This window comes from Agrobacterium sp. CG674 (assembly GCF_053521645.1).
This window is the reverse complement of record NZ_JBNWDZ010000004.1, coordinates 56,232-113,902: the sequence shown is the minus strand read 5'-3', so window position 1 is coordinate 113,902 and position 57,671 is coordinate 56,232. Positions and strand designations below refer to the sequence as shown.

The window sequence follows — 57,671 nt, the reverse complement described above, 5'->3', positions numbered from 1 at the left end:
ATTGCCTTGATCAGGTCCATACATGCGATGGCAGCAGCGCCCGCGCCATTGCAGACGAGTTTCGTGGTCTTGAAATCACGCCCTGTCAGTTCGATTGCGTTGATCAGGCCGGCTGCTGCAATGATGGCCGTGCCATGCTGGTCATCATGGAAAACGGGAATATCCATGATTTCGCGCAGGCGGCTTTCAATGATGAAACATTCCGGCGCCTTGATATCTTCCAGATTGATGCCACCGAATGAGGGACCCAGATAGCGCACGCAGTTGATGAATTCATCGGCATTTTCTGTATCGACCTCGAGATCGATGGAATCGACATCTGCGAAGCGCTTGAACAGAACCGACTTGCCTTCCATCACGGGCTTTGAGGCGAGCGCGCCCAGGTTGCCGAGACCCAAAATCGCGGTTCCATTGGAAATGACCGCGACCATGTTTCCGCGTGTCGTATAATCATAGGCCAGATCGGGGTTTTCAGCGATTGCCTTTACGGGAACAGCCACGCCCGGAGAATAGGCGAGCGAGAGATCGCGCTGGGTCGCCATCGGTTTGGTGGGGGTTATCTCCAGCTTTCCCGGTCTGCCCTGCGAGTGGAAGTCCAGAGCCTCCTGATCTGTCACAGATGTTTTGCCCGTCGCGGAGTTGGTTTTGTCTGGCATGTCCCCACCCAAAATTCGTTGATTTTTAAATTCTGGACGTAGTTATGGTGATATCGAAGGGAGTGCCAAGCCTCGAACCCCGATTCACGTCGTAAAATGACAGATTCATGCCGGCATCGAACACTTCAATCGATTAGCCGTTCCCGATTGATCGGAACCACAGCGGGTTGTGGTCGTTCGCATCATACGGCTTGGTGCAAACGGCAGCAGCGATGCAGGACATGGTTGTGAGAATGCGACCTTGGCAATGGCGGTCACACATGTTTTGCTTATGGCCGTTACGAGATAAAGCATTGGAATTTTGAAAGGGCATGACGTGAGCGCACAAAACAGAAGAATTATCCCCGTACTTCTGGCAGGCGGGGCTGGATCGCGTTTGTGGCCGGTTTCGCGGGACCAGTTGCCAAAACAGTTTCAGCCATTGGTTGGCGAATTCTCGACCTACCAACAGACGCTGATGCGCGTCAGCGACGAGACGGTCTATGACGAGCCCTATGTCATCACAAACGAAGATTTCCGCTTCTTTGCACTCCGGCAGGCAGAAGAGGTGAATATTCCTGCGACCGTCGTGCTGGAACCGGCCCGGCGTGACAGCGCAGCCGCCATGGCGGCGGCCGCCGTGCTTGCGGAAAAACGCGAGCCGGGCTCCCTCGTTCTTGCATTGGCCGCGGACCACGTGGTTCTCGACAATGACAAGTTTACAGATGCCGTCAGGCTCGGTGCGGAGGCGGCGGAACAGGGCAACATCGTCGTCTTCGGCCTCACGCCAACAGAGCCTCGCACGTCCTACGGCTATATCAATCCCGGCCAGCCGATCGGTGGCAATGAAGATCTGTGCATGGTTGAGGCCTTCGTTGAAAAGCCTGATGAGGAGACAGCCATCTCCTATGTCGAGAAGGGCTATCTCTGGAATTCTGGTAACTTCCTGTTCAGATCAGATGTGATGATTGCGGAGCTTGCCGCCCATGCTCCCGAAATTCTGGAGGCGGTGACACGCTCCGTGGAGAACTTCAAGAGCGACCTTGGTTTCGTCAGGCTGGATAAGGAAAGCTTCGAAGCCTCGCCCAAGAACTCCATCGATTACGCCGTGATTGAAAACACGAAGCGGATGGCCGTCGTGCGCGGTCATTTCCGCTGGTCGGATATCGGCAGCTGGGATGCGATATGGGAAATTGCCGACAAGCAGGAAAACGGCAACGCGGTTGAAGGTCAGGGCATATTCATCGACTCGGAGGGGTGCCTCATTCACTCCAACAGCCTTCTGACGACCGTGGTCGGTGCAAAGGATCTGATGGTCGTGGCCACCAAAGACGCTGTTCTGGTCATGCCGAAGGATAGGGTGCAAAGCGTCAAGGGTCTTGTCGAGACGTTGAAAGAGAGTGACCACGCCCGCAAGACCGAGATTCATCGGCGCGCCTATCGTCCATGGGGGCACATCGAGCAAACAGATTCCGGTGCGCGATACCGGGTCAGTCACCTCAAGGTGGAGCCAGGTCATAAGATTTCGCTGCAGCAGCATTACCACCGATCGGAACACTGGATCATCGTTCGCGGCACGGCAACGGTAACGCTTGGAGACACGACGCAGCTGTTGACCGAGAATCAGTCCATCTACATTCCGATCGGCGCGCAACACCGTTTGGCCAATGATGGAAAAATTCCGCTGGAGATCATCGAAATCCAGACTGGGTCCTATTTTGGAGACGACGATATCATCCGTTTACAGGACGACTACAAGCGCGACTGAGATAGCATCTCATATAACCGTCGAGACTATCTGTGGCACCGTCAGACGCGATTGATGCCTTAAATGGATCGTTTTTGCGGAACAAACGTTATGACGTTGCCATTCATGATCCGAATTGGGTACGCGGGGCTGCTGCGGACATAAGAAGATCAAACAGGAGAAAAAAAGAATGAAAAAGGCTTTAGCCGTAACTTTCGCCGCAATGACACTGGGCCTCGGTGGAACTGCAAGCGCAATCGCTGCCGACATGACCTATTCTGCACCTGTAGTGCAGGATCAGGATGACCGTAACGGCGTCAAAATCGGCTATCTGACCTGCGAAGTCGGCGGCGGCGTTGGCTATGTCATCGGCTCGTCCAAGGAACTTGATTGCACGTTCCAGTCGACCATAGGCGCTCGTCGCACAGACCACTACAGCGGTGCGATTCGCAAGATGGGCGTAGACCTTGGCTTTACGACGCAGGGTCGCCTCGTCTGGGCCGTATTCGCCCCGACAGCTGGATATCACCGCGGCTCGCTCGGCGGCCTCTATCAGGGTGCCACAGCTGAAGCCACCCTGGGTCTCGGCGTCGGTGCCAACGTGCTGGTTGGCGGCACAGCCGGCTCCATCCAGCTCCAGACCATCAGCGTAACAGGTCAGGTCGGCCTCAATCTCGCGGCAACCGGCACATCGGTGACGCTGACGCCGACCAACGGTTGATCCTCAAAAAGTCAATCTGACGCATACAACCTTGCGCCCTTTTCGTCGTATGATGAAAAGGGCGTTTTGGTTTCAGAAGCGGAGCTTTGGTTAGATGGTGATGATGCGCGCATGCCTATCCGGTGTTTTGGTTCTGTTTTCCCTCACCACGCCATTTGCTGAGGGCGACCCTGCAAAAGGTGAGCGGTCATTCAGCAAATGTTCTGCCTGCCACAGTATCGATAACCCGCGCACGCGCCTGGGCCCGCATTTGATGGGCGTCGTCGGGAGGCCTGCCGGTTCAGTCGCGGACTACAACTATTCCGTCGCGATGAAGGATGCTGGAGCGAACGGAATGGTCTGGACGGAAGATAATCTAGGGGCATTCCTTTATAGCCCAAAGAAACTTGTGCCCGGCACGTCCATGCGGTTCTTTGGGCTTTGGAGCGAGGAAGAGATCAACGATCTGATCGCCTATATGAAAACAGTGCCAGCTCCGCAGTAAACTTACAGGGCTTGTTGACCATCGAGAATGGCTTCGGCTTCATCCGCACTCATCCTGTAGACGCGGCTTGCGATTTCAAAGCTGTAACCGTTTCGGGCAAATGCCGAGATTTCCTTGTTCATCCTCTTCTGGTCCGCTTCTTCGCGGCGGAAGGGTCCGAAGCGGCGCTTGCGTGCCATGATGACGGCGGAATAGAGATCGTCGGTGTCAACGAGCGCCTGCTCGGTGATCTCAGGTGCGACACCTTTCATTTTGAGTTTCTGGGCTATAGCTCGGCGGGATTTCCCCCCGCGTATGGCTGAGCGTGTCGCGATTTCGGCATAGGCAACGTCATCCAGCGCCTTGATGTCATAAGCAAACTTTACGGCTGCATGGCCCAGCGCCTCGATCTGTTCGGGGCTAATCTCTTCGAATTTCTGTTTTGCCTTGCGGGTTATGGCATCAAACAGCTGCCGCTCCGTCATCATGCGCCGCTCCAGCCGGTAAATCGTGGAGTTGCGCACCCATGTCAGCATTCTTGCAGTGGGAGCAGTGGGTATGTCTGCTTCTTCCGTCACCGGGCCGTTTCCTGTCGATTGCTAACGCGTTCTGCCAGTCGTCTAAAGGAAATGGCGGTCGATGTTAATTCTCAATCACGGCCTCTTCGACGATTTCCGGCTCGGGCAACGCATAGACGTTGATGGATGTATCAAGGCCGCGAAGTTTGTGTTCGCCCAATCTCTCAAACGCTCTGACCTCGCCCGCCAGTTCAATGAAAGCTTCCGACATCAGGACCGGGCGCTTGAGTGTCTTTGTCAGCGTTTCCAGCCTGGACGCAATGTTGACCGCTGGGCCGATCACGGTGAAGTCCAGCCTGCTCTTCGAGCCAATATTCCCATACATGACATCCCCGACATGGACGCCGATGCCGTAGCCGAGCGGGTCATGGCCACTCTCACGAATGGTCACGTTCAGCGCCTTCAACTGAACCTGTGCCTTTTCGATGGCGGTAATCATGTTGGAGCAGGCGTCTGGATTGTTCAGCGGAAAGATTGCCAGCAGTCCATCGCCCATGAATTTCAGGATTTCCCCGCCGAATTCTTCAATCGGGTCCGACATGGCGTCGAAGAAGGCATTCAGCAGATCAATGACATCGTCTCGCGGCCACATGTCCGAGATTTGCGTGAAATCGCGAAGGTCGCAAATCAGGATCGCGGCGCCAACGGTCATGCCACTGCCACGCCGCGTCGCGCCATCGAGAATGGCCTGACCCGCATGCGGCCCGACATAGGTTTCCAGAAGTGTACGAGCGATCCGGTTTTTCAGCCGGATTTCCGAAACGAGCGAAAAAGCAGGGATGAGTGTCCGAAGGAGCTCGATCTCTGCGTCCGTAAAGCCGCCATGCATGTCGCTGCAAAACGTCACGACATGTCGTTTGTTGAGAGTGTGCTTGAGCGGCCATGCGCAATATTCTGTCAGACCCTGAGCGCGAAGCTCGGTATAAATCCCCGGTTCCCCAGAAACCGGTGCCGTGTCCAGGCGATAGCGTATTTCGGCAGTTCCGGACTGAACAGCATAAACAGGACTATTCAGATACTCTGCGCTGCTCTCCATGCCATAAGGGTAGGTCGTGAACTCCGCTTCGTTCAGTCCTCTCGACCACAACATGCGCGCCCCCCGCCATTGCGGATGGTCGACCAGAAAATTGATCGTGCCCCGTGCCACAGAGATACCTGCGTCGTTCAGTCGTTGGCACAGTTCGACGAGAAGATTGTCAATGAAACGTTGATCGCTGGTTTCCATTACGAGCCAGTTCAGGATCGCGGATCGCTTCGACGGCCAAAGGATATCGGAGGGTAATGATGGAGACAGGTCAGCGGTGTTTGCGTCTGTCATGGATATCTCACAGTCATGGCTACTTTTATGCGCGCAATCATTGATCGTGCGCCGGATAATAGCCCTGCATGTGGTAAGGAGAAATCTAATTTGTAATAGGTGTCAGGAAAAACGCTCGTGAGATAAAAGCTAGTCCCAGCCCGTCCTGCAAAGATTAAGAAACTCATGCGCGACGGGCAGGGCGTGGCCTTTTTATAAAAAGAACAGAAAAGCCTTAGACGGCCTGAGCAAGCGGGATTTGCAACGCCGCTGCGACACGCTGAATGTGGGAAGGATTGATATCCGTGCCGTCTTCCAGTGCGACGATTTCTTCAGTCGTCAATCCGCACGTAATTGCCAGTTGCTCGACTGTGTAACCACATTCGCCTCTGGCTGCGGAAATCTTGGCCGCGAAAGGCGCATCCGTCCGATCACCGGAATGGGGCTGAGAAACAGATATTGTCATTATAATCTCCCTAGAATGGACATTGAATGGAACCGGGGTCCAGCGGAGTGACCGGCCTATAATGTAGCCGCGTTGCGTAAGGAGAGGCTATGCTGCAACGCAGCACGGAAAATAGCCATCTTTCCCGCCGGAGCAACAGTTAAATTTTCGTAAGAATTGCGTGCGAGTTTTTGCAGCGGGAAAGCGGAGTGGCGATCACAACGTGTTGTTGAAGCGCATATCGCGACGAAAATCCGATGGCGACATGCCTGCCACCTGTCGAAATGCCTTGTTGAAGGCGCTAACCGATCCGAAGCCGCTCTCCATCGCCACCTGCAGAATATTGTCGTTGTCCTTGATGAGCATGGCCTGTGCGCGAGACAGGCGCAGCAACGTTAGATACTTGATCAAGGTCATTCCTGTAGATTTTCGAAACAGGTTCATGGCGTATTTGGGGTGGAGGCTGGCAGAGCGGGCAATGTCTGTCGCGTCGATATCCTCGAGAAAATTTGCGGCGATGAAGTCGCACATGCGCACGACGCTGGCCGAGCTGGTGCTTTCTGCATCGCCGGATTTCACGTCGCGAGACTGCGGCGATATGACGGTGTAGGGCTCCAGAAACATGCGCTCCACCCGCAGAAGCAACTCTTCCACTGCATTTTCCGCCTTCAGCGGATCACCTGATTTTGCATAGCGAAACCACCGTGAAAAGTTTTCCTCGTCGGACGGATCGGTAACAGAGGTTACCATCGTGGCGCCGCCAATCAGCTTGGCCGAGACGGCCACAGGTAGACGCATGCGGAAGAAATGAACCAGTGGCAGATGGGCGCCTGCGTAAAAGGAATCGTCTGACGACCAGTCCATTCTGTGTGCCTGCCCACCCCAGAACAGGCATATCTGCCCCGCATCCAGTTGCAAGGCATGGTCCCCCATTCGGTAATGGACACTGCCCGAAGTGATGTAGTTCACTTCGATCTGCGCATGCCAGTGCGGCATCAGCATAATGGATGGATGAGCCCGGAAAAACTCCAACCGGTTGGGCGCGCCCTCGATGCTGCTGGCACCCGGCTGATAAATCGCTCTACCCTCGACCTTACTTTCCGCCAAATCGATGTTCCCAATTTACGAGACAGAATTTCAAGTCCGGCTAATCTGCCCGTGTCGTTGGAGGACGGCAATTGAAAAGGGAGGTTTTCAATGAATTTCAAATTTATCGGCGCGTCTGTCTCGCTGGCACTCATGGCTGCTGCACCGGCTGCCGCACAATCAACCACTGTTACCGTTTGGAGCTGGAACGTCGCCGCGTCTGCTTTGAAGTCCACACTTGAGGGCTTCAACAAGAAGTACCCCGATATCAAGGTGGATGTTCAGGATCTGGGCAACAATCAGGTGTATGACAAGGCGCTGGCGGCCTGCGCGGCTGGTGGGCAAGGCTTGCCGGATATCGTGACCGTCGAAAACTATGAAGCCGAGGTCTTCTGGAACCGTTTCCCGGACTGCTTCACAGACGCCACAAAGCTTGGTTACACGCCTGAGAAGCAGGCACTGTTCCCGGAATTCAAGCGCACAGAGCTTGAAATCGACGGCGTGGCCTATGCTGTGCCGTGGGATAGCGGCCCGGTGACCATGTACTACCGCCGTGACTACTACGAAAAAGCAGGCGTTGATCCCCTAACGATCAAGACCTGGGATGATTTCATTGCCGCCGGAAAGAAGGTCATGGCGGCCAATCCCGGCACAGTCATGACACAGGCCGATTTCAACGGTGATAGCGAATGGTTCCGCATGATCTCCAATGAGCAGGGATGCGGTTACTTTTCGACCGATGGCCAGAGCATAACCATCAACCAGCCCGCCTGTGTGGCAACGCTGGAAAAGCTCAAGCAGATGAAAGATGCAGGCATCATCACTGCGGCCATCTGGGACGAGAAAATCCAGTCCAACTCAGCCGGAAAAGTCGCCACGCAAATGTATGGCGGCTGGTATGAGGGCACCATTCGGTCCGGCTCCCCCGATCTGGCTGGCAAATGGGGCGTCTATCCGATGCCGAGCCTCACCGCAGATGGCCCCCACGCAGCCAATCTCGGTGGTTCGTCGCTGGCCATAAGCTCGGCCTCTCAAAACAAGGAAGCGGCATGGAAGTTTGTGGATTATGCGCTTTTGACCAATGAGGGTCAGGTGACCATGCTGAAATCCTTTGGTCTGGTGCCATCTTTGCTCACGGCGGACAAGGACGCCTTCGCCAAGGAAGCGCAGCCCTATTGGGGTGGGCAGGCGATTTGGGCCGACATTCTGGCAACGCTGCCGAAAATCGTGCCCAGCCGCGGCACTGCCTTTCAGTCTGATGCCGAAGGCATCTACCGCGTAACGCAGACCAAGTATCTGGCAGGCGGCTTCCCTGATGCGAAGACCGCGCTCGATGATGCCGCCAAGCAGATCGAATCGGCAACAGGCGTGCCGATCGCAGAATAGTCTCCCAAGCCGACCGTTGCCGGGCGCCCATCTCACGGGCGTCCGGCTCCCATAACCCTCTGGCTTTGTGAGGTCGAAATGCCTTTGCGCAATAGGGTCGCCTATGCCTTTCTGGCACCGTATCTTCTGATTTTCACGACATTCTGGCTTTGGCCGATCATCAGTTCCTTCCTGATGTCCTTCCAGAATACGCGCATTAATCCCTGGCGTTTCGCGCCATCCATGAACTGGGGACGATTGATCGGCGATCCCGCATTCTACAATGCGCTGCAGAATACGCTTATCATTCTCATCGTGCAGGTGCCTGTCATGATTGCGCTCGCCACCATCATGGCGGTGCTGTTGAATTCGCCGCTCCTCAAGGCACGCCCGCTCTATCGCTTCGCCTTTTTTGCGCCAGTTGTGGTTGGTGAGGTGGCCTATGCCGCCGTGTTCAGGCTGATGTTTTCAGCCGATTTCGGCATCATCAACAAGCTCATCACGTCAGTGGGTCTCGCCCCTATCGCGTGGTTCGATAATTCCACCGCAGCCATGGCGCTCATCATCATTGCCGTCACATGGCGCTGGGCGGGGTACAACGCCATCATCATTCTGGCCGGGCTTCAGTCCATTCCGGGCGATGTCTATGAAGCGGCGACGCTGGATCATGTCAGCAAGCGCCAGCAATTCTTGCATATCACGCTGCCGCTGCTCAAGCCCATAATCCTGTTCTGCGTTGTTTTGTCCGTCATCGGAACGATGCAGCTGTTTACCGAACCCTTCCTTATTACCAACAGAGGCGGTCCGGGTGGGGCAACCGAAACGCTTGGCATTTTCCTGTATCGGCAAGGCTTCACGTCGCTCAACTTCGGCTACGCATCGGCAATCGCCTATACGATTGCAGCGCTTGCCGTCGTTATCTCCATGTTCAACCTGTGGATCGGGAGGGAAGCGAAATGAGATCGAAGTCCAAGTCCCTGCTGTGGCAGAAAATCGCGCTGCATGCCGCCTTGACGCCGCTTGCCATCATCTGGCTGTTTCCCATCTGGATGATGTTCATCTTTTCCACCATGCCCGATCAAGGCATTTTCAGCCCCGAGATCGTGCTGCTGCCCTCGACCCATTTTATGGAGAATTTCCGCAACCTTCAGGCAGATACGGATTTCCTGCGCGCTCTGTTCATCTCCATCGGCGTTGCGGTGATTTATACGGTCCTGTCCGTGATGCTGACATCCATGGCTGGCTGGGCTCTGGCGCGATACCGCTTTGCTGGTCGCAGCGTCGTGGTCGCGATTATCCTGGGAACGATTACGCTGCCCTATGCTGTCGTGGTCATTCCGCAGTTCATCATGGTGGCGCGGGAATTCAAGCTTGCCAACACATGGGTCGCGCTCATCGTGCCGCCCCTGTTCAATTCGCTCGGCGTGCTCTTCATGCGGCAATCATTTTCCATGATGCCAAATGAGCTTTTCGATGCGGCCCGTGTCGAAGGCGTCAAGGAGTGGCAGATATTCCTGCGCATCGCCTTGCCGCTGGCGCGCCCCACCATGGCGGCATTGTCGATCATTCTCTTTCTTGCCTCGTGGAACAACTACCTTTGGCCGCTGCTGGTCAACTCACAGCCAGGCATGATGACGGCACCCGTTGCGCTCGGCACCTTGATCGGCCTCACCAAAGTCTCCTGGGGCGGCATCATGGCGGGTGCCATGCTGCTCACCGCGCCCATCCTCGTCATCTTCGTGCTGTTGCAGCGCCATTTCATCGCTGGCATCTCTGCCGGCGCCGTCAAGTAATCCGGGAGAAACCCAATGGCGGAACTTTCGCTCAAAAATGTCGTCAAACGCTACGGCTCTCTCGAGGTCATCCATGGAGCTGATCTGGACATCAAGGATGGGGAGTTCGTTGTCTTCGTCGGCCCTTCCGGCTGCGGCAAATCTACATTGCTTCGCATGATAGCCGGGTTGGAAGATATCTCCGGCGGAGAGATCAGTATCGGAGGCAAGGTCGTCAATGATGCCGAGCCGACAGACCGTGGCATTGCCATGGTGTTTCAGTCCTATGCGCTATATCCGCACATGACGGTTGAGCAAAACCTGTCCTTCGGCCTTCGCATGAACGGCAACCCGAAAGCCGATACCGATGAGCGCGTTCGCCGTGCCGCTGATATCTTGCAGATCAACGAGCTGATGCACCGCAGGCCAAAGCAGCTTTCCGGCGGTCAACGGCAGCGCGTTGCCATCGGCCGTGCCATCGTGCGGCAACCGCGTGTCTTCCTGTTTGATGAGCCGCTTTCCAACCTTGATGCCGAGTTGCGCGTTCAGATGCGGGTGGAGATTTCCAGACTGCACAAGCAACTCGGCACGACCATGATCTACGTGACCCACGATCAGACGGAAGCGATGACGCTTGCCGAGAAGATCGTGGTGCTGCGGGCAGGTCACATCGAACAGGTCGGCGCGCCTCTGGATCTGTACGACGACCCGGCCAATCGCTTCGTTGCCGGTTTCGTCGGTTCTCCGAAGATGAATTTCCTGCCAGCAACGGCCATCGCAAATGGACCAGGCAGTGTAACCGTGCGTCTTGTCGATGATCCTTCGGTGCAGCTGACGGTGCCGCTCACCTCACCGGTTGCTGGTGGCAGCGAGGTCGTTCTGGGTGTGAGACCTGAGCGTTTCGGCGAGGCTGGTCGCGGCGATGCGGATATCACCGTCGAGATCGATGTTGCGGAGCATCTGGGCAATACGAGCTACATCTATGCCCGCATGGCAGGCGGCACGCCCATCATCATCGAACGCCCGGATACGCGCCACATTGCTGCGGCGCAGAACCTGACAGTCTCCGTGATCTCTGAGCGGACCTTCCTTTTTGACAGCACGGGCCAGCGCCTGCGCTGAAAGCGCAATCTCGAATTAATAATATGAGGACATGCAATGACTGACGTTCAACCCATCCGTTGGGGCATCATCGGCCCCGGAACAATTGCGCGCACCTTTGCCGATGGTATCGCGCACTCCAAAACCGGCAAGCTCGTGGCAATCGCCAGCCGCAATCCCGGCAAGCCGGGCCTTGGCGATGGTTTTCCCGGTGCGCGCATCATCGACGGTTACGAGGCCCTGCTGGCTGATCCTGACGTGGATGCCGTCTATATCGCAACGCCCCACACCGGCCATGTGGAATGGGCTATCAAAGCCGTCCGTGCGGGCAAGCATGTGCTGGTGGAAAAGCCGATTGCGCTGACCGCCTATGATGCCGATGCCGTTTTTCACGAGGCACGAAAGGCCGGGGTTTTCGCTGGCGAAGCGTATATGTATCGCCTCCACCCGCAGACCGCGAAACTCGTTGAACTGATCAAGAGCGGAGCAATTGGTGAGGTCCGCCTGATCAGGACCAGCTTTGGCTTCAACATGGGCGGCTTCAACGGGGAACATCGCCTGTTTGCCAATGATGCGGCTGGCGGCGGCATTCTCGATGTCGGCGGCTACCCCGTGTCCATGGCGCGCCTCATTGCCGGTGCGGTTTCAGGCAAGTCGTTTCTGGAGCCTGAGAAAGTGTCCGGCGTCGCCCATCTCGGCCAGTCCGGCGTGGATGAATGGGCGTCTGCCGTTTTGAAATTTCCAAATGGCATCGTCGCCGAAGTCTCATGCTCGATCATGGCCCAGCAGGATAATGTGCTGCGCATCATCGGCTCTGAGGGGCGTATTGAGGTCGAGAATTTCTGGTTCGCCTCGGGCCACAAAGGTGGCGTCGGCAAGATCGACATCATCAAGGGCGCAGATCGAGAAACGGTCGAAGTGCGTGAGGATGGCTGGCTTTATGCTTTCGAGGTTGATGCGGCAGGCGAGGCAATTCGCGCTGGTCAGACTGAATTTGCCTATCCCGGCATGAGCTGGGCAGACAGCCTTGGCAACCTGCGCGCCATGGACCAGTGGCGTCAGTCCGTCGGTCTGGAATATGGCGTCGAAACGGCTGTAAAGCGTGTTCGCAACATCAGCGGTGCTGCGGTCGTTGCCGGAAACGCGGTGCCTAAAAGGACCATTCCGGGCGTCGCCAAGCCCGCATCCGTTGTTGCGTTGGGCTTCGAATTCTTCCCGAATTTTGCCTCCGCGTCGCTGACGCTCGACACATTCTACGAGGCGGGCGGCAATCTTTTCGATACAGCCTATGTCTATGGCGGCGGCAAAACCGAAGCTATTTTCGGAGACTGGCACACCAGCCGCAACGTGCCGCGTGAAGAGATCGTGGTCATCGGCAAAGGCGCGCATTCGCCGCTGTGCTATCCCGATATGATTGCCAAGCAGCTCGATCAATCGCTGGATCGGCTGAAGACTGATTATGTCGACATCTATTTCATGCACCGCGACAACACCAACGTGCCGGTTGGCGAGTTTGTGGATGCGATGGATGCTGAGGTGAAACGTGGCCGTATCGGCAGCATTTTCGGTGGCTCCAACTGGACACGTGAGCGCATGGATGAGGCTGCTGATTACGCCCGTAAAAACGGCAAGGCCGCACCGGCGGCACTTTCCAACAACTTCTCGCTTGCCGAAATGCTGGATCCGATCTGGGCCGGATGCGTATCGGCCTCCGACGATGCATGGAAGGAATGGCAGCGTGAGCGTCAGATCCCTAACTTCGCATGGTCAAGTCAGGGCCGTGGCTTCTTTACGGAGAGAGCCGGAAGGGACAAGCATGACGATGAGGAAATCGTACGCGTCTGGTATTCGGATCGCAATTTCCAGCGACGCGACAGAGCGATTGAACTGGCGCATGAATTGGGACGCGATCCTATCCATATCGCTCTTGCCTATGTCATCGCGCAGCCATTCCCTGTCATTCCGCTCATCGGACCACGCACGATTGCCGAGCTGGAAGACAGTCTCTCTGCACTCGATATCAAGCTGACGCCTGAGCAGGTGCACTATCTGGAGGCATAATTTCAGCATTCGCCACCCTCGCACCTGATCGAGGGTGGCGAATTAAACCTTTGTTTTAGCTGGCCATCGATTTCAGCATGTCCTCAGCCTCATAGATCGCGCAGACTATGTGATAGAAGGTGCTGGCAGGTGCTGGTTCATCCAGCATGGGGGCATCTTCGGGCCATTTGTCGAACCAGAGGCCGGACACCGGAGTATCGAGAAACGGCTGCAAGGCTCCAATGGCTTTCAGAGCAGAGGCCAGATAACGCTGACGTTCTTCGCCGTGGCTGACTGAGGCAAGTCGCAAAGCGGACTTCAGCCATTCGGTTTGTGGCCACAAACGAGCGAGTGGATCATGGACTGTGAAATCATCATAGAGGCTCATGATCGCCACCTTGCGGCGCGCACAAATTCCGTATGTCTCGCCAATCTCGAACATACGTTTTGCCTTGGTTATAGCTCCTTCGTCGTTCCGCAGGCTTCCCCAGCGCGTCAGGAGCCACGCCCATTCAAACTGATGGCCGGGCTCCATGATGCGGCCCTTTTCGCCCGGCATCGGGTTCCAGTCACGATCGAAAAACTCTCGCAGACCGCCTGACTTGGCGTCGATGAATTTCTCGATGGCAAGCGCTGCGATCTCGTCTGCCAGCTTATGCCACTGTCCCTCAGGGTCCACCTGTTCCCATGCCAGCATCGCTTCGAAAAAGTGCATGTGCGGGTTGGAGCACAGCGGCTCCACCGGAGGGTTTGCTTCTTCAAAACCCGCGACTGGATGGGCGTAGTCAGCTTGCAAAACATCGAGCAATGCCAAGGCGCGGGCGCGCATTGCATCTCGTCGGTCTGGAAACGCCATCGCGGTCTGCGCGGCGGCAAAGAGCGCGAAGGCCTGATTGTAGAAATCGAATGTCGGATCGATCAGCTTGCCCGAAGCATCCGCTAGATTTCCGTAAAGCCCGTTCTCAAGACGATAAACCTTGTCAAACCAGCTTAGGCCGTGATCGACAGCATTTTGCCAGCTCCCGGTCCAGCCGTTTTGGCCCGCGGCGGCGTAGCAATAGGCCTGACGCGGCTGCACCCGGGCGCGGCGGTCATCACCCAGCATCGGCATGCCATCTTGTCCAATACGTTCATGGAAACCGCCAGATGGCTTGGCCGCGCCGACCTCCCACCAGATCGGCAAGGCATCTTCATCGAGCCAACGTCGTAACCTTTTGACTTCATTTGAAAGCTGGTTGGTTGCGGTCATTGTTTGATCTGCCATTTCACTTCTTTTCAGTTGGATTCTTAGGCGGGTTTATAAATGCAGTCCAACTCCAACTTATATTTTACGGGTTCAGTTCCACATTTGTGGGTGCGCGCTGGCGGGCGGAGACGTGCCGCATGGGTAAGATTTAATATTGCTAAATTTTAATGCTCACGTATTCCATGAACATGGTTTGGTCATGGTTGATTCGGTTTGTGCGCACCTTCGCCTGCATATGGGGTGCAGCGGGAGCGGCGGTGGGGAAACTCGCCGCCTTTGTCCTATTTTCTGGTGTCGCGTTGATGCTTTCGGGATGCAATAACCCCGGCGGCGTCCGGTCATCAGGCGCGCCAAAGATGCTGCCTCCCGAAGAGGCCCTGATCTTTCCGCCACCCGGCGGTCCTGAAGTCATCAATGTCATCAGCCGTACCTATTCGAATGCGGTTCAGCAGGAGGTTATTCTGCGGTCGGATGCGCGCACACCGGGTCAGAATTACCTGAAAATAGAATTGTTCGGTCCGCAACGCGCCGAAGATACGGGCCGGGATGGCCTGTCCGGCGGCGGCTTGCGTGCGTCTTCGATCTCTCGTGAAATTCGCACGGCCTTCCCGGGCGCACAGATCGCGCCTTCGGCTGAATATCTTCAGAACGCCTATGGCGCTTTCTCCTACGCCTCAGGGCGAGGTGCGGGGGATGATGCCTGTCTCTATGCGTGGCAGCACATCCGCTCGCCTGAAGATATGCGGCAGGGCTTCAAGAACCTCGGACGCATTAATGTTACGCTGCGGTTGTGCCAGTCTGGCGTGACGACACGCGATCTTTTGTCGGTCATGTATAATTACACGATTACCGGAAGCTATGATGCTGAAGGTTGGAACCCTTATGGCACCGCTCAGAAGCCGCCAGAGGGACTGGGTCGTTCGGGAAATCCGATCTACCCCGTAACTGCCAGTGAATTTCCGATGCAGCCCGGCATGCAGACGCCGGTACCCCGACAGGGTCAGGCCGCACAGCCGATGGTCCGTCGTGTTTCATTGCCAGCCCAGCCAGCGCCAACGCCAATTCCTGTTGCAGAGGCTGCGCCATCGCGCGTCGTGATACCGTCACCCATGGTCGGCGGAGCCGCTGCCTCGCGGCCTTCAGACTCCTCATCGACAGCCAATGCCGAAGAGACAAAACGTGTCGTAATTCCATCGCCTGATTGCGTGTCGTCAGGGGAGGGGTCGCAAAGATGCAAGTAACATATTTAGCATCGACTTATTTATAATGCGCTACTGTAATGTGTCGCCGTCAAACTGCGGGCCAGGTCAAGGTATTTCGCCTCGTACCGGTTTGAAAACAGGGGTTTGCAGATGAGCAAGGTTATTTCCGTCATCATCTGGATGTTCGTGTCCGTTTGCGTGCTTGTCATCATCACGCTGCCAGTCAGTTTGCAGGCTCACCTGATTGCAACGGCGATTTCGCTTGTGCTTCTGGCCACGATCAAATCCCTGAACGGCAAAGGCGCATGGCGCCTGATCGGCCTGGGTTTCGGAACCGCCATCGTGCTGCGTTACGTCTATTGGCGAACCACCAGCACACTGCCGCCCATCAACCAGCCGGAAAACTTCATTCCGGGCTTTCTGCTGTATATGGCGGAAATGTACAGCGTGCTTATGCTGGCGCTCAGCCTTGTCATCGTTTCGATGCCTCTGCCATCGCGAAAAACCCGTCCCGGATCACCCGGCTATGTGCCGACGGTCGATATCTTCGTGCCGACCTATAATGAAGATGCCGTCCTTCTGGCCAATACGTTGGCTGCTGCGAAGAATATCGATTATCCGCAAGACAGATTTGTTGTCTGGTTGCTGGACGATGGCGGAAGCGTTCAGAAGCGCAACGCCTCCAATGTTCCCGAAGCGCAAGCCGCAACGCGGCGTCATGAAGAGCTGAAAAAGCTCTGCTCCGATCTGGGTGTCAATTACCTCACCCGTGAGCGCAACGTGCATGCCAAGGCCGGAAATCTGAACAACGGGCTTGATCACTCAACGGGTGAGTTGATCGTCGTTTTCGATGCCGATCACGCTCCAGCGCGAGATTTTCTGCAGGAAACGGTTGGCTATTTCGAGGAAGACGATCGCCTGTTTCTTGTCCAGACGCCTCACTTCTTCCTCAACCCGGATCCGATCGAGCGGAACCTGCGCACCTTTGAAACGATGCCGAGCGAGAACGAAATGTTCTACGGCATCATTCAGCGCGGTCTGGACAAATGGAATGGCGCATTCTTCTGCGGTTCCGCCGCCGTGCTGCGCCGTCAGGCGCTGAAGGAAACGGACGGCTTCAGCGGCGTCAGCATTACAGAAGATTGCGAAACGGCGTTGGCACTTCATTCGCGTGGCTGGAACAGTCTTTATGTGGACAAGCCGCTGATTGCCGGTCTCCAGCCTGCGACATTTGCAAGCTTCATCGGTCAACGCAGCCGTTGGGCGCAGGGCATGATGCAGATCCTGATTTTCCGTCAGCCACTTTTTCGCCGTGGGCTCTCGTTTACGCAGCGGCTTTGCTACATGTCGTCAACGCTGTTCTGGCTGTTTCCGTTTCCCCGCACCATCTTCCTGTTTGCGCCGCTGTTCTACCTGTTTTTCGACCTGCAGATTTTCGTCGCATCCGGGGGGGAGTTTCTCGCCTACACTGCGGCATATATGCTGGTGAACCTCATGATGCAGAACTTCCTCTTTGGCCGTTTCCGCTGGCCATGGATTTCAGAGCTGTACGAGTATGTGCAGACGGTTCATCTGTTGCCCGCTGTAGTCTCGGTCATTTTCAACCCGTCCAAGCCTACCTTCAAGGTTACGGCCAAGGATGAGTCGATCAGCGAAGCCAGATTGTCGGAAATCAGCAGGCCGTTCTTCGTCATATTTGGCGTGCTGGTCATCGCCATGATTTTCGCGATTTATCGCGTCTATGCAGAGCCCTACAAGGCGGACGTGACCTTGGTTGTGGGCGGTTGGAACCTGCTCAACATCATATTTGCAGGCTGTGCCCTGGGCGTCGTTTCGGAGCGCAGTGAAAAATCGGCGTCTCGCCGCGTCACCGTTAAGCGTCGGTGCGAATTGCAGATTGGTGAAAGCGATGCGTGGATGCCCGCCACCATCGAAAACGTGTCTGTGAATGGCATGCTGATCCATATTTTCGAAGAAGGCTTGTCCGTCGTCGAAAAGGGTTCAAAAGCGGTCATCCGCGTCAAGCCGCATAGTGAAGGCGTGCCGGAGACAATGCCGATCAACATCGTCAGATCTGTTCGCCAGAACGGCTACACATCGGTCGGCAGCACATTTTCACCCCAGCAGGCGGTGGACCACCGTTTGATCGCGGATCTCATTTTTGCCAATTCCGACCAGTGGAGCGAGTTGCAAAGCAGCCGCAGAAAAAATCCTGGCCTCATCAAGGGGACGGCGACCTTCCTGGCCATCGCGGTGTTCCAGACGAATCGTGGTCTTTTCTATCTGTTCCGCTCATTCGTGCCGGAGAAAAAGCCCAAGCCGACGGTGGAAAGGGTGAAGACATGATGAAACCCATCCTTCTCACCGCATTGCTTGCGTCCATCTCAGGCGTGGCCTTGGCGCAGTCCACGCCTTTCGACATGTCTCCTGAAAAGCCGGAGGCTCCAACGCCTTCACCGGTGACACCGCCACGGCCAGCTCCTGTGGCGCCTGTTGCGCCGGTGGTGCCTGCGGTGCCAAGACCTGCTGAGGTCACGGCACCAGTGCTTACTCCTGCGAAACCGGCCGCTTTGCCTGCGTCAGCTAGCACGGACGACCGCCGCCGCTATATCCTGCCATTTGCTGAACTCGGACTTTCGGGAGAGATGGACCAGCGCCAATGGACGCTGTATCTCACTCCTGAGCAGGTAAAAGCAGCCGTCTCGCTCAATATCGGCTATCAAAACGCAATCGTGGTAGCGCCGGAAAGCTCCAGCCTCCAGGTGTCAGTCAACAACGTTGCGCTCGACAGCAAAAGTGTGTCTTCGCCGGATGGTGAAGGCAATGTATCTATGTCGATACCGGCGGGCTCGCTTCAGGCTGGCGCGAACACCATTTCACTTGGCGTGCAGCAGCGGCATCGCACCGATTGCACGGTGCAATCCACCTATGATCTCTGGACCGATGTCAGCCCTTCTGGAACCTACATCGCTTTCAATGGGGATGTGGCCAACCGGTTTTATACGGTCGATGACATTCAAGCGATAGGCGCGGACGCAACGGGCACGACGACGATCAATATCGTGGCGCCGGGGCTTTCAAACCCGGCCTCTGCTCAACCATTGCTTAAACTGGCTCAGGCCCTTGCCCTGCGCACACAGATGCCGAACCAGAAGATCACGTTTGATACCAAGGCGCCGCCTGACCGCATGCCTGGATCGCTGACCGTCCTGGTCGGTACATCGCGCGAGATCGCAACTGCAACGCAGGCTGTTCCGCCAGAAGCGCTTGCTGGCCCTTACTCCGGTTTTGAGAGCGATATCGTTAAAGGCACGTCGGCTTTGGTTGTCAGTGGCCCGACACCGCAGGCACTGGCGCAGGCAATCGATACGCTGTCGTCAGCTGTCGAGCGGCCTGTGGGTTCTACGCGTGCAACCCTTTCCACAAGGTCCTGGCACACGCCGGATGCACCGCTTGTCATGTCGGACAGACGCCTTGCACTATCGACGCTGGGTGTCAGAAGCAGCGAGTTTTCCGGTAGGCGTTTCAGAACGGACTTCACTATCGGCACACCAGCGGATTTCTATGCTTCCGCTTATGGCGAGGCCACGCTGCTTCTGGATGCCGCCTATTCAAACGAAATTCTTCCCGGTAGCCACATCGATGTCTACGTGAATGGCAACATTGCCTCAACGGTGCCGATTTCAAATCGCGGTGGCGGCATTTTCAGGCATCTACCAATCAATGTCACCTTGCGCCATTTTGTACCCGGTGTGAACACTGTGGCCATCGAGGCCATCCTTGTCACGGAAGCGGACGCAGCCTGCCTTCCCGGTGCGCCAGCAGCACAGACCCCGCGCTTTGCGCTGTTCGATACGACAGAGTTTCACATGCCCAATTTCGCGCTGATTGGCAGGGCACCTGATCTTGCGGCGACGAATGGCGTCGGCCAGCCTTACCGCGCGAATGCCCAGCCTGTCGCCGTTTGGCTGGAGCGGGTGGACAGCGATACCATGTCTGCCGCTGCGACACTTCTCAGCCGACTTGCCATCGCGGGCGGCCATCCCGTCAATGTCGAAATGGTGGCGACACCTGCCGCAGTCGGTGAAAGAAACGCGCTGTTTTTCGGAACGTTGGGCCAGATGCCGCAAGCGCTGGTCAGCCAGCTTGATCTGGCATCCGCCAGCCAGGTGGCGTGGAAGGAAAATGAAGGAACGGCGGGTCCAGCCCAGACCGATCAGCTTTTTGACGACTGGCGGGAGCGGGTTGATGGTGGTCTGTGGCAAGGGCAGGTTTCCTCATTCGAGGAATGGATGAAGCGGAATTTCGATATCAGTTCGGATACATTGCGGTTCCTTCCCGGCGCAGAACAGATCTATACGCCGCCCGCCAATGTTACCTTTATGCTGGCGCAGGGTTTGAGCCCGGGCGGTCAAGGCGTGTGGACTATGGCCACAGCACCGACCGCATCAGATCTGCGCACCGGCATGGCGGCGATGACGGAACAGAAACGCTGGACCACGCTCGCCGGACGCGTTGCCACCTATGATGCCGCAGCTGACAAGGTGGAAACCATCGCTGCCGAACAGCCAAGCTTCATCGTCACACGGTCCTTCAGCTTCTGGAACTGGCGGCTGATTGCAGCCAACTGGCTGTCTTCGAACACCCTGTCCTATTCTCTTGTGTTTATCGGATTTCTAACGCTGCTCGGCTTTGTCACATATCTGATGCTGCGCGGTATGGGGCGTCACAAATGAAACATCGCGTTGCGCCTTGGCTCCAAACTCTTGCACTGTTCGTCATGATGCTCGTTCCCGCGCACGCAAATGCCGCCTCGATCACCCCACCAGATTGGAGCGCATACAAGACGGCCTTTCTTGATCCGGCGGGCCGGATCATCGATACCGGCAACAAGAATATCAGCCATAGCGAAGGGCAAGGCTACGGCATGTGGCTGGCGGTTCTGGCGGATAGCCCCGCTGATTTTGAGCTGATCTGGTCTTTTACCAGAACGGAGCTTCTGGTGAGGGATGATGGCCTCGCCGCATGGAAATGGGACCCTGCGACCGAGCCGCATATATCCGACATCAACAACGCCACAGATGGCGATATTCTGATTGCTTATGCGCTGGCGCTTGCCGCCAAGCAGTGGAACAAGCCGGAATACAGCCAGGCGGCACGCGCGATTGCTCAAACCGTTCTTGCCAAGACCGTTGTTCAGCGGGCCGGGCGCACGATTCTGCTGCCGGGAACGGTCGGATTTGCAGAGGCGGACCGCCCGGATGGCCCGGTCGTCAATCCGTCCTATCTTATTTTCGAAGCCTTTCCCGTCTTGAACGAGATTGCACCATCACCTCTTTGGGCTGCGTTGAGCAAAGATGGTCTTGCCGAAATCAAGGCCTATCTCTTTGGCCCCAGAAAGCTTCCCGCCGATTGGGTATCCCTGAAAACCAGACCTCGCCCCGCTGACGGCTTTCCGCAGGAATTCGGCTATAATGCCGTGAGGATACCGCTCTATCTGGTTCGTGCCGGGTTGGGAGATGCCGCGCTCAATCAAAGGCTGATCGCTTCGACAACAGTGGAGGGCGGAAGCATGGCCACATTCGACCTGCGCACCGGCAACCCCAAGGACGTGCTCTCAGATGCCGGTTACAGGATCATTCCGGCGCTGTTGGCCTGCGTGGCGAATAAGGCTCCCATTCCCGAAGAGCTGAGGCCGTTCAAACCGACACTCTACTATCCATCGACGTTGCATCTCCTCGCATTGTCTTTCGCAACGCAGACGCGTGAGGAATGCCTATGATCGGAAAACCAGTTTACATAGCGGCTGCTGTTTTGGCCATCGGTGCGGGCAGTGCCTATCATTGGCGCGATCAGCTTATGGGAAGCACCGCAACGGTTCAGACCACCGGGTCGATCGGCCGCGATGTTTTTGGCAATCGGCAGCTTGGCGAAAAATCGCTTATGCCCGATGCGATCCGCTTTGCGCAGAATGACACGCAGCCTTCTCCGCCGGTCACTATGCCTTCGCCCGTTGGGGCTGAGGGGCAGATGCTTTCGCAAGCTACCCGCCCGCCAGCACCTTCCGTTGCTTCGCCTGCTTCCTCGGTCAAAGTGGATGAAAGTGCCCTTCGCTATTTTGCAGCGCAGGGGGATAAGGCCCGACTGGAAGCCGAAATCGCGCGTCTGAAAGTGCTTTATCCGGACTGGACGCCACCGGCAGATCCGTTGGCTTTGCCGGAGCAGGGCGATGCGCAACTGGAGACGATGTGGCAGCTCTATGCCAATGGTCGATATGCGGAGGCTCGAAAGGCAATTGCAGACCGTCAGGTCGCAGATCCCGCGTGGGAACCGCCTTCCAATCTAACTGACATGCTGAAACTGGCCGAAGCACGGCAGCGGCTCGTCAATTCTTCGGACCTCAAACAGTATAATGCCGTGGTGGAGACCGCAGCTTCCAATCCACAATTGCTGACCTGTAGCGAAGTCGATGTTTTGTGGCGGTTGGCGGAAGCCTTCGTGCGCACCGACAAACCCGAGCGCGCACGTGACGTCTATAACTATGTGCTGAGCAATTGCGATGGGCCGGCCGAACGGCTTGCCACGGTGCAGAAGGCGTCCACCCTCTTGCCGATTGGTATGATGGATGACCTCCTGTCCAAGGAGAAACCCGGTGCTGATGGAAAGCTAGAGTTTGATCCGATCAAAGATGATCTTGCGCGTCAGTTCGTTGCCAATGCCGGTGAAAACAAGGACATCTCGGTACCCACAGCATATCTGCTGAGGATGGAACGCGTCGCCGAAAGCAGCAAGCTTCCAAGCGATGCTTTGCTGCTGGGGTGGTACAACATACGGCGTGACAAAGCTCCTGATGCGGAAAAGTGGTTTCGTGGTGCCCGAGCGGCGGAAGATTCGGCTGCCGCGTCGCAGGGCCTTGCCCTTTCGCTCATCGCACGCGGTGATCCGCTGGAAGCGGAAGACGTGATGTATGAATGGCGCTCCTCATCCGAGGATGCGAGAAAGACCTATCTCGCCGCCGCAGCAAATCTCCTCGCACTGGATCCGCCGATCGCGCTTGAAGCGGATGTCCTCAGGCGCATCGCCGAAGAAGCTGTTTCGCAAAAAGACCCGGCCACTGCCCAGGAATTTGGATGGTATTCGAGAGCCTTCAAACAGCCGCAACTGGCCATGCAATGGTTCAGCACCGCCTTGGGCTGGAAGGCCGATGACGAAGCATCGGCTTACGGTTTGGCCCTTACCTATCAAGAACTCAACAATGCGGCGGAGGTGCGTCGGCTTCAGAGCCAATGGGGTGCGCAATCGCAACGCATCCTTGAGATCGGACGAACCGCGCCTGATGGCCGCGAGGTTCCGGCCAGCGCAGAGGTGGCAGGCAACCGTTCCCCTGTCAGCGCCGCCACCGCCCAGCCGGCGGAAGTGGTTTACCGCACGGCAGCGCCAACGGTCGCTGCACGTCAGGGCCGTGTCGTCACACGCACGCAGACCACGTCCAAATCGGGTCGTTGCTCAACATTCGTGAACCCGGATGGTCTTGCGCCACAACAGGCCTTGCAACAGGGCTGGTGCCTGATGGATGCCAACAGACCGGCAGAAGCGTTGAAAGCATTCGGTTCAGCACTCAGAGGCGGGCAGGAAACTGTTCGAAGCGACGCTGCCTATGGCCAAAGCCTTGCCTATTTGCGCATGGGGCTGACGGACAATGCTGCCGTTTCCGCGACCAGATCCGGCATGGACAAGACGAAGGCAACGGAACTCCAAGTTGCTATTCTCACCGACCGTGCCTTGGCTGCATATCAGGGCAAGCAATACGAAAAGGCGCTGATCCTGCTTGATCAACGCGCACGCTTTGCCACGGAACGCAGCGATCTGATGGTGATCAGAGGGTATGCCTACCTCAATCTTCAGCGGTATGCCGAAGCCATTCAGGTATTTGAGGGGCCTGCCTCAACAGGCCATCGCGATGCTGTCCGAGGGCTTGCAGCAGCGCGGGATGCGCGGCCAAGCCGTGGCCCAAGCGGCGGGTAATCCGTCTCTCGAATTTCAGAAGGTCTCACGTAAAGAAAAGGCCCGCGCCGATGAAATCGGGCGGGCCTCTTTCGTGCGGTCTGTCTGCTTTATTCGGCAGGTTGTGCAATAGCGGCAGGCTCAACGTCGCCTGTTGTGGGAATGTGTTCGCCGCTCAGCACCCGGGCAAGCTGCGCCTCGTCAAGTTCACCTTCCCAGCGGGCAACGACGATGGTTGCCACAGCATTACCAACGAAGTTCGTGAGCGCACGGCATTCAGACATGAAGCGGTCGATTCCAAGAATGAGCGCCATGCCGGCAACCGGAACCGATGGAACAACCGAGAGCGTCGCTGCCAGCGTGATGAAGCCTGCACCGGTGATACCAGCCGCACCCTTGGAGCTCAACATTGCCACGAGCAGCAGCAAAATCTGTTGACCCCACGTCAGTTCAATGCCGGTTGCCTGTGCGATGAAGAGAGCTGCCAGCGTCATATAAATGTTGGTGCCATCAAGGTTGAAGGAATAACCGGTCGGGATGACCAGACCAACGACGGAACGCTTGCAACCTGCATTTTCCATCTTGCTCATCAGGCCCGGCAGTGCGGCTTCCGAAGATGACGTGCCGAGAACGAGCAGAAGTTCTTCCTTGATGTAGCGGATAAGCGCAAAGATCGAGAAGCCGTTGTAGCGGCAAACAGCACCAAGCACGACGATGACGAAAAACAGCGACGTGAAGTAGAATGTGCCGATCAGCATCGCCAGATTGGTAACGGACGAAATGCCGTATTTGCCGATGGTGAACGCCATGGCACCGAATGCACCAATCGGTGCGGCCTTCATCAGGATTCCGACCAGCTTGAAGATCGGGTACATCAGGGCGTGCATGAAATCGACGACAGGCTTGCCACGATCTCCAACGATACCCAGCGAAATACCGAACAAGACCGAGAAGAACAGGACCTGAAGGATGTCACCTTCTGCAAACGCGCCGACAATGGTTGTCGGAATGATGTTCATCAGGAAGCCGGTGATGGATTGCTCATGCGCCTTGGCGGCATAGGTTGCAACGGCCTTGCCATCCAGCGTGGCTGGATCGATGTTCATTCCAGCGCCCGGCTGAACGACATTGGCGACGATGAGGCCGACAATCAGCGCCAGTGTCGAAAATGTTAGGAAGTAGATCATTGCCTTGCCGGCAACGCGGCCTACCTTCTTCATGTCGTTCATTCCGGCAATGCCGGTTGCAACCGTCAGTAAGATCACAGGGGCGATAATCATCTTCACAAGGCGAATAAAGGCATCGCCCAGTGGCTTCAATTGCTCGCCGAGGGTCGGATTGAAGTGGCCGAGCGCAATGCCCGCAATAATCGCGACGATAACTTGAAAATAGAGGTGGCGATAAAATGGGAGTTTGACGTGGCTGGATGCCACGGCGGTGCTATCAATCATGTTCTTTCCTCCTCGGTCACAACCCTGCCTGATGGCCTCCCGGGTTTGACGAACTGGCTCGCGGTCAAAGACCGTTTCTAGTTCAGGACAGCAAAGACCGTGCCAAACGCGGTTTCGAAAATTAACGTATTGATTTTTAATATTAAAAAATGCCTACCTACGATGAGCTTCATCATTTGTGCATTTATCCGCTCATGAAATCTTGCATTATGTGCGGAAATCCACACAATGAACTCGTCTCACCTGAGGTTTTCATGGCCGGTAATCTACATACAGTTCGATTTCGTTGGGTCGCCTTTGGCGTTATGTGGCTTATCATCGCCTTTGGCGTGTTTGTTGCTGCCGATAGGCTGGGGCGTGTTCAGGCCACCAAGACTTTGCTGGCCACAGCCAGTACCGATGGCGAGCTGAAATCGGCACTGCTGAATGTGGCATTGGAGCGCCCGCGTGTTCTTCCTCTTGTGCTGTCGAAGGATCGAGACCTTGTTGAAGCACTCCAGAACCGTGGCCCTCTTCTGGAGCAACTGAACAGGAAGCTCGAGGGCTTGATTGAAGGCACCCAGGCCTCCGTCATTTACGTGGCTGATATGGATGGCGTCACGATCGCTTCAAGCAATTGGCAAACGCCGGAGAGTTTCGTTGGCTCCAATTATGCGTTTCGGGACTACTTCAAGAAGGCAATAGAGACGGGTCAGGCCGAGCATTACGCGCTGGGAAATGTCAGTCGCAGGCCGGGTCTCTACATTTCGCGGCGTGTGGATGGGCCGGATGGAAGCCCTCTCGGGGTCGTCATTGCAAAGGTCGAGTTCAATCGCCTTGAGACAGACTGGAATATCGGTGGCCGGCCCGTCTACATCGTTGATTCAAACGGCGTGGTGCTGATGACCAGCATTCCCGAATGGCGGTTCAAGACGGTCGCGCCCGTTGAAGATGCGCGCCGTAAGGCAATCTCCGAAAGTCTCCAGTTCGGTGATGAGCAACTCTCCACCATGCCGGTGAAGACAATCTCCAGACCGGGGCCGGAGGTCGCAATAGTCAGCGTTGCCTCACCGGCGGCCCTGGCCGGTGAATATTTGCGGCTGGAACTGCCGGTACCATCAACGGCATGGTCACTGCATTATCTCCAGCCGGTGCAGGCCACGATGAACGGCGCCATTCGTGAAAACCGCATTATCGCTGCGGCAGGGCTCATGCCCGTCTTTGCGTTGTCGGCCATATGGTTTCGGCGCAGACAAAAGGCCGCAGAAGCCCGTGCCGCCGCAGAGCGGGACCGCGCCGAACTGGAACGCCGCGTGCAGGAGCGAACGATTGATCTGACGATGGCGCGGGATCGTCTCCAGGCTGAAATCGTGCGCCACGAACAGACGGCTGAAGAGTTGCAAAGCGTTCAGCACGAACTGGTCAAGGCTAACCGCCTTTCCATTCTGGGCCAGGTGGCAGCAGGTGTGGCCCATGAAATCAACCAGCCCGTCGCAACCATCCGCGCCTTTGCCGATAATGCTCGGGTATTCCTCCAACGGGGTCGCAAGGCGGAAGCGGACGAGAATCTGGAGAGTATCGCTTCGCTGACGGAGCGGATCGGTGTCATCACCAGCGATCTCAAGATACTGGCCCGCAAAGGCCGCACGGCGGCAGAGCCGGTCAGCATCCGTCTTGTCATTGAAGGTGCCGTAGTGCTGCTGCGCAGTCGTTTCGCCGGGCGCATGGATGCTCTGGACATTCGGTTACCGGATGAAACTGTGATGGTATCGGGCAGCCGCATCAGGCTGGAGCAGATCGTCATCAACCTTCTGCAAAACGCACTTGAAGCGGTCGAGGATAAGCCGGATGGCAGCGTTACCGTGCGCACTGAGGATGCAGGCGATGAGGTGTTGCTCAAAATTGCTGATAATGGGCCGGGCATCGCACCTGACATTCTCCAGCAACTCTTCTCGCCATTCAACACCTCAAAGGAAGGTGGTCTTGGGCTTGGTCTCGTCATTTCGCGCGATATTGCCTCCGATTATGGTGGTCGCATCGCTGTCGTCACCGGCGAGACCGGAACCTGTTTCTCTGTATACCTGAAGCGAGCGTGATATGACGATCCATGGCACGGTCTACCTTGTCGACGATGACTCGCAATTACGCAAAGCCATGCGCCAGACGCTGGAGCTGCACGGCATGATGGTCTCACCGTTTCCAAAAGCCGAGTTGGCTCTGGAAGCGATATCGCAGGATTTTGACGGCGTCGTCATCACAGATATCCGCATGCCAGGCATGGACGGCCTTCAATTTTTTGATCGCCTGCGGCAGATCGATGCGGATCTGCCGGTCATTCTCATTACAGGCCATGGCGATGTGCCGATGGCGGTGGCAGCGCTGCAAAACGGCGCTTACGATTTCATTGCAAAGCCGTTTCCTACAGAGCGGATGGTGGAAAGCGCGCGCCGCGCTCTCGAAAAGCGCCGCCTTGTCATGGAGAACCGCGCGCTGAAGCAAGCCGCGCAGCAGGCAGAGGACGACCTGCCGCTCATTGGCCAGACGCCAGCTATGGAGCGCTTGCGCAATACACTTAGGCATATCGCCGATACGGACGTGGATGTGCTGGTTGCGGGTGAAACCGGCAGCGGCAAGGAAGTTGTCGCCACCGCCCTTCACAATTGGAGCAAACGCCGCGCCAAGGGCAATTTCGTTGCGCTCAACTGTGGTGCCTTACCGGAAACGGTCATTGAGAGCGAGCTTTTCGGCCATGAGGCCGGGGCCTTCACCGGCGCGCAGAAAAAACGCGTTGGCCGTATCGAGCATTCTAGTGGTGGAACGCTGTTCCTCGATGAAATTGAAAGCATGCCGCCCGCCGTCCAGGTCAGGATGCTTCGCGTGCTGGAGGGACGGCAGGTTTCGCCGGTTGGTTCCAACGAGGTGCGGTCTGTCGATATTCGCGTGGTTGCCGCTGCCAAGGTGGATCTGGGAAACCCGGAGCAGCGCGGCGATTTTCGTGATGACCTGTATTATCGGCTGAACGTGGTAACGCTTTCCATTCCGCCTTTGCGGGAGCGAAAAGCCGATATTCCGCTGCTGTTTTCCCACTTCGTCACAAAGGCTTCCAAGCGTTTCGGCATGGCCATGCCCACTATTACATCAGCTGTTTCGCGTCATCTCAACGACCATGACTGGCCGGGCAATGTGCGCGAACTCGGACATTTTGCAGAGCGCGTAGTGCTTGGGTTGGAAGATTCGGCGGCTCAGACGACGCCTGTTACACCTCGGCAGACTTCAGGCACGCTATCAGAGCGCATTGACCGGGAAGAAGCGCAGATCATTCGTGAGACGCTTGAGACATTCGAAGGCGATGTCGCTAGCACGATCGGGGCGCTGGGCATCGCCCGAAAGACCTTTTACGACAAGCTACAGCGGCACAGCATCAACCGCGCCGACTATGTCCGTAAGGGATCATAGCCCGCGCGGCTGCTTTGGTTCATCTCGAAGCTTCAGCCCGCAACGCAGAAGTGGCTCTGGCCATCATAGCCCACATACGTGCCGGTGCGGCCATTGAAGCTGCGGTAACGCTGCGAGCAATAGTCAAACCATGTTGCCGACCATGGCTCGATGGTGCGGTAGCGCGGGCGTGGCTGGTAAGCTGGGCGCGTGTCGTAAACCGGCTGGGCGCGGTAGACTGGACGCGGCGCTGGCCGCTCATATCTGTAATCAGGTTCGCTATAGGTGTAGCGTGGCTGATAAGTCTGGTAGCTGCGGACGGGTGGTTCGTCATAGACCCGTTCTTCGGAGTACCGTGGCTGTGCCAGCGCAGAACCGACTGCCACACCAGCGGCAAGACCAAGCATGCCGCCGATCAGGGCGTCGTCGCGATGATGGCGACCCCAATCGTCGGCTGAGGCCGAATTGACAGGGGCAATGACGGCTGCAGAGACTGCGAGAGCCAGAAGAGTTTTAGCTGCAAACGAGGCCATTTTCGTTTTCCATCCAAAGGGCAGAAAAGCTGCCAGTTGTTATTCAATGGTTAAGAATTAGCGGTCTGCGGCTGAACCGACGCTGAACGAATTGTGGCGTTGGAAAGGCGGTGCTGGATGGGCTTCACCCTAGATTTTCAGCAGTTCAGCGGGAGCAAAACTTTCAATCATTCCGAGATAGGGTTTTGCCACGGGCGTCGCATAGGCGCCGTTTTTTGCAGTCCTGAGGCCGAGTGTAACCAGCCCCTCCGCCTGTTTGACGCCAGCCGAGACGCCATCGACAACCGGCACGCCGAACTCTACCGAAAGCTGAGCGGCAAGGTCCGCCATGCCAGCGCAGCCTAGGACAATAGCTTCCGCACGGTCATCGCGGATTGCGGCAGTGATCTCGAAACGAAGACGCTCCAATGCGTTGGAGGAGGGATCTTCGAGCGAAAGCACGGGAATATCGGCAGCGCGCACCTTGGCGCGGCGACCCATGCCATAGCGTTCGATAAGATGCTCAATTGGCAGCCGCGAACGCTCCATGGTGGTGACCACGGTAAAGCGTTGCGCGATGAAGGACGCGGTCGCCACCGCCGCCTCGCAAATGCCGATAACCGGTATGGAGGCAAGCGCCCTTGCCGCGTCCAGCCCCGTATCGTCAAAGCAGGCAATGATGGCGGCCTGCGCGCCAGCCTTTTCGCCCTTGGCAATCTCTGCCAGCATGCCGGGAACGGCAAAGGCTTCATCATAATAGCCTTCGATGGAAACCGGTCCCATCAGTGAGGTGACAGCCATGATGTCTGTGCCCGGTGCCGCAACGGCTTTTGCGGCGGCGGCTATGGTCTTGGTCATGGAGGCGGTGGTGTTTGGATTGACGATGAGAATGCGCATTGTTGTCGATCAGGCTTTCAACTGGCGGCGGTTGAGGTAGACGATGAGACCGAGCGTTGCGGCAATCACCAGGAATGAGAAGAACGTCGTGACAGCACCAAGGGCATAGAGAACCGGCGTCGTGACGTTGGTGGTCATGCCGTAGATTTCCAGGGGCAGGGTGTTGTAGGTGCCAGATGTCATCAAGGTGCGGGCAAATTCGTCATAAGAAAGGGTGAAACCGAAAAGGCCGATGCCGATCAGGCTCGGCGCGATCATCGGCAATACGACCTCGCGGAAGGTCTGCCAGGAAGTCGCGCCAAGGTCACGCGCTGCTTCTTCATAAGATGGCGAGAAGCGGTTGAAGACGGCGAGCATGATCAGTACGCCGAAGGGTAGCGTCCATGTCATATGGGCACCGAAGGCGGAAGTGTACCATGATGGCTCCAGGCTGAGCTGCTGGAACAACACGCCGATGCCCAGCGATATGATGATGGAAGGCACGACGAGGCTGGCGACGGAGAGATAGAACAAAGGCGTCGCACCAACGAATTTCCGGCGAAAGGCGAGGCCCGCCAGAAGCGACACCAGCACCGTGGCGCTCATGACCATGATGCCTAGCATCAGAGAGCGGCGGAAGGAGCCGCCGAAATCACCCACCGCCTGTTGCTGGAACAGATTGGCGAACCAGTGCATTGAGACCCCGTTCAGCGGAAAGGTGAGACCGCCATTGGGGCCTTGAAAGGCGAGAATAAGGATCGCCGATAGCGGACCATAGAGGAACAGCACGAAGAGGCCGAAAAAGAAGCAGAGCACATAAAACTCACGACCGCGTTTTTCCGAATGCATGTCAAAGCTCCTTCCTGATATCGACGACGCGCAATATTCCAGCCACCATCAACAGCACGAGTGCGAGCAGGATGACGGCGTTAGCGGCTGCAGCTGGATATTGCAGCAGCGACATCTGGTTCTTCATCATCAGCGCCACGGATGCGCTCTGCCCGCCGGACATGACCTGAACCGTCGAGAAATCTGCCATGACGAGCGTCACGACAAAGATGGTGCCGATGGCAATGCCGGGCTTGGCTAGGGGAATGATGACATTCCAGAGAATTTGCCAGCTTGAGGCACCCGCATCCCGCGCAGCTTCCACCAGCGACTTGTCGATGCGCATCAGGGTGTTGAAAATCGGCGTGACCATGAAGAGCGTGTAAAGATGCACCATGGCAAGGACGACCGCGAAATCCGAATAGAGCAGCCACTCCACCGGCGCTGGCACGATGCCCATGTTGACCAGCGCGCTGTTGACCAGCCCGTTGCGGCCCAGCACCGGTATCCAGGAAATCATGCGGATGATGTTGGAGGTCAGAAACGGCACGGTGCAGATGAGAAACAGCACCATCTGCATGGTGGTTGTGCGAATGTGAAACGCCAGAAAATAGGCGACCCAGAAGCCACAAAACAGCGTTATGGCCCAGACCATCGCCGCAAATTTCAGCGTGTTGAGATAGGTCTGCCATGTCACCCAGGACCCCAGCGTTTCACCATAGTTGAATGTGACGAAGCCCGGATACATCTGCGCGAAATCGTAGTCCCAGAAGCTCACGATGGCGATCATCAGAATAGGCAAGGCAAGGAAAAAGCCGAGAATAAGGGCAAGCGGTGCCGCCTGAATATAGGCGACAAGCTTCGGCGGCAGCGTGAAGCTACGGCTTTTCTTATCGGTCTTGTCGCTGACGCCGATCAATCTGACTGTTACCACGGCCCGTCTCCTCGCTTCTTTTGGGTGGATACGCGGACTTGACGCCGCGTATCCCATTGTCGTGAAAGCCTGATCAGGCTGCGATGAACTCGTTCCAGCGACGGACCATGTAGCGGTCTTCGTCCATCACGGAGTTCCAGCAGGCAACCTTGCCCATGCGTTCCTGGAAGGAGCCGCCATCGCGCACGGCACCGGCTTTTTCCATGACCTTGCCATCGGGAGCGATGATGTCGCCCTGTGCTGGCTTGCCCTCGACCCAGTAGCCCCATTCGTCAGCGGTCATATGTTCCTTGGCCGTGTCCATGGCGGCAGAGTAGTAGCCCTGACGGTTGAGATAGGCGCCGACCCAGCCGGATGTGTACCAGTTGATATATTCGTACGCCGCATCGAGCTTTGCGCCGGTGAGGTGCTTGGCCAGACCAAGACCGCCGCCCCATGAACGGTAGCCTTCCTTCAATGGCTGGTATTTGCAGGCGATGCCCTTGGAACGCACGGCTGCAACGGCTGGCGACCACATCGACTGGATGACGACTTCGCCAGATGCCATGAGGTTGACGCTCTCATCGAAGCTTTTCCAGAAGGCGCGGAACTGGCCATCCTTCTTGGCCTTGATGAGGAAGTCGATCGTCTTGTCGATCTCTTCCTTGGTCATGTTGCCCTTGTCTGCATATTTCAGGTTGCCCATGGCTTCCATGATCATCGCAGCATCCATGATGCCGATGGATGGAATGTTGAGGATGGACGCCTTGCCCTTGAAGGCCGGGTCCATAATGTCGGCCCAGCTGTTGATCTCGCGACCAACGAGATCGGGGCGGATGCCGAGCGTGTCGGCGTTGTAGATGGTCGGAACCATGGTGAAATAGTCTGTTTCACCCTTGGCAAATTTCTTGTCGCCCGGCTTTTCCACAAAACCCACAGTGTGTGGCGCCGTGCCCTGGGCAATCACGCTGTCTGGTGTCAGCTTGCCGTTTTTGAAGAGCGGAACGATCTTGTCGTAATATTTCAGCTTCTTGATTTCCATCGGCTGGATGACGCCCGATGGATAGACCTTCTTGAGGATCCAGTATTCGATATCGGCAATGTCGTAGGAGTTAGGCTGCGTGACGGCGCGCTGGGCGGCGGCATCCGAATCCGTTGCTGTCATTTCCAGCGTGATGCCGAGGTCTGCCTTGCACTTGTCAGCAATGGCGTTGAGGTTCGACACGCCTGTGCCGAACTGGCGCAGCGTGATCGGGTTCTGCGCCCAGATGGTCGGGAAGCCGGTGATAAGACCGGAGCCGATGGCAGCACCTGTGGCGGCGGCACCCGCTTTCAGAAGACCGCGACGGGACAAGCCCTTTTTTGTGTTGGTTGGTTTGGTCATGACACATTCTCCTCTGGTTGTTTTTAGGTTTATTTCTTGACCCGGCCGAGCACGATGGCATCTGCCGCATTCCAGGAAAGGGGTATCGCTTCCCCCACCTTGATGGGTTTTTCGAAGAAGGCGACGTCGCTGAGGATGACGTTGAAGTCCTCGATTCCAGCACCCGTCACCACAATCTTGACGGTAGCGCCGTGGTACTCGACGTTGGAGACGATGCCGGTAAAGCCGTGCCCCGGTACGTCCTCGCGGCCTATGCGAACGCGATCGGTTCGGACGGCAATATCCATCATCCCATCCTCTGGTGGATCACCGGCGGCGCTGAAGGACGCACCACCAACCACATCCATGGTCACGAGATCGCCATTCTTCTCGCGGACACGGCCTGAGATGACATTGTGATTGCCCATGAAGCGGGCCACGAAGCTGGTTGCCGGACGCTCGAACACCTCACGCGGGGTGGCGGCCTGCTCGATGCGCCCGTCATTCATGATGACGATGACATCGGCCAGCGCCATGGCCTCTTCCTGGCTGTGGGTCACGTGAACGAAGGTGATGCCAAGCGAGGTCTGCAGCTTCTTGAGTTCCGCCCGCATGCGGATTTTCAGGAAGGGGTCGAGGGCGGACAAGGGTTCGTCCAGAAGAAGCGCTTCAGGATCGGTAATCAGCGCACGGGCAAGCGCCACACGCTGCTGCTGGCCGCCGGAAAGCTGGGCGGGACGGCGATTGGCATAGGCCTCCAGCTGCATCAGTTGCAGCATTTCCATGGCCTTGGCGCGCCGGGCTTCCTTGTCCACACCTTTCATCTTCAGGCTGAAGGCAACATTATCGACAAGATCCAGGTGCGGAAACAGCGCATAGGACTGGAACATCATCGCAGTGCCGCGCTTGGCGGGTGGAAAGTCTGTTACCACGACGTTACCCAGCCGCACATCGCCGCTGGTAATGCTCTCGTGGCCCGCAATCATGCGCAGCGTTGATGTCTTGCCGCATCCGGACGGACCCAGCAGGCAGCAATAGCTTCCCGCCGGTATCTTGAGGCTGATCGCGTGGACAGCTGTAGTGGTGCCGTATATCTTGGACACGGAAGCAATATCGATCTCGGCGGCTTTGCTCATGTGTTTTCCTCTGCTCGTCGCAGATGACTTTGCATAAGCCGTGCCAGTTTCGACGCCCTAGGGTTAAGGTTATGAAATAGCATCGTATTTTAATTCTTGAGGCGTTGTTACCACGTGCGGCTATCCGCAGATGCCCAAAAAAAGAGCGATTGTTTTCGATGGTGCATAAGGATTGTATTCAATCCTGTGGCCTGAATGGGAACGTTTGCTGTTTCCACTTCCGTCACTTCGGGGTAGAAAGGGCCAGACAGCTTTGGATGCCGACATGACGATTGCTCACATCAGCCCAGAAACCGACCACAGCCAGGAAGACCGGGCGCAAGCCATTCGCGATACGTTGCGAGATGCGATTGTCGACAGGCGCCTCTCACCCGGAACCAAGCTTTCGGAAGCGGAGGTAGGCACGCTGTTTGATGTCAGCCGCACGGTTGTTCGCGCTGCCCTGCAGATGTTGTCTTTCGAGGGGCTTGTCAAAACCGAGCGAAATCGCGGCGCTTTCGTTTCCAACCCGACACCGGATGAGGCGCTACAGGTCTTCGCATCGCGGCGGTTGATCGAACCCGGCATTGTCAAAGCCGCCATTGAGCGCCTGACACCTGAGGTCATTGCGGATATGCGGGTGCATCTTGAGGAAGAGACACGCCATCAGCATGAGCGTGGCCCCAGTGCACGGCGCGCCGAGATCAAGGCGTCCGGTGATTTTCACCTGATGCTGGCGGCGGTTGCCGGCAACGCCATTCTTGAAAAGTTCATGGCAGAACTCGTCGCACGCTCGTCGCTGGTTATTGCCCTTTACGGCCGCTCGGGCATTTCAAGCTGCGGACATGGCGACCACGCCGCCATTCTCGATGCACTTGAGGCAGGAGATGCGGAGAAAGCCAAACATCTCATGCTTCACCACATCGATCACATCGAAGCCGATCTTGACCTGCGCAACAAGGAGGGCCTTGCCCTCAAGGATGCACTGTCGCTTTAATCGGTTTCACGCGGCGTAACGGGAAATAGCCAGATCAGCAGTTTCAATCTCCGGCTTGTTGCCACTGACGATATCGGCAAGCACGCGAGCCGATCCGCACGCCATCGTCCAGCCCAGCGTGCCGTGCCCGGTATTGAGGTAAAGGTTGCTGTAGCGGGTGGCCCCGATGACCGGCGTACCGTCAGGCGTCATGGGGCGAAGACCGCTCCAGAATTTTGCGCGTGACTGATCGCCCGCGCCGCCGAAGAGATCTTCGACGGAATGGGTCAAGGTCGCCTGTCGCTTGGCGGGTAGGTCCGTGCTGAAGCCCGCAATTTCGGCCATTCCACCCACGCGAATACGGTCGCCAAGGCGCGTGATTGCAATCTTATGCGCCTCGTCCATGACAGTCGAAATGGGCGCGCGCGCCGCATCGATAATCGGGACAGTGATCGAGTAGCCTTTGACCGGATAGACGGGCAGGTCGATGTTAAGGTGCTTGAGCAGGTGAGGGGTGTAGCTTCCCAAGGCACCAATGAAGACGTCCGCTTCCACCAGCCCCTTGGTGGTTTCGATGGCCTTGATGCGGTTGCCCTCGGCTACCGGGCGCATGATGCCGGTGCCGTAGACGAATTTCACGCCAGCCTGTTCGGCAAGCTTTGCGAGCTCCGTGGTGAACATGAAGCAATCGCCGGTCTCATCGCCGGGCAGGCGCAACCCCCCGACGATCTTGTCGCGGGATTGAGAAAGGCCGGGTTCAACGGCAACGCACGCGTCACGGTCCAGAACTTCGTAGCGCACACCACCCGCCTTCAGCACCGCCACATCCTTGCCGATGCCGTCGAATTGCTTCTGGGTGCGGAAAACCTCAAGCGTACCCTGCGTGCGTTGATCGTACTGAATGCCGGTTTCGTCACGCAACGCCATCAGGCAATCGCGGCTGTATTCCGCCACGCGCACCATGCGGCTCTTGTTGATCGAATAGCGTTGGAACGTGCAGTTGCGCAGCATCTGGCCAATCCAGCGCAAGGCCGCCGGGTCCAGCGTCGGGCGAATGATGAGCGGAGAGTGCTCCATAAACAGCCACTTCATGGCTTTCATGGGAATACCGGGGGCAGCCCAGGGCGATGAGTAGCCCGGCGAAACCTCGCCCGCATTGGCAAAGCTGGTTTCGAGGGCTGCTCCCAGCTGTCTGTCGATGACGGTCACGGAGTGACCGGCTTTTGCCAGATACCAGGCGGATGTGACGCCGACGACACCGGCTCCAAGAATTGTGATGTTCATGTTGGCTCACTCCCCCTCGTTCATTGCGTCAGGCCGTTTTGGCTGGATATAGGTTCGGCGATACCTTTGGCCGAGGCCGGTCAGAATTTCATAGGCAATCGTTCCGGCATCCTCGGCCATGTTTTCCAGTGTCTGGTCCGCGCCGATGAGCTGAACCAGACTGCCATGGGTCAGCGTCCCCTCCGGCAGAGCCGTGATATCAAGGCTGATACTATCCATGGAGACGCGGCCCGCAATAGGCAGACGCACGCCGTTGAAATAGGCCGCGCCCCGATTGCTGAGGGAACGGGGCAGCCCGTCCGCATAGCCCGCAGCCACCGTTGCCAACCGTGTTTCGCTGGCTGTGCGATGGGTCCCGCCATAACCAACAAGCGTATCGGCAGGCACCGTGCGTGTCTGCACAACCGCCACGTCCAGCCGCACGACAGGCTTCATCGGGTTTGGCCTCAGCGTCGATGGCGCGCCGCCATAAAGGGCGATGCCAGGGCGCATGAGGGCATTGTGGAAGTCAGCGCCGAGGAACACACCGCCGGAATTGGCAAAACAAACCGGCACATCAGGAAACATCTGTGCTGTCTTGCGCATGGCGGCCAGTTGCGCGCCGTTGGCGGCATTCTCAGGCTCGTCTGCGCAGGCCAGGTGGCTCATGATAAAGGTGATCGCGATGCCATCCAGCAGTTCGGGCGAATTTCGCAGGGCCTCGACTTCGGACGGCGCCATTCCAAGCCGGGACATGCCGGTGTCAAACTGAAGGGCAGCGGGCAGCGTCTTGCCCAGCTTTTTCGCATGAGCGGTCCACTGCGCCAGTTGCTCCAGAGAGTTGATGACGGGCGTCAGCGACATGTCCGCGCAGGATATCTCGTTGCCGGGCTGGAGCCCGTTCAGAACGAAAATATCAGCGTCACCCGCAATGCGCCTGCGCAGCGAAATTCCCTCATCGATGTGGGCAACGAAGAAGTGGCGGCATCCCGCATCGTAAAGCACGGGGGCCACGACATCGGCTCCCAGACCATAGGCATCGGCCTTGACGACCGCGCTGGTCATCGAGTTCGGAGCGAGCTGTTTCAGTGTCAGATAATTTTCGCGAAGCGCGCCCAAATCTATGGTCAGATAACCGCTGGCACCGCCACTCGCCGTTTGGCGACTGATCGTCATGTCCATCATAGTTCCCTTGTTATTTTATAAGATGGTATTGCAACGATCATCGAATTTCTGCAGTTTGGTACGTGGATTGTTCGAAGAAATTTGATTTCGCGCAATATTCAGCGAGAGAACGGAATGATTTCATGTCAGCTTTGGACGCTACCGATCGCCATATCATCAGGGTGCTGAGATTGAACGCCCGCATCAGCAATGCCAAGCTTGCCGCAGAGGTTGGTTTGTCGGCTTCCGCCTGTCTGCGTCGGGTCGATATTCTGGAGCGGGAAGGGGTTATCAGAGGCTACACGGCGCTGACGGGCAGTGCGGCTGGTGGCGAAGTCATCTCGGTGATTGTCCAGATCACGCTTGACCGGCAGACGGAAGATTTTCTCAATCGGTTCGAAAGCGCCGTTCGTAAATACCCCGAGATACGTGAGTGCTATCTGATGACCGGCGGCTCTGATTATTTCCTACGGGTCGAGGTCGAAACAGCCGGTGATTTCGAGAGGGTTCATAAAGAAGTCCTGTCCAAATTGCCTGGCGTTTCACGCATTCATTCCAGCTTTGCCATCCGCAACGCCCTCGCCAGCCCCAAGCCAAGGGGCTGAATTCAGGCGCTCCACCAGCGATAAAAGTGATGCACAGGGCCGTGCCCGCCACCGATTTTAAGGTCTTTTCCCGCAGCCAGCGCGCCGTGGAGAAACTCTTTCGAGAGTCCAACAGCTTCCGCAAGCGGGTGTTCAAGCGCGAGATGCGCGGTAATGGCGGCCGCTAACGTGCAGCCGGTGCCGTGGTCGTTGCGTGTTTCAATACGTGGCATGGAGAATTCCTGCACGGAGTTGCCATCCAGCAGCAGATCGACGCTGTCGCGGCCCGTGCCATGCCCACCTTTTATCAGAACAGCACGAACGCCGGTCTTCAGGATCGCCTCTGCCTGACGGATCATATCTTTATTGTTTTCCGCCAACGGCTGGCCGCTGAGAAGGGCTGCTTCCGGCAGGTTCGGTGTCGCAAGCCATGCCAGCGGCAGCAGTCGGCTGCGCAACGTCTCGATGGCGTCCTCCTGCAACAGGCGATCACCCGATGTCGCGACCATCACCGGGTCCAGCACAAGCGGCTTGTCGATACCGTGGAGACCAGCGGCTATGGTCTCAATGGTCTCAATCCGCGATACCATGCCGATCTTGACCGCACTGACGTTGATGTCGGAGAAAACGGCATCCATTTGAGCGCCGATCATCGTTGCGGAGATATCTTCGACAGCGGTCACGCCCCGCGTGTTCTGGGCGGTAATGGCGGTGATGACGCTGGCGCCGTATACACCCAAGGCAGAAAACGTCTTCAGGTCCGCCTGAATTCCTGCGCCGCCACCGCTGTCGGAACCGGCAATCGTCAAGGCAATCGCTGTCATTGGCGTTCCTCCAAAGCCGCATCCACGGCATGCCGAAAAGCTTGTGTGGCACCGGCAATATCAACAGCGCGGAACAAGGCCGAGATGACAGCAATGCCATCGGCACCGGCCTCGATCACGCTCGGCAAAGTCTCCAGCGAGATGCCTGCGATGGCACCCACTGGCATATGGGCCCGGTCGCGTTTCAGCTGCGCGCGCAACAGCCGAAAGCCTTCAAGCCCGACCGGCGCATCGGGATTGACCTTGGACACGGTCTCGAAAACACCACCGATACAGGCATAGTCAGCCGGTGAACCGGCGACGCGTTTTGCATCGTACATGTTCTTGACGGTCATGCCGATGATAGCATTGTCGCCCAAGAGACGCCGCGCCATATGGGCATCCATGTCATCTGCGCCCAGATGCACACCATCCGCTCCGCATGCTAGCGCCACATCCACACGGTCGTTGATAACAAGGGGAACGCCGGTTGCCTTCAGGGCCTCTCGAATGAGTGTAGCCTGCTCGATCATCTGCCGGGTCGAGCCATGCTTGTCGCGATACTGAATGATTGTTGCGCCGTGCAGGGCGGCAACGGCTGCCAGTTCCGGCAAAGGAGCAATATCACATAGCGATGCATCGACCAGCGCATTCAGCCGGTAATCAATCTTCATCATGGTCAATCCTCGCATGGGACAAGATATCTTGCTCGGTGACGGCGTTCAGTGCGTCCAGAAATGCGGCTTCGAATGTGCCCGGGCCACGCGCAAGTAAGGCGGCGAGTTCTGCCGAGACACCTGTTACGACAAGCGCTGCCGCCGCCGCCAGCATCGCATCGGCCTCCACCGCCATGAATGCCGCGATGACGCCGCCTGAAAGGCACCCGGTGCCCGTCACCTTCGCCATCCACGGGTGGCCGTTCTGAACTTTGATCTTTCGGATAAGGTCCCGCAGCAGGTCTTCTGGCCCGGTCTGGATGCGCAGCGCCTTGCCGACATCACCGATCACGGCCATTTCAGCCGCATTGCCGCGCACGATGGTTGGGTGAAGTCGGATCAGTTCGTGCGCGAAATCTAGTCGGGATGGCGAGTAGTCGCAGTGCACTGGATCGATGATCCATGGCTTTCCGTGTTCGTTTGCGATCCCAACCGCAATGCGAATGACGCTGCGCCGCGCCGCGTCCAGTGTGCCCAGATTGATCGTCAGCGCATCGACCTTGGAAACGAAGCTCTCGATTTCCTCCTCGGACGACGTCATGGACGGAATGCCACCAATGGCGGTGATGCCATCTGCGGTGAACTTCTGCACCACGGTGTTCATCAGGCAATGGACACGCGGTCGTCGTTGTCGCACCCGCGCCAGAAGCTCCGCCGCCGTTTGTGCCGTTGGAAAACTCGCCATAACAAATGAACTCCAGACGTTTCATCACGGAGATCCAGGTCGAGCGAAGAAAAGAAAAGCATGGCCAATGGCGACTGTTCCGTTCCTACGCCGGCATGACCCGGATCAGGTTCAAGGGTCCGGCTCAGCGCCATCTCAGCATCGTCAGATGCTCCCCTCGGAATGTCTGGAAACTGTCGTTTTTTGTGTTGGGTGTCAACGACAATTAAAAGACGGAGGCAGATAGCCTCCGTCTTCTCTGCGAGTATTAGACGATCTGTACGAGCACTTTCTCGCGAGCCGATTTCAGTGCGGCATCGGCCAGTTTCAGAGCGATCAAGCCATCATGGGCAGAGGGTGAAGGTGCTACATCATTCTCGACGGAATCGATGAAGGCCTTGATTTCTGCCGCATAGGCTTCGGTGTAGCGCGTCATGAAGAAATCGTGCAGCGCCGGGCGCGTGTAACCGTCTTTCGTTGCCACTTCGATGGAAACGGGGCGCTGGTTTTCGGCGGCAACCGAGCCGAGCGAGCCATGCACTTCGATGCGCTGATCATAACCATATGTCGCGCGGCGCGAGTTGGAGATGCTGGCCTGGCGTCCGCTTGCCGTTGTCAGGATGATGCTGGCGCTATCGTAATCGCCGAGTTCACCAATTCTTGGGTCCACCAGAACAGAGCCGGTTGCAAACACGCTGACGATTTCTTCGCCCAGCAGGAAGCGGGCAATATCGAAATCATGGATCGTCATGTCGCGGAAAATGCCGCCGGAGACCTTGATATATTCAGGCGGTGGCGCGCCGGGATCACGGCTGACAATCGTCACCATCTCGACATCGCCAATCCGGCCATTATCTATGGCTTCGCGGACGGCGCGGAAATGCGGGTCGAAACGACGGTTGAAACCGAGCATAATCTTCGCGCCGGTTTCCTTGACAACCTCGATGCAGGCGGCTGCGCGGGCGACATCCAGATCGATAGGCTTTTCGCAGAAGATGGCCTTGCCAGCGCGGGCGAAACGCTCGATCAGATCGGCGTGGGTGTTGGTGGGTGTGCAGATGATGACGGCATCAATATCGGGGTTGGCGAGAACCGCATCGATGGTGCTGATTTCGCAGCCGCTTTCATTCGCAATCGCCTGCGCTGACTCGGGGAACGCATCCACGACAGCTACCAGTTTTGCTCTGGCGTCAGAGGCAATCGCCTTTGCGTGCACTTTTCCGATGCGACCTGCACCCAGCAAAGCCAATCTCGTTACCATCGTATCCTCCCGATCCTGTTGTCTGCTTATGGAACGCACATGCGAACCCCAGCTATTTTGGAATATATGTTCCAACTTGCTAGAGCGGCATTTTGTCGGTGTCAAGGCGTGGGTTATAGGCTCAAGCCTGCGGCATGCCGGGGATACGGTTGACCTCAATCATCTGCTGGATTGTGCGCTCCGCCACGCGCTCGGCGCGGACCTTCGATTGCTCTGCATCCTCGGGAAATGTGTAGGTCATGTAAGACAGCGACGTTTCCAGATCATTGTTGTTATGGCCAAGGATGGCAGCGAAATAGCTGTTCTTTGTCACGCTTGGCGGCGCAAAGTTACGATAGGCAATTTCGGCATAGAGATGGCGCAGACCATAGGGCTTCGGTGGCTCTTCCTTGGGCCAGATATCCTCGAATTTGGCTATCACCGCATCGCGCAGGGGCAGGCGAACGTCTGCTGTAAAATCGTCCACATTCAGCCCGAGCCAGGATTTTCCGTCGCTGCTTTCGCGCAGGCGGCGGTAGGCGTCGAGAACAATACGCGATTGTTCCAGCACCGGAATTTCATAGGTCACGCCGAATTTGGTGCCTTCGCCCTGCTTTGTCTTTGCCTGACCGTTGAACAACACGCTCCATTTCGAAACGCCCTTGCCATAGGGTGCTGGCGTTAATTCCGCCTGCGTGAAGACCTCGTAGGGACGCCGACCTGTCGTGCCCATCAGCCCGATGGCGACCGTCATGATATCGGAGGATTGCAGGTAGCGACGACAGCGCCGCATCACCTCGGCATAGTTCTCAAACGTGATCAGCGAGCCATGCTTGTTGGCGATCTTCGCCATTTTGATCTTGCGCGCTTCATCATAGAGCTGCGGCGTTCCGGCGGCGATTCGCAGCATGGGGTGCTCTTCGCCAAAGGCTTCGCGCAGCGCATTTCGGTATTTGGTGATGTAGGAAATGACCGTGGCCTGCGCCTTATCGCCCATGGACGCCATCTCGGCATCCCACAGCGCCTGCATCTCCGCCTTTGTCGTCACACCATTCGTAGCATCAATGAAGTCCGAGACGCGCAACAGAAAACGGGGCTTGCGACCCACCATGCTGTATTCGGCCCGCTCAAGTTTTTCCCTAATGGAATGTGCCACACCACGCACGGGATATTCAGCGGTCTTGATATAGGTGTCGAGGCGCTCACGAAGCTTTTTCATGTTGCAGATCGCCAGCGGCGTCGTCTTCGGGCCAAAGGCGTCTTTCAGCGCATATCTATATTTTACGATATAGAGTTCGAGCGTCTTCTCTGTTCGGCCATTGTCGAAGTGGAAGCGCACTTCTTCATTCCAGAGCGCGCTGATTTTCTTGGTGTCGAAGGTGCCATCGGCATTTCGTGTGGCCTGGATATTCTCGACAAATTCCGCGATCCGATCCACCAGAACAGGTGTTTTTGTTTTCCTTTTTTCGGCAGCGGACATCGATAGCTCCACAATATGATTCGTGTTTAAAAAGCATATATATTATAGATGCAAGTAACGCACAGTTAATGGTCAATCAGGAAAATGGCTGCGTTGGCGAAGTCGCAGGTCGCGTGAACCATTTCGCGCCTTCGCTGCTCATATAGATGTGGTCTTCAAGCCGAATGCCGAACCGGTCGGGATAGACCAGCATCGGTTCGTTGGAGAAGCACATGCCCGGGGCAAGCGGCATGGCGTTTCCGCGCACAATATATGGCGCTTCGTGAATTTCCAGGCCAAGCCCGTGGCCGGCGCGATGCGGAAGGCCGGGCAGGTTGTAGTCCGGCCCAAGGCCGTCGCCCGCCATTACACGGCGTGCGGCATCGTCCAGATCGCTGCATGGCGCACCAAGCTTTGCGGCATCGAAAACCGCCTGTTGCGCCTCTCGCTCAATTGCCCAGGCCTTTGCAAATTCCGCTGTCGGCTGGTCGAGCATATAGGTGCGTGTAATATCAGAGTGATAGCCATCGATACGGGTTCCCGTATCAACCAGAATGACATCGCCCGCGCTCAAAATCTGGTCGCCCTCTGCGCCATGGGGCAGAGAGGTGGCTGAGCCGAAGGATACGATGCAAAAATAGGAGCCGCCTTCGCCACCAAGCTCAACATGCTGTTCATCAATGAACCGGATGACATCCGACGCTCGAATGCCCGGCTTCATCATGCCATGAGTGCGCTTCTGCACCTCAAGCGTCAGATCCATTGCATATTGAATGATGGCGCTTTCAGCCGCTGATTTGTGGATTCGCAAGCCGCTGATCAACGGGCCGCCATCCACCAAGCGTTCCTGCCCAAGCTCTCGGGCAAGGCTGTGATAAATGAACAATGGCAGCGCATCATCCAGGGCAACCTGCCCGCGCGCACCAACCAGCGAGGCAACGAGCGCCGCAGGGGCTTCCTCTTCCTGCCAGACGTGGATCTCACCAGCAATATGGGGCAGCGTATCCACTCGGCTTTTTTCAAATCCGGGCACGATGTAGTGCAGACCGGTTTGCGTGATAACCGCTCCCAGCAGCCGCTCGCTCTGGTGCCAGACAAGGCCAGTAAAGTAGCGAAGGCTCTCACTTGAACCCAGTAGCAATGCCGAAATGTCCCGCTCGGTCATCACGGCACGCAGGCGCTTCAGCCGTTCGAAGCGCTCTGCGGCAGTGATGATGGGTGGCTGGGTACCGGAAAACATATGCGGATCTTTCGTTGACATGGTGACAACGGGATACAGTTTTCAGGCCTTGTATTCAATATGTCGGCAAGGATATTGCCGCTAGATCATTGGCCTAGACGCTTTTTCAGCGCCGCGACGATGCGCTTGGTCAGGGCTTCGTAATCCTCGTCAAAATGGTGGCCGCCATCAATGCCGATCACTTCCGCACCCTTGTCTTTCAGCGCCGGGCAGGCGGCGTCCTCGTCATCAGTGCCGTAGACGCATTGAACGATCTTCGGGTCGATTTTTGCGAGATCCGTCACCGGGTCCTGCTCCCCAGATCCTGAAACGCCGAGCCATCCACCCACTGATATTTCGTAGGATACTTCGTGGGAGAGCGACAAAAGGCTCATTTGCACGATCCGGCTTTTCTCTTTTTCCGGCAAAAGATTGTAGGTCACAGGCAGCACGTCCGCGCCGAAGGAATAGCCGATCAGCATGACATTTTTGACCTTCCATTCCTTGCGGTAGGTGTCGATGATCCGCGTCATGTCGCTGGCGATCTCTTCTGGCTTCTTTTCAGACCAGAAATAGCGGAGGGAATCGACGCCGATGGTCGGCACGCCGTCCTGCTGCAGGAAGCTGCCAATGTCCTTGTCCAGATCGCGCCAGCCGCCATCGCCCGAATAGATGATGGCCATCGTATCCATCTTCGGCTTGGCTTCGAGCACCGTCAGCGGCAGACCGAGCGGGTTATCGGAATTTCCAGCGGCGTCTATCCTGTCTTGCAAGGTCTGTCCAAGCGCTGCCTGCGCGTCGCCATCCACATTCTTCACGTCAATATCGGAATGGGATTTGACGAGGTTTTCAACATGCGTCCGGCCCTTAGCGTCTGCCTTGCCGGTGAACACCACGCTCACCGGGGCGGGCAGTGGGCCATCCGTCAGGCCATAGATCGTGCGTCCGTTGTCTGGCTCTTTCGTTGCCGGTGTGCAGAGTATCTTGTCGCCAAGCGGTATGCTTGCCAGCGGATCAACCGCTACGGCTTCACCAATCGTCGCGGCCGGGCTTTGTGCAATCATGGCCAGCGCAAGCGCGCCACCTTCACCGGTGCCCGCAATGATGGGAGGGCGGTAATTCGAGACATTGGCCTTGCGCTGGATTTCCTGCGCAAGCTCCTCAATGTCCGAAATCATGTAGATACATTCGTCTTCATTGGCTTTCAGGGCAGCAAGGTATTTCGGGAGATCGATGCCGACGACTGCCGCACCTTTTTCCACCAGCGCATCTGCCTGCGCCTGTTCAGTCTCTCCCCAACCGGCTTGGCCAGACAGAAGGAATATATTCGCTGAAACGTCGCCATCGGGTAGCATGATATGCTCTGGCGGGATCATGCCTGTCTGAAATCCGTTGGCATCCTGCGCCAGTGCGGTCACGGGTATGGAGAGCGTTGCGGCCAGAAGCGCGGCTTTCAGATATGTCAGGCCCGTCATTTACCAATCACTCCTCTGACGCCGCCGCTGATGAGAACGGTCGCGTCCATCAGCGCCAGGGCGGCACTCGTGCCGTTGGAAACCGCCACATAGCGTGGCTCCCATTTCGGATGAAACTTCGACTTGAAAGCTCGAAGCCCTTTGAAGTTATAAAAACGCTCACCGTGTTCGAATAATGTCCCGCCGATGCGATCCCAAACCGGAGCGGACTCCCGCTTGGACATGCCCGACAGCGGCGCCATGCCGAGATTGAACGAGGCATAACCTTCAGCGCGCATGTGTTCGATAATGCTGACAAACAGGAAATCCATCGCACCACGCGGTGCGTCGGGCGAAAATCGCATGAGATCGACGGTCACTTCCTTTTTCGTTTCCGTCATCAAAAGATTGGCAAAGGCTGTGACCTGACCGTCCTTGTGCAGCACGGCGACCGGTTGAGACAGAATGTAATCTCTTTCAAAAGCACCGAGAGAAAACGTCTTTTCGCGTGTGTTGTGGTGTTCCAGCCAGGAATCGGAGACTCGCTTCAGCTCATCGTAGATTTCGGGAACCTGCGGGGTATCGATGACCGAGAAGGTCAGGCCATCGCGTGCACCGCGGCTCAGCGATTGGCGAAGATTGGCGAGCTTGCCGCCCTTGAGTTCAAACCGCGTGAGGTCGACCATGGCAAGTTCACCGAGCTTGAAAGCGCGAAGGCCAGCATCGGCACAATGGGTGAGGATAGCAGGTGAGAGCTGGTAAATGACAGCTCTTCCGCCAGATGCGCGGGCCGTTTCCACAAATTGCCAGACGAGATCGGCAAAGTCGTTCTCGTCGCCAACGGGGTCAGCCAGCGCAATCCACGACCGCCCACGAATGCCGTACATGATGAAGGCATTGCCACTTTCAGACAGCATGACGTGTTTGTCGCCCATGCGCACCAGATTGGCGTCGGCCACATCCTGTCTTTTGACGATTTCTGTGGCCTTTTCGATGTCTTCAGGATGGATCTCTTCAGGACGGTACATGACCGGTCGCAGAAGGCTGAAAATGGCGACGGTGGATGATGCCAGCACCAGACCCAGCAAAGCTCTCAAGCTGCGCGGTGCTTCCTCCGAAAATTCGAACTGCCACCAGAGTGTCTGGCTGTAGTCTGTGTCGCGGTACACGAAGAACAGAATTGTTGCCGCACCCGCAACGATGACTGCCATGGCCGCAAGCCATGTGGGCCCAAGCGCCTGTCGCAGAAGCGAGGCATGCCGGTTGAAGCTTTTGATATTGAAGATCAGGGCGACGATGAAGATGCCGAGGAATATGGCCTCGAAAACCGCAATCGCCTTGATGAGCGAAAGGAACAGTCCGCCTGCGGCAGCAACCAGTGCCACCCACCACGCACCATCCAGCCTTTGGCTAAGGCCACGCGATGCGACGACCAGAACAAGGCCGAGGATACTCGAGAGAAAGTGCGCCGCTTCGATGATTGGCAGCGGCACGAAGTTGGACAGGAAATCGAGATTGCTGTCGGGCGTGGGCGTCACACTCGAGAAAATCAGCATGGTACCGAGAATAAGAGCGACGGCTGATAGCAGTGAGGGCGCCAACCGCCCGGCAAGATAGCCGATATCCGCCATGATGGGCTTTGAAGCGAATTGCTTCATCTCTGTTGCCAGCATCAGGATGATGGCGACCACCAGCGGCAACACATGGTAGATCATGCGGTACAGAACGAGGCCGCCCAGCAATTGATCGAGGCTGATGGCATTGCCGAGGCCCGCGACCATGACCGTCTCGAACACGCCGAGACCCGCGGGCACGTGGCTGAGAACACCAAGGCCAACAGCTGTTGCGTAAATGGCAAAGAAGCTCGGCCAGCCGACGTTGGTTTCCGGCAGAAGCACATAGAGAACGGATGCTGATGCCGCGAGATCGAAAGCGGAAACCAGGAACTGGCGGGACGATGTGCGGCTGTCTGGGAGGCGCAGTTTCAACCGCTTGATCTGGATGGTGCGGCCATCGCGGCCCAGAAACATCAGGGCTGTCATGATGAAGATGATGACGAGCGCACCGCCTCTGAGCCAGATCGCTTCAACGCCGATGATGGATGCGATGCGAGGCGCGACGATCAATGTGGAGATGGCACTGACAGCCAGCAGACCGAGACCAAATGACAGGGTAACAAATGCGATGATACGTGCAACATCCGATGGGGTCAGACCCATTCGGGAATAGGCGCGGAAGCGGATCGCGCCGCCGCTTAATGGGCCGAACCCGGCAGTATTGCCCACCGCATAGGCGATGAAGGCTGTCGCAATTACAGAAACCGGAGGCAACTTCTTGCCGATATATTCAATTGCGTTGAGGTCGTAACAGATCAGCGCCGCGAAGCTTAAGCCGGTGAACAGAACCGCAAGTGCGGCCGCCTTCCAGCTTGTATCCGCAAGAGCCTCAACGATGTCGTCATATCGGACCTCGGAAGTCAGCTTGTAGATCGTAAAGGTCATCATCAAAAAGACGATGGTCACCGCGATGGACGTGATGTGCGATTTATACCGCTCAAAAAAGCTTTCGAGACCCTCTTCGGTCTCTTCAACATGCGGGATTTCGGTCTTCTCTGTCATCTGCTTTTCCACACGATCAGATTGCGTCTGGCAACCACAGCATTGTGACGCTAAGTCGCTGCGTTTTCAGACATACGAAGATTTGATTTTTATTTCATAAATTCTCATGCTGGAGCGCACTGCAAAGCAGCAGAAAGCGTTCGAACGAGGGCATTTGATCGCTCGTCGGATCGAAAGCAACTGACCGGCGGCTGTATACTTGCGAAAAATCACGCGGCAGGCGTCAGGCGCCGAGCGTCGTTTCCAGCACTCTGATCCAGTTGCCATGGCAGATCTTTTCAAGCGATGCCTGATCGTAACCGGCGTTGCGCAGCGCATCGACCAGCATTTGCAGGTCGCCCGCGTCCTTCATCGCTGCCGGAATGGTCGTGCCGTCAAAATCTGATCCAAGCGCAACATGGTCTATGCCCATGCGCTCCACCATGTAATCGACATGGCGCACCAGTTCACCAAGGTCCGTATCCGGGTTCTTGACGCCGTCCTGACGAACGAACAGCACGCCGAAATTGATGCCTGCCAGCCCGCCGGTATCGCGGATGGCATCCAGTTGCTTGTCGGTCAGATTGCGGCTGTGGTTGCACAGCGCATGGGCGTTGGAATGCGAAGCGACCAGCGGTGCTTGCGAGATCTTGGCGATATCCCAGAAGCCCTGCTCGTTCATGTGGGAAAGATCGACCATGATCTTCAGTGCGTTGCAGGTTGTGATCAGCCGCTTGCCCGCTTCTGTCAGGCCGGGTCCGATATCGGGCGTTGAGGGAAAGCGGAAGGGAACGCCGTAGGCAAAGGCGTTGGGACGGCTCCAGACCGGACCCAGCGTGCGAAGCCCTGCCTCATGCAGCACATGCAGCGCATCAAGATCCGTATCAAAGGCTTCCACACCCTCAATATGTAACACCGAGGCGAAAGCACCCTCAGCCATCGCGCCGCGAATATCAGCCGCGCTGCGGCAAACCTTCAGCTTGCCGCCAGATGCCGCCTCAATGCGAAACAACAGGCTCGCCATGCCAAGGGTGGTCGCAAGCGCCTCCGGCTGGGCTGGTGGTATGAAGTTGCGATCGGCATCAAACCCGTTCGGCGAGGGCACGAAGATGGCGCAGAGACCACCCGCCAGCCCGCCCTTTTTCGCGCGCGGCAGATCGATATGGCCGACTGTATCGCCTTCGATAAACAGCGTTTCCGGCGATGGATGGCCCGAGAGCTTAAGACGCAGCAAGACGTCATTATGGCCATCGAATACGGGCACTGTGGTGTGGTCGGTCATATGTTGGTCGCTTTCGGAAGGTCTGACAGGGGCATTGCTGTAGCCGTCAGATAGGTGCAAACGCATCGTCTGAACAGGGCTGTTTGCGCTGCCGGGACCATTTGGAGAGAAAAAGACATGCTGGACAATCAGGATTGGGGCACTGCCTCAAACGTCGCGGAAGACTTCGTTTCTCAATGGAGCAACAATGAACCGGGCGGCACTGTGATCGGTTTTGACCTGTCTGGACTGCGCTTCGCCGTTTCCGGCGGCGTTGAAAGCCTCTCGAGTTTTGCGCCCTTCTCGCCCAAAACCGTCGTACGCTACGCCTCGGTCACCAAGCATGTCTTCTGCGCCATGGTGCTGGAAAACAGCCATCTGATTGGCTTTGATGACCCGCTCGGCAAGCATATTGAAGAATTGCAGCCACCGCTGGCTGATGTGACAGTCGGGCAGGCGCTGGATATGAGCGGCGGCTTGCCGGATGTGCGCGAATGCCTCTCCCTGCTGGGCCTCTCGGTTTACACCGAGACAAAGTCGGCACCGCTTCTGGATTATGTTGCCCGCCTCACGCGCATTAATTTCCCGGCGGGAAGCGAGGTGTCCTATTCCAACACCGGCTACCGTCTGGTGGAAGCGGCCCTTGAGCGAAAGGGGCTGCGCTTCGATGACTTCGTGCAGGAGAAGATTGCCGCGCCCCTCGGTCAGGTTTTCAGGGCGCCGGATGTCTGGAACGATCCGGTGGCGGGTCTTGCGCCGGGATACTGGAAGGCTGGAGAAGGCTGGCAGCTTTCAGCCGCTGGCCTGCACATTTCCGCATCCGGTAGCTTGGCGGGCAGTGCGGAGGCGCTGGTGCGCTGGTTGCAGGCGCTGTTGAATGGCGAGCAGGGCTTTGGCAATGTGCTCGACGCGCTGTCGGTGGAGCGCCCTTTGGCGGATGGCCGCATGAGCGAGTATGGGCTGGGCCTGCGCTGGACGCATCTCGGTTCCCGGCGCTTCCTCGGCCACGGTGGATCACATCCCGGCTACAAGACCTATTTCCTTCTCGACCCTGAAGAGGGCACGGGCTTCGTCGTGGTGTCCAACAGGGAAGATACAAATGGCTTCAAGATTGCACTGGAAAGCATGGCGGCGTTGACGGGTCTGCCTTTGCCGCAACCGACCAGCGATCTACCCGATGGTCTCTATGTCACGGAAACGGGGCCATGGTGGCTTGAAATCAAGGGCAGCACCTGCACGTTCCTCGATGCGGATGATACGCTTTATGATGATGGCGATGGCTTTGTATCGTCCCGCTCGGCCTCATCGCCCATGCGCCTTCGCCTTGAGGGTGATGCGCTGGTGGGCGAGGCGGGCCACGCGCCGCGCCGCTTCTTGCCCGTTGGCGATCATGATGTGCCAGCCACGCTTTCCGGCCGCTGGACATGTGAAGAGGGTGCTGAATTCCTGATCGAAAACGGCGTTCTGTCGATGGGCATCGGCCCGACCAGACAATCCATGCCTTTGAAGGCGCTCGGCTCAGGCCGCTTTCTGTTCACGCTGCACGATGGCCCGTGGACGAAGCGCATCTGCCTGCACCTGCTTGACGATGACCGTCTGGAGCTCGTTTCCAGCCGAGCCCGCATGATCGAGTATCGGCGCTCGCCCTGGTAGGATTGAGCGCCTGATGTTTTCAGATCGCTGTGCGGCGGGCGTTTTCGAGGTAAAGGTCGCGCAGACGCTTCACCAGCGGGCCGGGCTTGCCATCACCCACCGGCTTGCCGTCAATCTTCGTGACGGGCATCACAAAGTTGCCCGCACTCGTTAGCACGGCTTCCTGTGCGTCCATCGCTTCCTGAAGCGTGAAGGGTCGTTCTTCGAGCGTCAGGCCTGCTTCTTCGACAAGATCAAGCGCGGCCTGACGGGTGCAGCCCGGCAATGTCTTGTTGCTGTTGCCACGAGTCACCAGCTTCCGGTCTGCGGTGATGATATAGGCCGTGGACGAGGCACCCTCGGTTACGAAGCCGTCCTCGATCATCCATGCCTCATCACAGCCTTCGGCTTTCGCGATGCGCTTCGCCATAACCTGAGGCAGGAGGCATACGGATTTGATATCGCGCCGTGCCCAGCGTTGATCTGGAACGGATTTGACCGAAAGTCCGGTTTCTTCCTGCGGGTTGCCGACAAGCTTTTTGGCCTGCGTGAACATGACAAGCGTCGGGGCCAGATCATCCGCGAACAGAAAGTTACGATCTTCCGCCCCGCGCGTCAGTTGCAGGTAGATCAGGCCTTCGATTAGATTGTTGTCCTTGATCAGGCGCCGCTCGGCTTCAACGACCTGCTCGGTCGTGACAGGCAGAGGAATATCGATTTCACCAGCGCTGCGCTTCAGACGTGCCATGTGCAAATCGCTGTCGATGAGCTTGCCCTCCATCACGGATGTCACCTCATAGATGCCATCTCCAAACAGGAAGCCGCGGTCAAAGATCGACAATTTGGCTTCGGATTCGGGCAGAAATTCACCGTTGAGATAAACGATGCGGTCAGTTGCGCTGGGCATGATGGGTCCTTTGGTGTCAGGCAAAAAGCAATGCCTGTTTAAAACGATCCGCGAACCTATTCAAACTCCAAAATCACCGCATCGACTGCAAGGCTGTCGCCCGCACGCACGGCAATTGTCTTCACCTGGCCCTGCCGTTCTGCGCGAAGAATATTCTCCATCTTCATTGCCTCGACTGTCGCCAGTGCCTGTCCCGCCTCGACCTGATCACCTTCCTGCACAGAAATGGAGGTCACGACACCCGGCATCGGGCAAAGCAGAAGCTTTGACGTATCCGGCGGCACTTTCACCGGCATTAACAGTGCCAGCTCGGCCACGCGGGGGCTGCGCACCCGAGCCGCCAGATCCATGCCCTGCCAACGAAGCCGGATTGTGGAAACCGACAGGTCGATTTTGACCGCCATCCTCTGCCCGTCAACGCTGAACAGCTGCAAGGTCTGCCCCGGCGTCCAGTTCGTTTCAACGTTCAGCGTAGCCCCATCTGCAAACAGCACTGAGACCGCATGGCCTTCGCTATGAAGAGATATGCGATGATCCGCCTTGCCGAGTGAAACGACCCAGTCATCCCCCACAACCCGGCAATGGTTGCCAATGGTGCCTGATATCTGCACCGCACGCATCTGGGTGCGGTGGTGAATGATGGCCGCAATGGCCGCCAGCTTTCTGGCCGCATCATCCTGCGGCTCAATGGATGCAAAACCGTCCGGAAACTCTTCGGCAATAAAGCCTGTCGTCAGGTTTCCTTCCCGGAAGCGCGGGTTCTGCATGACGGTAGAAAGGAACGGTAGATTGTGGCCAATGCCTTCAACCTCGAACCGGTCCAGCGCCTCTCCCATCGCATCGATAGCGGCGAGGCGGCTTGGTGCCCATGTGCACAGCTTGGCAATCATGGGGTCGTAATACATGGAAATTTCACCGCCTTCGAACACGCCGGTGTCGTTGCGGATAACAGTCCCATCCGGCTGGGGCCCTTCCTTGGGTGGCCGGTAGCGGCTCAACCGGCCAATGGATGGCAGGAAGTTGCGGTAGGGATCTTCCGCATAAAGGCGGCTCTCAATAGCCCAGCCGTTCAGCGTCACATCGCTCTGCGCAAAGGAGAGCTTTTCCCCGGAGGCGACGCGGATCATCTGCTCCACAAGGTCGATGCCGGTGACAAGTTCCGTTACCGGATGCTCCACCTGCAGGCGGGTGTTCATTTCCAGAAAGTAGAAATTGCGTTCGCCATCCACGATGAATTCAACCGTGCCAGCGGAATGATAGCCCACGGCTTGCGCCAGCGCGACAGCCTGTTCGCCCATGGCTTTGCGGGTCGCCTCATCCAGAAACGGCGAAGGCGCTTCCTCAATGACTTTCTGGTTGCGACGCTGTATCGAGCATTCCCGCTCTCCGAGGTAGAGCACCGTGCCGTGCTTGTCGCCCAGCACTTGAATCTCGATATGGCGCGGCTGGTTGACGAATTTCTCGATGAAAATGCGGTCATCGCCGAAAGAGGCCGTCGCCTCGTTTTTGGAGGACTGGAAGCCCTCACGCGCTTCGGCATCGTTCCAGGCAATGCGCATGCCCTTGCCGCCACCGCCCGCAGAGGCCTTGATCATCACGGGATAACCGATGGACGACGCAATCTTCACAGCCTCGTCCGCATCCTCGATCAGCCCCATATGCCCGGGAACGGTAGAAACGCCCGCGGCCTGCGCCAGCTTCTTCGAGGTAATCTTGTCTCCCATCGCCTCGATGGCCTTCACCGGCGGTCCGATAAAAATCACGCCAGCCTTTTCGAGAGCAGCAGCAAAGCTCGCGTTCTCGGAGAGAAATCCGTAGCCGGGATGCACCGCATCCGCGCCGGTCTGCCTGATTGCGTCGAGGATTTTATCGATGACGATATAGGACTGGTTGGAAGGGGCGGGGCCGATATGCACGGCCTCGTCAGCCTCCCGCACATGCAGCGCATTGGCATCGGCATCGGAAAAAACCGCCACAGTCTTGATGCCCATGGCTTTCGCCGTGCGGATAACACGGCAGGCAATTTCGCCACGGTTGGCAATGAGGATTTTCTGGATCATCTGGTGTTCCTCACAGCGGAATCGTGTCGTGTTTCTTCCAATGCGTCGTCACCTGCTTGTTGCGCAGCGATGCGAACGCGCGGGCAATGCGGCGTCGGGATGAGTGCGGCATGATAACCTCATCGATGAAGCCGCGCTCTGCGGCAACAAACGGGTTGGCAAACCGCTCCTCATACTCCTTGCTGCGGGCGGCGATCTTTTCCGGGTCTGAAAGTTCGGATCGGTAAAGAATTTCCGCCGCGCCCTTTGCCCCCATCACGGCAATTTCCGCTGTCGGCCACGCATAATTCACATCGGCACCAATATGTTTTGATGCCATCACATCATAGGCGCCGCCATAGGCCTTGCGGGTAATCAGCGTCACCATCGGCACCGTCGCTTCCGAATAGGCAAACAGAAGCTTTGCGCCGTGCTTGATAACGCCACCATATTCCTGCGCCACACCGGGCAGAAAGCCGGGCACATCAACCAGCGTCAGCAGCGGAATGCTGAAAGCATCGCAGAACCGTACAAAACGTGCCGCCTTCCGGGAGCTGTCGATATCGAGGCAACCGGCAAGCACCATGGGCTGGTTGGCCACAACGCCCACGGTCTGGCCTTCCAGGCGGATGAAGCCGGTCAGGATGTTCTTCGCAAAGGCTTCCTGTATTTCGAAGAAATCGCCTTCGTCTGCCAGCGCGTGGATAAGCTCCTTCATGTCATAAGGCTTGGCGGAGCTGTCGGGGATCAGCGTATCCAGCCGCTGTTCCAGCCGGGCGGGATCATCATGAAATGGTCTCGTCGGTGCCTTCTCGCGGTTGTTGAGCGGCAGAAAATCGAAAAGCGCGCGAACGGCCTCCAGCGCTTCGATGTCATTGTCATAAGCACCATCGGCAACGGATGATTTTTTCGTGTGGGTGGATGCCCCGCCCAGTTCTTCCGCCGTGACGATCTCATTGGTCACCGTCTTCACCACATCCGGCCCGGTGACGAACATGTAGGAGGTGTCACGAACCATGAAGATGAAGTCGGTCATGGCAGGCGAATAGACCGCGCCACCCGCGCAAGGGCCCATGATGACGGAAATTTGCGGAATCACGCCAGAGCATTCGGCATTGCGCCGGAACACCTCGGCATAGCCCGCCAGAGACGCAACGCCTTCCTGAATGCGCGCCCCGCCACTGTCGTTAAGGCCGATGATGGGCGCGCCAACCCGCACAGCCATATCCATGACCTTGCATATCTTCTGCGCATGGGTTTCGGAAAGCGAGCCGCCCAGAACGGTGAAATCCTGACTGAACACATAGACCTGACGGCCGTTGATGGTGCCCCAGCCGGTGACCACGCCATCGCCCGCAACCTTCTGTTCGGCCATGCCGAAATCCACAGCACGGTGAGTCACATACATGTCGTATTCTTCGAAGGAGCCTTCGTCGAGCAGCACTTCGATGCGTTCCCGCGCCGTCAGTTTGCCCTTGGCGTGTTGCGCATCGATGCGCTTCTGCCCGCCGCCCAATCTGGCCTGTGCGCGGCGCGCTTCCACTTCTTCAAGAACCGTCGGCATGCAGCCTCCCCATGCGAATGTCTTCTCCCCCTGACTTAGATATCAAATCCTGAATTGAAAACAGTCTACGATGGTCTCGAATGCCGATTTTTATCGGTTCAAATTGTCTGTGCCGCGTTGATCGATGAAACGAAGCGGCGCGTGCGTTCCTGGCTCGGTGCGCGGAATATCGCATCGGATGAACCGGTCTCAACCACTTTGCCCGCTTCCAGAAACACCACATTGTTGGCAATGCGCGATGCAAGACGCAGATCATGCGTTGCCATCACCATTGTCGTGCCCTCGCGCGCAAGCTGGCCCAGCACATCAACCACTTCCTCGGAAAGCTCAGGGTCGAGCGCAGACGTCGGCTCGTCGCAGAGCAGCACCTGTGGAGATGGGCCAAGTGCCCGCGCAATTGCCACGCGCTGCTGCTGCCCGCCGGAAAGATTGGCTGGCCACGCATCGGCCTTGTGCTCCATGCCGACCTTTGTCAGAAGCTCCATGGCGCGTTCGCGTGCTTTCTCACGGGACCATTTCTGAACGATCAGCAGGCCTTCCATCACATTTTCAATCGCGGTGCGATGCGGAAACAGCTGGAAGTTCTGAAACACCATGCCGGTCTGACGGCGGATTTTCTGGATCGATTGCCATGAAACTTTAGCGCCTGCGGTAAAACTCGTCGCGTCGTCGCCAATGCGCACCGTTCCCTCTGTCGGCAGTTCCAGCAGGTTGATGCAGCGCAGCAGCGTGCTCTTGCCGCCACCCGATGGCCCAACAAGTGCCGTAACGCTGCCGTCTGGAAAGCTCAGCGAGATGTCTTTCAGAATGACCGCATCGCCAAAGCGTTTTTCAATATTGGAAAGCTCGATCATCGGCTGTTCTCCATTATGCCGCCATACCGTGCAAACCGCACTTCAAGCCGTGCCTGCAATGTCGAGAGGACAGAACTCAAGACGAGGTAGATGAGAGCCGCCAGAATATAGAGAATGAGCGGCTCATAGGTGGTGGCGACGATGCGTTGCGCGGATTGAAACAGTTCTGGCACGGTAATAGCGGCTGCAAGCGAGGTATCTTTCACCAGCGAGATGAACGTGTTGGAGAGAGGCGGCACTGCTACGCGGCTGGCTTGTGGAAGGATCGTCCGCTGCATGGCCTGACGCCAGTTCATGCCCGTGGAGAAAGCGGCTTCCCACTGGCCCTTCGGAACGGATGAGATTGCAGCGCGGATGATTTCGGACGTGTAGGCGCCGACATTCAGTGTGAAGCCGATCAAGGCTGCCGGAAAGGCATCGAGCAGAATACCGATGCTGGGCAGGCCGTAGAAGATAACGAAAAGTTGCACCAGCAATGGCGTGCCCCGGATCACCCAGACATAGAACCTTGCGAGCAAACGCAGCGGGGCAGGGCCGAACAACCGCGCCACGGCCGTGGCAAGACCAAGGGTCAATCCGAACGCAAACGACAGAAGTGTGAGCGGAATGGTAAACTTCACCCCTGCCCAGAGCAGCGTTGGCAAAGAATCCATCATCAGTTGAAGCCAGTGCGGCACGGCAAACCCCTTCAGAAAACGCGAAATCCGGCGCCATGCGCCGGACTCGTTATATTGCTGGATAATGGCCTGTTTCGCGCGTGGAGAACAGGCTTCACATCAGCTTATTTGGAAACGTCCTGACCGAAATACTTGTCGGAAATAACCTTATAGGTGCCGTCGGCCTTGATGTCAGCCAGCGCCTTGTTGATCGAAGCAACCAGCTCGTCATCACCCTTGCGCACGATGATGCCGGAATAGTCGGCACCTGGCTTTTCAGCCACGATCTTGACCGGTGCCTGTGGCTGCTTCTTCTTAAAATCAAGGAAGGAGAGGCTGTCATTGATGGTCGAATCGGCGCGTCCCGTCAGAACCAGCTGGATCGACTGGTCGAAACCGTCAGTACCAACCAGTTCAGCACCGGCTTCCGTGGCAATCTTGCCAA

General features: G+C 57.1%; 48 protein-coding genes and 1 riboswitch (2 of these 49 cut by a window edge). Of the genes, 18 read left to right on the top strand and 30 right to left on the bottom strand.

The annotated features are described in order from the left end of the window. A protein-coding gene (locus ACQZ51_RS12915; protein ID WP_448777743.1) for an NADP-dependent malic enzyme crosses the window boundary here: on the bottom strand, positions 1 to 656 show its beginning. Its footprint begins 1,630 nt before the window's first position; only the first 656 of its 2,286 coding nucleotides appear in the window; its start codon is at positions 654 to 656; its stop codon lies beyond the left edge, outside the window. A gap of 316 nt (positions 657 to 972) precedes the next feature. On the opposite strand from ACQZ51_RS12915, the gene ACQZ51_RS12910 reads away from it, so the two are divergent. The 3 genes from ACQZ51_RS12910 to ACQZ51_RS12900 all read left to right on the top strand — a co-directional run bounded on the left by ACQZ51_RS12910 (position 973) and on the right by ACQZ51_RS12900 (position 3,587). Next, positions 973 to 2,403 (top strand): mannose-1-phosphate guanylyltransferase/mannose-6-phosphate isomerase, encoded by a 1,431-nt coding sequence (locus ACQZ51_RS12910; protein WP_448777741.1) that lies wholly within the window; start codon positions 973 to 975, stop codon positions 2,401 to 2,403. 169 nt (positions 2,404 to 2,572) lie between these two features. After that, positions 2,573 to 3,103, top strand: coding sequence for a DUF992 domain-containing protein (locus ACQZ51_RS12905; protein ID WP_448777739.1), 531 nt, complete (start codon positions 2,573 to 2,575; stop codon positions 3,101 to 3,103). 100 nt (positions 3,104 to 3,203) lie between these two features. Continuing rightward, positions 3,204 to 3,587 carry a c-type cytochrome gene (locus ACQZ51_RS12900; RefSeq protein WP_448778323.1) on the top strand — a complete coding sequence of 128 codons (384 nt, stop codon included), beginning with the start codon at positions 3,204 to 3,206 and terminating at the stop codon, positions 3,585 to 3,587. Between the two features lie 2 nt (positions 3,588 to 3,589). Here the strand turns inward: ACQZ51_RS12900 and recX are convergent, their stop codons facing one another. The 4 genes from recX to ACQZ51_RS12880 all read right to left on the bottom strand — a co-directional run bounded on the left by recX (position 3,590) and on the right by ACQZ51_RS12880 (position 6,993). Continuing rightward, positions 3,590 to 4,144 carry a recombination regulator RecX gene (gene recX / locus ACQZ51_RS12895; RefSeq protein WP_448777737.1) on the bottom strand — a complete coding sequence of 185 codons (555 nt, stop codon included), beginning with the start codon at positions 4,142 to 4,144 and terminating at the stop codon, positions 3,590 to 3,592. A gap of 64 nt (positions 4,145 to 4,208) precedes the next feature. Beyond that, positions 4,209 to 5,462: an adenylate/guanylate cyclase domain-containing protein gene (locus ACQZ51_RS12890; RefSeq protein ID WP_448777735.1), complete on the bottom strand. Its 1,254-nt coding sequence runs from the start codon at positions 5,460 to 5,462 to the stop codon at positions 4,209 to 4,211. A gap of 214 nt (positions 5,463 to 5,676) precedes the next feature. Further along, positions 5,677 to 5,907 carry a helix-turn-helix domain-containing protein gene (locus ACQZ51_RS12885; RefSeq protein WP_448777733.1) on the bottom strand — a complete coding sequence of 77 codons (231 nt, stop codon included), beginning with the start codon at positions 5,905 to 5,907 and terminating at the stop codon, positions 5,677 to 5,679. A gap of 195 nt (positions 5,908 to 6,102) precedes the next feature. Next, complete coding sequence (locus ACQZ51_RS12880) at positions 6,103 to 6,993, bottom strand: helix-turn-helix domain-containing protein (RefSeq protein WP_192064658.1); 891 nt, start codon at positions 6,991 to 6,993, stop codon at positions 6,103 to 6,105. A gap of 90 nt (positions 6,994 to 7,083) precedes the next feature. On the opposite strand from ACQZ51_RS12880, the gene ACQZ51_RS12875 reads away from it, so the two are divergent. The 5 genes from ACQZ51_RS12875 (at position 7,084) to ACQZ51_RS12855 (ending at position 13,271) form a co-directional block, all read left to right on the top strand. After that, complete coding sequence (locus ACQZ51_RS12875) at positions 7,084 to 8,358, top strand: ABC transporter substrate-binding protein (RefSeq protein WP_448777731.1); 1,275 nt, start codon at positions 7,084 to 7,086, stop codon at positions 8,356 to 8,358. Positions 8,359 to 8,436: 78 nt separating this feature from the next. Further along, entirely contained in the window at positions 8,437 to 9,297 is an 861-nt protein-coding gene (locus ACQZ51_RS12870; RefSeq protein WP_243257272.1) for a carbohydrate ABC transporter permease, read from the top strand. Continuing rightward, positions 9,294 to 10,130, top strand: coding sequence for a carbohydrate ABC transporter permease (locus ACQZ51_RS12865; protein ID WP_448777728.1), 837 nt, complete (start codon positions 9,294 to 9,296; stop codon positions 10,128 to 10,130). The genes ACQZ51_RS12870 and ACQZ51_RS12865 overlap by 4 nt, the downstream gene beginning before the upstream one ends. 15 nt (positions 10,131 to 10,145) lie before the next feature. Continuing rightward, the gene (locus ACQZ51_RS12860) at positions 10,146 to 11,231 is read left to right on the top strand and encodes an ABC transporter ATP-binding protein (RefSeq protein WP_448777726.1); all 1,086 of its coding nucleotides are present in this window, start codon (positions 10,146 to 10,148) and stop codon (positions 11,229 to 11,231) included. A gap of 36 nt (positions 11,232 to 11,267) precedes the next feature. Next, a complete protein-coding gene (locus ACQZ51_RS12855; RefSeq protein ID WP_448777724.1) occupies positions 11,268 to 13,271 on the top strand; it encodes an aldo/keto reductase in 2,004 nt (667 codons plus the stop codon). A gap of 55 nt (positions 13,272 to 13,326) precedes the next feature. On the opposite strand, the gene ACQZ51_RS12850 is transcribed toward ACQZ51_RS12855, so the two are convergent. Further along, complete coding sequence (locus ACQZ51_RS12850) at positions 13,327 to 14,514, bottom strand: AGE family epimerase/isomerase (RefSeq protein ID WP_448777722.1); 1,188 nt, start codon at positions 14,512 to 14,514, stop codon at positions 13,327 to 13,329. A 338-nt stretch (positions 14,515 to 14,852) separates the two neighbouring features. Between ACQZ51_RS12850 and bcsN the strand changes: the two genes are divergently transcribed. The 5 genes from bcsN to ACQZ51_RS12825 all read left to right on the top strand — a co-directional run bounded on the left by bcsN (position 14,853) and on the right by ACQZ51_RS12825 (position 23,723). Beyond that, positions 14,853 to 15,737 (top strand): cellulose biosynthesis protein BcsN, encoded by an 885-nt coding sequence (gene bcsN / locus ACQZ51_RS12845; RefSeq protein ID WP_448777721.1) that lies wholly within the window; start codon positions 14,853 to 14,855, stop codon positions 15,735 to 15,737. A gap of 111 nt (positions 15,738 to 15,848) precedes the next feature. After that, on the top strand, positions 15,849 to 18,044 hold the full coding sequence (gene bcsA, locus ACQZ51_RS12840; RefSeq protein ID WP_448777719.1) for a UDP-forming cellulose synthase catalytic subunit: 2,196 nt from the start codon (positions 15,849 to 15,851) through the stop codon (positions 18,042 to 18,044). Beyond that, a complete protein-coding gene (locus tag ACQZ51_RS12835; RefSeq protein ID WP_448777717.1) occupies positions 18,041 to 20,434 on the top strand; it encodes a cellulose biosynthesis cyclic di-GMP-binding regulatory protein BcsB in 2,394 nt (797 codons plus the stop codon). The genes bcsA and ACQZ51_RS12835 overlap by 4 nt, the downstream gene beginning before the upstream one ends. Beyond that, positions 20,431 to 21,480, top strand: coding sequence for a glycosyl hydrolase family 8 (locus tag ACQZ51_RS12830; protein ID WP_448777715.1), 1,050 nt, complete (start codon positions 20,431 to 20,433; stop codon positions 21,478 to 21,480). The genes ACQZ51_RS12835 and ACQZ51_RS12830 overlap by 4 nt, the downstream gene beginning before the upstream one ends. Further along, the gene (locus tag ACQZ51_RS12825; RefSeq protein WP_448777713.1) at positions 21,471 to 23,723 is read left to right on the top strand and encodes a cellulose synthase; all 2,253 of its coding nucleotides are present in this window, start codon (positions 21,471 to 21,473) and stop codon (positions 23,721 to 23,723) included. The genes ACQZ51_RS12830 and ACQZ51_RS12825 overlap by 10 nt, the downstream gene beginning before the upstream one ends. Before the next feature lie 89 nt (positions 23,724 to 23,812). Here ACQZ51_RS12825 and ACQZ51_RS12820 read toward each other — a convergent pair whose 3' ends face one another. After that, positions 23,813 to 25,153 carry a dicarboxylate/amino acid:cation symporter gene (locus tag ACQZ51_RS12820; protein ID WP_448777712.1) on the bottom strand — a complete coding sequence of 447 codons (1,341 nt, stop codon included), beginning with the start codon at positions 25,151 to 25,153 and terminating at the stop codon, positions 23,813 to 23,815. 254 nt (positions 25,154 to 25,407) lie between these two features. On the opposite strand from ACQZ51_RS12820, the gene ACQZ51_RS12815 reads away from it, so the two are divergent. Next, positions 25,408 to 27,228 (top strand): sensor histidine kinase, encoded by a 1,821-nt coding sequence (locus ACQZ51_RS12815; protein ID WP_448777711.1) that lies wholly within the window; start codon positions 25,408 to 25,410, stop codon positions 27,226 to 27,228. A gap of 1 nt (position 27,229) precedes the next feature. Continuing rightward, positions 27,230 to 28,588: a sigma-54-dependent transcriptional regulator gene (locus tag ACQZ51_RS12810; RefSeq protein ID WP_448777710.1), complete on the top strand. Its 1,359-nt coding sequence runs from the start codon at positions 27,230 to 27,232 to the stop codon at positions 28,586 to 28,588. Positions 28,589 to 28,620: 32 nt separating this feature from the next. On the opposite strand, the gene ACQZ51_RS12805 is transcribed toward ACQZ51_RS12810, so the two are convergent. The 6 genes from ACQZ51_RS12805 to ACQZ51_RS12780 all read right to left on the bottom strand — a co-directional run bounded on the left by ACQZ51_RS12805 (position 28,621) and on the right by ACQZ51_RS12780 (position 34,195). Beyond that, positions 28,621 to 29,100: a BA14K family protein gene (locus ACQZ51_RS12805; protein WP_448777709.1), complete on the bottom strand. Its 480-nt coding sequence runs from the start codon at positions 29,098 to 29,100 to the stop codon at positions 28,621 to 28,623. Between the two features lie 129 nt (positions 29,101 to 29,229). Further along, on the bottom strand, positions 29,230 to 29,976 hold the full coding sequence (locus tag ACQZ51_RS12800; RefSeq protein WP_448777708.1) for an aspartate/glutamate racemase family protein: 747 nt from the start codon (positions 29,974 to 29,976) through the stop codon (positions 29,230 to 29,232). Between the two features lie 9 nt (positions 29,977 to 29,985). Beyond that, a complete protein-coding gene (locus tag ACQZ51_RS12795) occupies positions 29,986 to 30,804 on the bottom strand; it encodes an ABC transporter permease (protein WP_448777707.1) in 819 nt (272 codons plus the stop codon). A 1-nt stretch (position 30,805) separates the two neighbouring features. Next, positions 30,806 to 31,717: an ABC transporter permease gene (locus tag ACQZ51_RS12790; RefSeq protein WP_448777706.1), complete on the bottom strand. Its 912-nt coding sequence runs from the start codon at positions 31,715 to 31,717 to the stop codon at positions 30,806 to 30,808. Between the two features lie 73 nt (positions 31,718 to 31,790). Continuing rightward, entirely contained in the window at positions 31,791 to 33,080 is a 1,290-nt protein-coding gene (locus ACQZ51_RS12785) for an ABC transporter substrate-binding protein (RefSeq protein WP_448777705.1), read from the bottom strand. Between the two features lie 29 nt (positions 33,081 to 33,109). After that, positions 33,110 to 34,195: an ABC transporter ATP-binding protein gene (locus tag ACQZ51_RS12780; RefSeq protein WP_448777704.1), complete on the bottom strand. Its 1,086-nt coding sequence runs from the start codon at positions 34,193 to 34,195 to the stop codon at positions 33,110 to 33,112. 265 nt (positions 34,196 to 34,460) lie between these two features. Between ACQZ51_RS12780 and ACQZ51_RS12775 the strand changes: the two genes are divergently transcribed. Further along, positions 34,461 to 35,171: a GntR family transcriptional regulator gene (locus tag ACQZ51_RS12775; RefSeq protein ID WP_448777703.1), complete on the top strand. Its 711-nt coding sequence runs from the start codon at positions 34,461 to 34,463 to the stop codon at positions 35,169 to 35,171. 6 nt (positions 35,172 to 35,177) lie between these two features. Here the strand turns inward: ACQZ51_RS12775 and ACQZ51_RS12770 are convergent, their stop codons facing one another. Together ACQZ51_RS12770 and alr are read right to left on the bottom strand one after the other, a co-directional pair. After that, positions 35,178 to 36,434, bottom strand: coding sequence for a D-amino acid dehydrogenase (locus tag ACQZ51_RS12770; protein WP_448777702.1), 1,257 nt, complete (start codon positions 36,432 to 36,434; stop codon positions 35,178 to 35,180). Between the two features lie 6 nt (positions 36,435 to 36,440). After that, entirely contained in the window at positions 36,441 to 37,595 is a 1,155-nt protein-coding gene (alr, locus tag ACQZ51_RS12765; protein ID WP_448777700.1) for an alanine racemase, read from the bottom strand. 125 nt (positions 37,596 to 37,720) lie between these two features. On the opposite strand from alr, the gene ACQZ51_RS12760 reads away from it, so the two are divergent. Beyond that, on the top strand, positions 37,721 to 38,182 hold the full coding sequence (locus ACQZ51_RS12760) for an Lrp/AsnC family transcriptional regulator (protein WP_448777698.1): 462 nt from the start codon (positions 37,721 to 37,723) through the stop codon (positions 38,180 to 38,182). Positions 38,183 to 38,184: 2 nt separating this feature from the next. Here the strand turns inward: ACQZ51_RS12760 and thiD are convergent, their stop codons facing one another. From thiD to ACQZ51_RS12715, 9 genes are all read right to left on the bottom strand, one after another. Further along, positions 38,185 to 38,985: a bifunctional hydroxymethylpyrimidine kinase/phosphomethylpyrimidine kinase gene (gene thiD / locus ACQZ51_RS12755; RefSeq protein WP_448777696.1), complete on the bottom strand. Its 801-nt coding sequence runs from the start codon at positions 38,983 to 38,985 to the stop codon at positions 38,185 to 38,187. Further along, positions 38,982 to 39,641, bottom strand: coding sequence for a thiamine phosphate synthase (gene thiE / locus ACQZ51_RS12750; protein WP_448777695.1), 660 nt, complete (start codon positions 39,639 to 39,641; stop codon positions 38,982 to 38,984). The genes thiD and thiE overlap by 4 nt, the downstream gene beginning before the upstream one ends. Further along, positions 39,628 to 40,365 (bottom strand): hydroxyethylthiazole kinase, encoded by a 738-nt coding sequence (locus ACQZ51_RS12745; RefSeq protein WP_448777694.1) that lies wholly within the window; start codon positions 40,363 to 40,365, stop codon positions 39,628 to 39,630. The genes thiE and ACQZ51_RS12745 overlap by 14 nt, the downstream gene beginning before the upstream one ends. Before the next feature lie 65 nt (positions 40,366 to 40,430). Continuing rightward, positions 40,431 to 40,533, bottom strand: a riboswitch (TPP riboswitch). A 79-nt stretch (positions 40,534 to 40,612) separates the two neighbouring features. Further along, positions 40,613 to 41,605: an inositol 2-dehydrogenase gene (gene iolG, locus ACQZ51_RS12740; RefSeq protein WP_448777693.1), complete on the bottom strand. Its 993-nt coding sequence runs from the start codon at positions 41,603 to 41,605 to the stop codon at positions 40,613 to 40,615. A 121-nt stretch (positions 41,606 to 41,726) separates the two neighbouring features. Continuing rightward, a complete protein-coding gene (gene telA / locus ACQZ51_RS12735) occupies positions 41,727 to 43,064 on the bottom strand; it encodes a telomere resolvase TelA (RefSeq protein ID WP_448777692.1) in 1,338 nt (445 codons plus the stop codon). A gap of 76 nt (positions 43,065 to 43,140) precedes the next feature. Continuing rightward, on the bottom strand, positions 43,141 to 44,283 hold the full coding sequence (locus ACQZ51_RS12730) for a M24 family metallopeptidase (protein ID WP_448777691.1): 1,143 nt from the start codon (positions 44,281 to 44,283) through the stop codon (positions 43,141 to 43,143). 86 nt (positions 44,284 to 44,369) lie between these two features. Continuing rightward, entirely contained in the window at positions 44,370 to 45,737 is a 1,368-nt protein-coding gene (locus ACQZ51_RS12725; protein ID WP_448777690.1) for an AcvB/VirJ family lysyl-phosphatidylglycerol hydrolase, read from the bottom strand. Continuing rightward, the gene (gene mprF, locus ACQZ51_RS12720; RefSeq protein ID WP_448777689.1) at positions 45,734 to 48,334 is read right to left on the bottom strand and encodes a bifunctional lysylphosphatidylglycerol flippase/synthetase MprF; all 2,601 of its coding nucleotides are present in this window, start codon (positions 48,332 to 48,334) and stop codon (positions 45,734 to 45,736) included. The genes ACQZ51_RS12725 and mprF overlap by 4 nt, the downstream gene beginning before the upstream one ends. Positions 48,335 to 48,557: 223 nt before the next feature. Then, positions 48,558 to 49,595 (bottom strand): dipeptidase, encoded by a 1,038-nt coding sequence (locus ACQZ51_RS12715; RefSeq protein WP_448777687.1) that lies wholly within the window; start codon positions 49,593 to 49,595, stop codon positions 48,558 to 48,560. A 117-nt stretch (positions 49,596 to 49,712) separates the two neighbouring features. Here ACQZ51_RS12715 and ACQZ51_RS12710 point away from each other — a divergent pair, with 117 nt between their 5' ends. Beyond that, complete coding sequence (locus ACQZ51_RS12710) at positions 49,713 to 51,227, top strand: serine hydrolase domain-containing protein (RefSeq protein WP_448777686.1); 1,515 nt, start codon at positions 49,713 to 49,715, stop codon at positions 51,225 to 51,227. A gap of 19 nt (positions 51,228 to 51,246) precedes the next feature. Here the strand turns inward: ACQZ51_RS12710 and ACQZ51_RS12705 are convergent, their stop codons facing one another. From ACQZ51_RS12705 to ACQZ51_RS12680, 6 genes are all read right to left on the bottom strand, one after another. Then, positions 51,247 to 52,113, bottom strand: coding sequence for a D-amino-acid transaminase (locus tag ACQZ51_RS12705; RefSeq protein WP_448777684.1), 867 nt, complete (start codon positions 52,111 to 52,113; stop codon positions 51,247 to 51,249). A 56-nt stretch (positions 52,114 to 52,169) separates the two neighbouring features. After that, on the bottom strand, positions 52,170 to 54,173 hold the full coding sequence (locus ACQZ51_RS12700) for an acetyl-CoA carboxylase biotin carboxylase subunit (RefSeq protein ID WP_448777683.1): 2,004 nt from the start codon (positions 54,171 to 54,173) through the stop codon (positions 52,170 to 52,172). A 10-nt stretch (positions 54,174 to 54,183) separates the two neighbouring features. Further along, positions 54,184 to 55,716 (bottom strand): acyl-CoA carboxylase subunit beta, encoded by a 1,533-nt coding sequence (locus ACQZ51_RS12695; protein ID WP_448777681.1) that lies wholly within the window; start codon positions 55,714 to 55,716, stop codon positions 54,184 to 54,186. A gap of 98 nt (positions 55,717 to 55,814) precedes the next feature. Then, positions 55,815 to 56,570, bottom strand: coding sequence for an amino acid ABC transporter ATP-binding protein (locus ACQZ51_RS12690; protein WP_448777679.1), 756 nt, complete (start codon positions 56,568 to 56,570; stop codon positions 55,815 to 55,817). Beyond that, positions 56,567 to 57,247 (bottom strand): amino acid ABC transporter permease, encoded by a 681-nt coding sequence (locus ACQZ51_RS12685; RefSeq protein ID WP_243257679.1) that lies wholly within the window; start codon positions 57,245 to 57,247, stop codon positions 56,567 to 56,569. Before ACQZ51_RS12685 ends, ACQZ51_RS12690 begins: the two co-directional genes overlap by 4 nt. 104 nt (positions 57,248 to 57,351) lie before the next feature. Further along, positions 57,352 to 57,671, bottom strand: partial view of an amino acid ABC transporter substrate-binding protein gene (locus ACQZ51_RS12680; protein WP_042616442.1) — the end only. It continues 454 nt past the right edge of the window; 320 of the gene's 774 nt are visible here — the last part of the coding sequence; the start codon falls outside the window, past its right edge — the gene reads right to left on this strand; the stop codon is at positions 57,352 to 57,354.

Excerpts from the sequence above, each read along its gene's own strand:
- ACQZ51_RS12780 (WP_448777704.1), bottom strand. The coding sequence starts at position 34,195 with ATGAGCAAAGCCGCCGAGATCGATATTGCTTCCGTGTCCAAGATATAC.
- bcsN (WP_448777721.1), top strand. The coding sequence starts at position 14,853 with ATGCTGCCTCCCGAAGAGGCCCTGATCTTTCCGCCACCCGGCGGTCCT.
- ACQZ51_RS12715 (WP_448777687.1), bottom strand. The coding sequence starts at position 49,595 with ATGACCGACCACACCACAGTGCCCGTATTCGATGGCCATAATGACGTC.
- telA (WP_448777692.1), bottom strand. The coding sequence starts at position 43,064 with ATGTCCGCTGCCGAAAAAAGGAAAACAAAAACACCTGTTCTGGTGGAT.
- ACQZ51_RS12725 (WP_448777690.1), bottom strand. The coding sequence starts at position 45,737 with ATGACGGGCCTGACATATCTGAAAGCCGCGCTTCTGGCCGCAACGCTC.
- ACQZ51_RS12800 (WP_448777708.1), bottom strand. The coding sequence starts at position 29,976 with ATGCGCATTCTCATCGTCAATCCAAACACCACCGCCTCCATGACCAAG.
- alr (WP_448777700.1), bottom strand. The coding sequence starts at position 37,595 with ATGGACATGACGATCAGTCGCCAAACGGCGAGTGGCGGTGCCAGCGGT.
- ACQZ51_RS12855 (WP_448777724.1), top strand. The coding sequence starts at position 11,268 with ATGACTGACGTTCAACCCATCCGTTGGGGCATCATCGGCCCCGGAACA.
- iolG (WP_448777693.1), bottom strand. The coding sequence starts at position 41,605 with ATGGTAACGAGATTGGCTTTGCTGGGTGCAGGTCGCATCGGAAAAGTG.
- ACQZ51_RS12710 (WP_448777686.1), top strand. The coding sequence starts at position 49,713 with ATGCTGGACAATCAGGATTGGGGCACTGCCTCAAACGTCGCGGAAGAC.
- ACQZ51_RS12810 (WP_448777710.1), top strand. The coding sequence starts at position 27,230 with ATGACGATCCATGGCACGGTCTACCTTGTCGACGATGACTCGCAATTA.
- bcsA (WP_448777719.1), top strand. The coding sequence starts at position 15,849 with ATGAGCAAGGTTATTTCCGTCATCATCTGGATGTTCGTGTCCGTTTGC.
- ACQZ51_RS12760 (WP_448777698.1), top strand. The coding sequence starts at position 37,721 with ATGTCAGCTTTGGACGCTACCGATCGCCATATCATCAGGGTGCTGAGA.
- ACQZ51_RS12730 (WP_448777691.1), bottom strand. The coding sequence starts at position 44,283 with ATGTTTTCCGGTACCCAGCCACCCATCATCACTGCCGCAGAGCGCTTC.
- ACQZ51_RS12825 (WP_448777713.1), top strand. The coding sequence starts at position 21,471 with ATGCCTATGATCGGAAAACCAGTTTACATAGCGGCTGCTGTTTTGGCC.
- ACQZ51_RS12890 (WP_448777735.1), bottom strand. The coding sequence starts at position 5,462 with ATGACAGACGCAAACACCGCTGACCTGTCTCCATCATTACCCTCCGAT.
- ACQZ51_RS12705 (WP_448777684.1), bottom strand. The coding sequence starts at position 52,113 with ATGCCCAGCGCAACTGACCGCATCGTTTATCTCAACGGTGAATTTCTG.
- ACQZ51_RS12795 (WP_448777707.1), bottom strand. The coding sequence starts at position 30,804 with ATGCATTCGGAAAAACGCGGTCGTGAGTTTTATGTGCTCTGCTTCTTT.
- ACQZ51_RS12785 (WP_448777705.1), bottom strand. The coding sequence starts at position 33,080 with ATGACCAAACCAACCAACACAAAAAAGGGCTTGTCCCGTCGCGGTCTT.
- mprF (WP_448777689.1), bottom strand. The coding sequence starts at position 48,334 with ATGACAGAGAAGACCGAAATCCCGCATGTTGAAGAGACCGAAGAGGGT.
- ACQZ51_RS12870 (WP_243257272.1), top strand. The coding sequence starts at position 8,437 with ATGCCTTTGCGCAATAGGGTCGCCTATGCCTTTCTGGCACCGTATCTT.
- ACQZ51_RS12690 (WP_448777679.1), bottom strand. The coding sequence starts at position 56,570 with ATGATCGAGCTTTCCAATATTGAAAAACGCTTTGGCGATGCGGTCATT.
- ACQZ51_RS12830 (WP_448777715.1), top strand. The coding sequence starts at position 20,431 with ATGAAACATCGCGTTGCGCCTTGGCTCCAAACTCTTGCACTGTTCGTC.
- thiE (WP_448777695.1), bottom strand. The coding sequence starts at position 39,641 with ATGATGAAGATTGATTACCGGCTGAATGCGCTGGTCGATGCATCGCTA.
- ACQZ51_RS12820 (WP_448777712.1), bottom strand. The coding sequence starts at position 25,153 with ATGATTGATAGCACCGCCGTGGCATCCAGCCACGTCAAACTCCCATTT.
- ACQZ51_RS12700 (WP_448777683.1), bottom strand. The coding sequence starts at position 54,173 with ATGATCCAGAAAATCCTCATTGCCAACCGTGGCGAAATTGCCTGCCGT.
- ACQZ51_RS12900 (WP_448778323.1), top strand. The coding sequence starts at position 3,204 with ATGATGCGCGCATGCCTATCCGGTGTTTTGGTTCTGTTTTCCCTCACC.
- ACQZ51_RS12770 (WP_448777702.1), bottom strand. The coding sequence starts at position 36,434 with ATGAACATCACAATTCTTGGAGCCGGTGTCGTCGGCGTCACATCCGCC.
- ACQZ51_RS12875 (WP_448777731.1), top strand. The coding sequence starts at position 7,084 with ATGAATTTCAAATTTATCGGCGCGTCTGTCTCGCTGGCACTCATGGCT.
- ACQZ51_RS12865 (WP_448777728.1), top strand. The coding sequence starts at position 9,294 with ATGAGATCGAAGTCCAAGTCCCTGCTGTGGCAGAAAATCGCGCTGCAT.
- ACQZ51_RS12695 (WP_448777681.1), bottom strand. The coding sequence starts at position 55,716 with ATGCCGACGGTTCTTGAAGAAGTGGAAGCGCGCCGCGCACAGGCCAGA.
- ACQZ51_RS12805 (WP_448777709.1), bottom strand. The coding sequence starts at position 29,100 with ATGGCCTCGTTTGCAGCTAAAACTCTTCTGGCTCTCGCAGTCTCTGCA.
- ACQZ51_RS12775 (WP_448777703.1), top strand. The coding sequence starts at position 34,461 with ATGACGATTGCTCACATCAGCCCAGAAACCGACCACAGCCAGGAAGAC.
- ACQZ51_RS12905 (WP_448777739.1), top strand. The coding sequence starts at position 2,573 with ATGAAAAAGGCTTTAGCCGTAACTTTCGCCGCAATGACACTGGGCCTC.
- ACQZ51_RS12745 (WP_448777694.1), bottom strand. The coding sequence starts at position 40,365 with ATGGCGAGTTTTCCAACGGCACAAACGGCGGCGGAGCTTCTGGCGCGG.
- thiD (WP_448777696.1), bottom strand. The coding sequence starts at position 38,985 with ATGACAGCGATTGCCTTGACGATTGCCGGTTCCGACAGCGGTGGCGGC.
- ACQZ51_RS12885 (WP_448777733.1), bottom strand. The coding sequence starts at position 5,907 with ATGACAATATCTGTTTCTCAGCCCCATTCCGGTGATCGGACGGATGCG.
- ACQZ51_RS12850 (WP_448777722.1), bottom strand. The coding sequence starts at position 14,514 with ATGGCAGATCAAACAATGACCGCAACCAACCAGCTTTCAAATGAAGTC.
- ACQZ51_RS12860 (WP_448777726.1), top strand. The coding sequence starts at position 10,146 with ATGGCGGAACTTTCGCTCAAAAATGTCGTCAAACGCTACGGCTCTCTC.
- ACQZ51_RS12815 (WP_448777711.1), top strand. The coding sequence starts at position 25,408 with ATGGCCGGTAATCTACATACAGTTCGATTTCGTTGGGTCGCCTTTGGC.
- ACQZ51_RS12835 (WP_448777717.1), top strand. The coding sequence starts at position 18,041 with ATGATGAAACCCATCCTTCTCACCGCATTGCTTGCGTCCATCTCAGGC.